The sequence below is a fragment of the Paenibacillus sp. SRL342 genome (assembly GCF_984798905.1).
Genome location: NZ_OZ481790.1, coordinates 6,341,878 through 6,399,548, shown reverse-complemented (window position 1 = coordinate 6,399,548; position 57,671 = coordinate 6,341,878). Strand labels below are relative to the sequence as shown.

Sequence of the window (57,671 nt, the reverse complement as noted above, 5' to 3'; positions counted from 1 at the left end):
AACGGAACGATGGTAAGTACGGATTGATCGAACAAGGTTAATCTTAACCTACAGGATCATCGGATCGGACATACGTATGAATATCTAATAATAATGAAGACAGGGACTGTAGTTTCCTGGATTAGACTTAACAAGAGCTTCCATCCCTTAGGGGATGGGGCTCTTTTGTGCGTAGAGGAGCTGGGAAATCACCTTTGGAAATAAAATGGTGAAACTATTCCCTATGCTGCTGCGTCTAATAGATAGTAAGAAGAAGCACAAACTGTAAAAGTTTACTGCCAGATTCCGATGCTTACGAAAATATTCGTATACCTACATTCGAGAACTGGATATTGAGATTTCCATCCAAATTTACCATTGAAATTCGTTGACAGGGCTGTCTATCCTGCAAAATGAAACATGACAATCGAACGCTTCCGCTAACGACTATGATTTTTTGCACTTAAACTCCATTTGATATGTCTTAGAAGTTCAAAGAAGTGTGCCGTGGCGTGTTGCGGCGGCCCTTACAAACTGTTACAATTTATGCAAAGAGAATCATTGTCCTGATGGAGAATTGTCAACGAATGATCACTAATCATAATCAATGACAGGCACAGCACCATGAACATGATTCGCAAGGCTCGGGCTTCGGCTAGTTTTTTTAATAACCGGATCCGTTTGAATACCGAATCAGCTTCATGAGGAACCCTTGGCAAGCCTGAAGTTGATTCATCATATTACTTATTAGCATATGATTTGAATTTGATTTTTACACCGATGACGAAGAGGGCAGAAATGACCTGTAGAAGCGAAGCGTTCGCCTTTATCCCCGGATTTAACCCTCTGAGAAGAGAGTTTAAAAGAAATCAGGGGATAACAGCGATCGAAAGGACATTCTGGCAACTGAGTTGATGAAGTGTAACCCTCATTAAGCTCAAATTATATTGTTTGTCACCCCCGGGCAAGTGGATGCAACATCCATCCGATGGTGTCGCGTGGCGGCAACAGGGGGTCTATTCTGTTTTGCACGAAAGGGGTATACCATGCTAGGACTTGTCAAAAAGATCTTCGGCGACATGAATGAACGTGATGTTAAACGTCTGATGAAGACGGTCGATGTGATCAATAAACTGGAACCACAATTTCAGGCGTTGTCTGATGAACAACTGAAAGGTAAAACGGACGAATACCGTGCTCGTATTGAAAAGGGAGAAACAACAGATGAACTTCTTCCTGAGGCATTTGCAACCGTACGTGAGGCTTCACGCCGTGTACTGGGCAAACGTCACTACGATGTACAGATGCTGGGCGGTATTGCTCTGCATGAAGGCCGTATTTCCGAGATGAAAACGGGTGAAGGTAAAACGCTGGTAGGAACACTTCCGGTATATCTGAACGCGTTGATGTCCAAAGGTGTACACGTGGTCACAGTCAATGACTATTTGGCACAGCGGGATAGCCAGGAAATGGGACAAATCTATGAATTCATGGGCATGACGGTAGGGGTTAACCTGAGCGGGATGGACCATGCCTTGAAACAACATGCATATGCATGTGATATTACGTACGGAACGAACAACGAGTTTGGTTTTGACTATCTGCGTGACAACATGGTGCTCTACAAAGAGCAAATGGTACAACGTCCATTGTTCTTCTGTATCATTGATGAAGTAGACTCCATCTTGGTCGATGAGGCGCGTACGCCACTCATTATCTCTGGACAAGCTCAGAAGTCGACGGATATGTACTATGCAGCAGATCGTTTTGTGAAACGTTTGGTGCCGGAAGAAGACTTTACGGTAGACATTAAGGTGAAATCCGTAGCGTTGACTGAGGCAGGCGTGGCAAAAGCAGAGAAAGCATTTGGTATCGAGAACTTGTATGACCATGCCAATGTAACTCTCAACCATCACATCGTGCAGGGCTTGAAAGCTAATGCAATCATGCGTCGTGACGTGGATTATGTAGTCAGTGATGAGGAAGTTATGATCGTTGATGAATTCACAGGTCGTCTGATGTCTGGACGTCGTTACAGTGATGGATTGCACCAGGCGATTGAAGCCAAAGAAGGCATAGAAGTACAAAACGAGAGCATGACGCTTGCTACGATTACCTTCCAGAACTATTTCCGGATGTACCGTAAACTTGCGGGTATGACGGGTACAGCGAAAACCGAGGAAGAAGAGTTTAAAAAAATCTACGGTCTCGAAGTACTGCAAATTCCAACTAACCGCCCAAACAAGCGGGATGACATGGCAGATGTCGTGTACAAGAGCATCGATGGTAAGTTCAATGCCGTTGTAGAAGAAATCGTGGCACGCCACTGTAAGAATCAACCGATTCTGGTAGGTACAGTGTCCATTGAGAACTCTGAACGCCTGTCTGACATGCTTAAGCGCCGTGGTGTCAAACACCAGGTACTGAACGCCAAGTACCACGCGGAAGAAGCAGAGATCATCTCAGGAGCTGGTCAAGCGGGTGCAGTAACGATTGCAACCAACATGGCAGGACGGGGTACAGATATTATCTTGGGTGATGGTGTAGCTGAAGTAGGCGGCCTTCATATCATCGGTACAGAGCGTCACGAATCACGCCGGATTGATAATCAGCTGCGTGGTCGTGCGGGACGTCAAGGTGACCCGGGTTCAACACAATTCTACCTGTCACTGGGTGATGAATTGATGAGACGTTTCGGTGCAGATAATGTATTGAACATGATGGAGCGCCTTGGTTTTGAAGAAGACCAACCGATCGAGAGCCGGATGATTACCCGAGCAGTAGAATCAGCGCAGAAGCGTGTTGAAGGTAACAACTTTGACGTGCGTAAAGTCGTTCTCCAATATGATGATGTCATGAACCAACAACGTGAAATTATATATAAACAGCGCCGCGAGGTACTGGAGTCCGAAAATATCAAACAAATCGTTATGGATATGATCAAACCTTCCATTGAACGTATCGTTGAAGCACATTGTAGTGACGATATCCCGGAAAACTGGGAGCTTCAGGAAGTTGCTGATTACATGAACAGCAAATTGCTGGACGATGGTTCCATAACAAAAGATGATCTGTGGGGTAAGGAAGCAGAAGAGATCATCGAGTTCCTGTTCACGAAAGTTCAGAACAAGTACAATGCACGTGAAGAGCGAATTGGCGAAGAGATGGTTCGTGAGTTCGAGAAAGTGGTTGTGCTCCGTGCAGTAGACAGCAAGTGGATGGATCATATCGATGCAATGGATCAATTGCGTCAAGGTATCCACCTTCGTGCCTACGGTGGTACAGATCCACTGCGTGAATACCAGTTCGAAGGCTTCGAGATGTTCCATCAAATGATCGCTTCGATTCAAGAAGAAGTAGCGACTTATGTGATGAGAGCACAGATCGAGAGCAATCAGGAGCGTCAAGCGGTTGTTGAGGAAAGTCAGATCTCGACAAGCGGTGAACCTGCTGAGAAACGTCCTGTGAAGGTTTCTGACCAAATCGGACGTAACGATCCATGCCCATGCGGTAGTGGCAAGAAGTTCAAACACTGTCATGGTCAAGAGTAGTACAATGGTTTTTATATACACTCTATAGTGTAATAAGTTGAACCTTGATTTTACACCATAACGGAGAGTGCAGAAGCAATCTGAAGAAGCGGAGCGTTCGCCTTTATCCCCGGATTTTACCCTTTTGTAAGGGGATTAAGAAAATCTGGGGATAAGAGCGATCGGAAGATGCTACTGCAATCGGAGTAACAGGTGTAACATGAATGAGGTCAACTTAGATAGCATGACATGAATGGCTCCTTGCAGCCGGGTATTCCATAGGATGAAGTGAAGGATGCAAAACCGATTAATGGTGCATAGTTATAATAATAAGACCATGATCACGGGGAAGAGGTATACTGATACAACAGTAGTCTCAACACCAGGGTGACGCATCGGAAACTTGATCTGGAGGAATGCCCTGGATGCGGGGAGCTTATCTTAATGAAAAGAGGAATTGCACATGATCGATCCAAACGTGAAGCATGACCTGCGTGAAATAGGCAAGAAACTAACCAACCTTAGGGGGTCTCTTTGACTTAGATCTGAAACAAGAGATGATCGGCAACTTCGAAGTGAAGATGTCTGCCCCCGATTTCTGGGACGATAGTGACAAGGCGCAATCCGTAATCGCTGAGCTAAATGCGGTGAAGGGATCTGTGGATCAATACACCAAACTCCAACAGGATTATGATGATGCGGTGATGATGGTAGAACTGGCTGACGAGGAAGGCGACGAAGACCTCGCTGCAGAGATCGGTAGAAGCGTCACGGCGATCGTGAGCAAGGTGGCAGAGTTCGAACTTCAGCTGCTCCTGAACCAGCCGTATGATAAGATGGATGCCATTCTAGAGCTTCATCCAGGGGCAGGTGGTACCGAGTCACAGGACTGGGGACAGATGTTACTCCGGATGTACACACGTTGGTCCGAGAAGCGTGGCTTCAAGGTTGAGGTTCTGGATTATCTGCCAGGAGATGAGGCGGGGATCAAGAGCGTCACGCTATCGATCAAGGGGCACAATGCTTATGGTTATCTGAAAGCCGAGAAGGGTGTACACCGACTGGTGCGGATCTCTCCTTTTGACTCATCGGGCCGTAGGCATACTTCCTTCGTATCATGTGATGTGGTTCCTGAGATTGATGATACGATTGAATTGGACATTCGAACAGAGGATCTCAAGATTGACACCTACCGTGCGAGTGGCGCGGGTGGACAGCATATCAATACCACCGACTCAGCCGTGCGGATTACCCATCTTCCGACAGGTGTAGTTGTAACGTGTCAGAATGAACGTTCACAGATCAAGAACCGTGAGCGGGCGATGAAGATGCTTCGTTCGAAATTGTATGAGCGTAAAATTGAAGAGCAAAAACAACAGCTGGATGAAATCCGAGGAGATCAGTCGGATATTTCATGGGGTAGCCAGATTCGCTCCTATGTGTTCCATCCCTATAGTATGGTAAAGGATCACCGTACAAGCGTAGAGACAGGAAATACAGGAGCAGTAATGGACGGCGACCTCGATGCATTCATCGATGGTTATTTGCGTAGCCAGATTAAAGTAGAAACCGATTAATATAAGTTCCTGTATGGACCCATACGTGTAGGCGTATGCTGGTGTATACGGGAGCTTTTTTTTGAATAATTTTATAGGATAGAAAAAATGAGCGAACAACTGATCAGTCACATAAAAGGAGAACACGATGACATGCAACAACGATCACAACTTCACAATAATCGCAAAAAGAGGATAACTAGCCTCATTCCACTCAATGGTCCATGGAGAAACGTCGTGGATACGGTATCTATCATTTTAGGTTCGTTTTTGATTGCAGTGGCCTTTAATTTATTTTTATTACCAAATCAGATCGCTTCGGGTGGGGTGTCCGGGTTATCAATTCTGGGCAAGGAATGGCTTAATTGGGAGCCGGCATATACCCAGTGGGCAATTAATATCCCACTTTTGATTGCGGGTTTTCTGCTTATTGGAAAGCAGTACGGTGTACGCTCCGTATTGGGCAGTATTGTCCTGCCACTGTTAGTCTATCTCACGAAGGATTGGGCCATTCCAACAACGAATCCGCTACTTGGTTCACTGTATGGAGGAATTGGCGTTGGTCTCGGTATCGGAATTGTGTATCGAGGTAGAGGATCAACAGGTGGTATGAGCATTCTTGCCAGAATCGTACAGAAATACAGTGGACTGAGTTATTCTCTGTGTGTCGTAATCATGGATGCTACCGTTATTATTATGGCTGCATTTGTGTTGTCATTGGAGCAGTCTCTCTATGCACTAATTGGGTTGTATGTTACCGGTAAAGTGATCGATGCCGTTGAGATGGGCCTAGGCTTTTCCAAGGTGGCGTATATTATCTCCAACCAAACAGAAGCGATTAGCAAAGTGATTCTGGATGACTTGGATCGGGGATTAACGAAGCTGGAAGCCAAAGGCGGTTACACCGATGATCAACGAACAGTACTGATGGTCGTGGTTGGACAAAATGAGGTACCAAGACTCAAAGCGTTGATCCGGTCTGTGGACCCGGGAGCATTTGTCATTATCAGTAACGCGCATGAAGTGCTTGGTGAAGGTTTTAAGCGGGGAGAGCATGTGTGAACTGGTTGAAAATATAATGAGTGAGCCAATATAGGCTCATAAGTTTGAAAATTTAAGAAAAAAAGCAGGTACGCCCTCCTCTGAGATAACGGAGAGGGAGTACCTGCTTTTCTATTATTAAAAGTTCAACTTAACATTTCACATAACGGAGAGGACAGAAATATCCTGAAGAAGTGGAACGTTCGCCTTTATCCCCGGATTTTCCCCTTTAGAATAGGGAATCAAAAAAATCTGGGGATAACAGCGATCGGAAGGATGTGCTGTCATCGGAGTGCCACCACTACAGAATCGGAGACAGCAGACGGGAAATCGCTTCTTTGAAGCGGATGATCAGACTGCGTTTTTGGTATTCATCGAGCGTCATTTCTCGCGATACATGCAGGTCGTGTTCAAAGGTTTGTACCAGTGCTGTCGCAATCGCTTCATCATACATAAAGGCATTAACCTCAAAGTTCAACCGGAAACTGCGGTAGTCAATATTGGCGGTTCCCACGGATGCAACCAAACTGTCAATGATAAGTGTTTTGGCATGAATGAAACCATTGTCGTATATAAATACTTTGGCGCCAACTTTTAACAACTCACCAATATAAGATAATGTAGCCCAATATACAAAGGCGTGGTCGGGCTTATTTGGAATCATAATGCGAACATCTATTCCGGACAGACACGCGAGACGAATAGCTTCGAATACACTGGCATCCGGGATAAAATAAGGCGTTTGAATCAGAATGGATTGTTTGGCCCCGTTAATCATCTTGAGATAACTGTTCTTGATATGTTCAGTCTCTGCATCCGGTCCACTGGAGACAATCTGCATGGCAATCTTTCCTGTGCCCTCGATATGAGGGAAATGCGCCGGAACGTAAGGTGTATCGTGTTGTTTGGACGCTTCATTCCAATCCAGGAGAAAACGAGTCTGCAGCGCATGAACGGCGTTCCCTTGAATACGCAGATGTGTGTCACGCCAGTAACCGAATTTCGAGTTCAAGCCCAGATACTCATCTCCGACATTAAACCCGCCCGTGTATCCAAGGTTACCATCAATGATGACAATCTTCCGGTGGTTCCGGTAGTTCATTCGCAAGTTGATTAGACTGAATTTGGAGGGGAAAAAGACTTCAACCAAACCGCCTGCTTCGCGCAATTCTTTGAAAAAGCGTTTGGATACCCGCCGTGATCCGAGCGCGTCATACAGTAAACGAACTTTAATGCCTTCCCGCGCTTTGCGGATAAGTGCATCCCGAATTCTTTTGCCCAGACGGTCGCCTCTATAAATGTAGTATTGTACATGCACGTGATCCTGAGCCGCTTCGATGTCATCCAAGAGCCGTTGGAACTTGTCTGTTCCGTCCGTAATGATCTCAACCGCATTATCTTCCGTCACCAGAGCACCGTTCTGCTTCAGGTTCATATAGATCATGTCCTGGCTAGTCTCGGTTGCTTGGTTGCGGAAAGGAGTGCGGTTATCGTGCAACTGCGTGAGCTGGGCTTCAATACGTTCCTCTAGCCCGAGCTTCTTACGTTCCTTCCACTGGAAAAGCCGGTATCGGGTCAGATTCTGACCAGTTAAAAGATAAAGTACAAACCCAAACACCGGAATAAAGTTCAAGACGAGCAGCCAAGCCCATGAAGCGCTGGCATCCTTCCGTTCGAAGAAAACGACTGCTGCCGCAAAAATAATATTCAGGCCAAGGAGTACAATAAGTAAAATGGATTCGATATGCACTATAGTCCCCCACGTCTCATAATGACCATCATGAATCTATTCATATGTCCTTGATTAGCAGGTTAGTTATGAATGAGACCCTGATTGTAATGTTTCCTACTAATACGTATTTTAACAGATGTATACCTATTCGTCCCGGATGAGAAAAAAGATATGTTCGGATTGGATGGAAATCCATGTGAAATTGATGATAGAGTGTTGTATTTATATAACCAGAGTCGTATAATAATACACAAATATGCATATAAGCGACGGAATTGCTGTGTTCAAGTATCCTTCAGGCAAGGACATAGCACAAGTAGCGCATACATCGAGATTGGGGGAGCGAGAGTGAATAACAAATTAAGAGTTGCAATCGTCGGTTCCACCGGCTACGGCGGGGTGGAGCTGATTCGTTTTTTCCAGAACCATCCGCAGGTTGAAATCACATCGGTGATCTCATCATCGAGCAGTGGTGAGTCCATCGCAGATGGATTTCCGCATTTGACGGGCGTGATTCACAGGCCACTCGACGGTGTGGATCCGGCTGAAATTGCGAGTCGTGCGGATCTGGTATTCACAGCGACCCCGTCCGGCGTAAGTGCTAAGCTCGTACCAAGCCTGCTGGCAGCAGGACTTAAGGTGATTGACCTGTCTGGCGATTTCAGACTCAAGGATGGAACGGTGTACGAAGAGTGGTACAAACATCCGGCTCCTCCAGCTACTTTGCTGGAACAAGCGGTATACGGCATGGCTGAGGTGTATGGCGAAGAAGTGAAGGGACAGAATTTTATATCCAACCCAGGTTGTTATCCAACGGCTACACTTCTTGGACTGATCCCTGCTGTAGAGGCAGGCTGGATTGATCCTTCTACTATTATTATTGATGCCAAATCAGGCGTATCCGGAGCGGGACGTGGAACAAGTCTGACAAACCATTATGCAGAGATGAATGAGAATTTCAAAGCCTATAAACTGAATAAACATCAACATATTCCCGAGATCGAACAAGTGCTTGGCAGTATAACGGGAACGCCAGTTACGGTTACCTTCACAACACATCTGGTGCCAATGACACGTGGAATCATGAGTACGATGTATGCAAAACTCGTTGGGGAACACAGTGATCGGGAGATCGTAGATTTATACCGCAAATATTATGAGAACAGACCTTTCGTGCGTGTACGTGAACCGGGCATCTGGCCTTCTACCAAAGAAGTGTACGGATCCAACTATTGTGATATCGGATTTGCGGTGGATCCTCGCACAGGTCGTTTAACGATTATTTCGGTCATCGACAACCTGGTGAAGGGTGCTTCCGGGCAAGCGATTCAAAATATGAACCTGATGATGGGATGGGAGGAGAACCTCGGGCTGAACATGACACCGGTATATCCATAAGGGATTGGAATTCAAGAGGAGCACTGGAACACTCGGTGTAAAAGTGCTTTCTCGGAGTCAACTTAGGAAGAACGGATCAGGTAAGCAGGCGGATCATCAGCATATGGCTGAACGCATACGGGGGATATGATATGGGAACGAATGTGGAGCAACATACTTTTACCGTGGTTGAGAACGGAACGATTGTAACCCCTGGGGGATTCACTGCTGGTGGACTTCACTGCGGATTAAAAAAGACATCTCGTAATGACATCGGAGCGATCCGATGTGATGTGCCGGCTACAGCTGCTGCTGTATACACAACGAACGTGTTTCAAGCAGCACCGCTTAAAGTAACGCGCGAAAGCTTGAGCAACGGACGCCTTCAGGCTGTTATCGTTAACAGTGGTAATGCGAATGCATGTACAGGGCAACAAGGGGAAGAAGATGCATATGCGATGCGTTCGGCCGCTGCGCGTGAGTTGGGTGTGGCAGAAGAGGATGTAGCTGTAGCTTCCACAGGTGTCATTGGGGAATTGCTCAAAATGGATGCTGTACATTCAGGCATTACCGGACTTCCGGCGCATATGGGCAAGGAGTCGAATGAGGCGGAACAATTTTCACAAGCGATTCTGACAACGGATTTGGTGAAAAAGGAAGCTTGCGTCTCCGTTCTGGTTAACGGTAAGACGGTTACGATTGCGGGAGCCGCCAAAGGCTCGGGTATGATTCATCCGAATATGGCGACGATGCTCGCTTTCATGACCTCTGACGCGGTCATTGGTGCAGAAGCGTTGCAGCGCTTGCTGCGCCAGGCAACCAATCATACATTTAACATGATTACCGTTGATGGGGATACAAGTACAAACGACATGCTGGTAGCTATGTCCAGTGGTTATGCAGGCAATGAAGAGCTGACCACAGAGCATCCAGATTGGGACGCTTTTGCAGCCGGCTTCACCTATGTTTGCCAAGTGCTAGCCAAAGCCATTGCTCGCGATGGTGAAGGAGCAACCAAACTGGTTGAGGTAGAAGTTACAGGTGCGGTAAGTGATGAATCCGCGCAAGCAATCGCGAAAACTGTCATCGGTTCGAGTCTTGTGAAATCAGCCATGTTTGGCGCAGATGCCAACTGGGGACGGATTATTGCAGCCGTAGGGCGTGCAGGACAGCCGGTGAACCCGGATACGGTAGATATCCGTTTGGGAGATATCTCGGTACTTGCGCAGTCCCGCCCAGTCGTATTCGACGAAGAAGTGGCACTGGCGTATTTGCAGACTGATACAGTTCGCATTGTGGTGGATCTGCACCACGGCGAAGGAACAGCAACAGCCTGGGGCTGCGACCTGACGTATGACTACGTCCGAATTAACGCAGCATACCGCACGTAATAAGTCTTTGGGATAAAGGTTTTGCGAAACAGCTGTCTTCTATTGTGAAGCTGTTTCGTGAGATGATTCAAAAATTATCAATAAAATTTAAACTTGTTGTTTGGTATTGAACATATAGCGATAGTAATGGAGAAGACGGAATTGATTCTGCAGAAGCGGAGCGGTCGCCTTAGTCTCCGGGTATTCCCCTATATAGGGATAATTCAAGAAACCTGGAGACAACAGCGATCGAAAGAACAATCCGAATTCGGAATGGACTCCTACCAGCCTTCGTCACCTTATAAAAGTGTTATATTTTTTTGAATGTAATTTTTACTATGGAAGGAGCTTGCCCTCATGAATTCAACAATGCCAAACAAGAGTACCGCAACGGAAGCGAGCACAGAGAAACAGATGTTTGTCATGAAATGTGGAGGCAGCACGCTGGCAGCATTGCCTGAGTCTTTCTTTGCGGATCTGCGTGATTTGCAGTCTCAGGACACGCAGCCGGTAATCGTGCATGGTGGAGGTCCTGCGATCTCAGATAAACTTGCGAAGCTTGGTATCGAAACCGAATTCGTTAATGGCCTGCGCAAAACGACTGAACCTGTGCTGGACGTAGTGGAGATGGTGCTTGCGGGCAGTATCAACAAACAGATCGTGCGTTTGATTCAACGTGTGGGCGGCCGTGCACTAGGCTTGTCTGGCGTGGACGGGGGTCTGATTCAGGCTAAACCTGTTACAAACCACGCAGAGATCGGTTGGGTAGGCGATGTCACTGGTGTGAACGCAGAGATTATCCAAGGCATCGTGAACATGGGTTACATGCCGGTTATTGCACCAGTTGGCGTAGATGCAACTGGACAACGCTACAACATTAACGCAGATACAGCGGCAGGTGCAGTGGCGTCTCATCTCGGCGTAAGTCGGATGATTGTCGTGACTGACGTTCCTGGCATCATGAAGAACGTAGGCGGCGAGAAAAAAGTACTGCCATCCGTATCTGTACAAGAGATTGAGGACATGATCCAGACCGGAGAAATCTATGGCGGCATGATTCCCAAAGTGCGTGCAGCAATTGCATGTATTCATGGCCAAGTACGTGAGGTCGTCATCGTAGACGGCAGCGAACCTCAAATCCTGAGCCGAGTGCTCAGCGGAGAAATCATCGGAACAAGAATCATCCGTATGCAATAAGGTTCATTTGGGTTCTTATACAAGATAAAAAATATGTGCACGGCTTTTTTATATAAGAAATCTAATATTACACTCACAATAACGTAGGGTGCAGAACCAATCTGAAGAATAAAAATGCATAACGGAGAGGACAGAAATAACCTGAAGAAGCGGAGCGTGCGCCTTTATCACAGGATTTTCCCCATTGAAGGGGAATAAAAAAAATCCAGGGATAACAGCGATCGGAAGGTTGTTCTGTCATCGAAGTGGAGTATGCATACGTTCGGAAGATGGTTCCGCAATCGGAGTGGTCTAGTGTAAATCAGGTTTCTTATATAATTGCTCGTGTACCAACCAATAAGGAGTGATATGGTCATGGCAAAAGGCAACGAACAGCCAGGTTCTGGCACAGCGGTAGCGGGCGCAACAGCAACAGGTGCAGCGGCACAGACGGAAAGCTCGCTTTTCCAAACGTATGCACGTTATCCAATCAGTCTGGTCAAAGGTAAAGGCAGCTGGTTGTGGGATGACCAGGGAAATCGATATCTCGATTTCATGTGCGGACTCGCTGTAACTAGCCTGGGCCATGCACCGGAGAAAGTCGGAGCCAAGCTGAAAGCTCAGATTGATGAGCTGTGGCATGTATCCAACCTGTTCCAGATTCCGGGCCAGGAGAAAGCAGCAGCATTGTTGACAGCCAATACATGCGCTGACGCGGTGTTTTTCTGTAACAGTGGCGCTGAAGCGAACGAAGCGGCTATCAAAGTTGCACGTCGTTATCACCAGAAGGTGAAAGGCACAGATCGCTATGAAGTGATCACCTTTGCCCAGTCCTTCCATGGACGGACACTCGCTACACTGACAGCAACCGGACAGGATAAGGTGAAAGAAGGATTTTTACCATTGCCAGCCGGATTTGTAACCGTACCTTTGCATGATATCCCTGCGCTTGAAGCGGCAATTGGACCCAACACAGCAGCTATTATGCTGGAAATGGTTCAGGCCGAGGGTGGTGTATATCCGGTTGAGCCGGAATTCGTCAAACATGTACGGAAATTGTGTGACGAGCATGGATTGTTGCTCATTGTTGATGAAGTTCAAACGGGAATGGGACGTACGGGTAAACTGTTTGCACACGAACATTATGGCATTGAGCCAGACGTGTTCACCGTTGCCAAAGGTATCGGCAGTGGTTTCCCTGTAGGCGCAATGCTGGGTAAAGGTTTCCTGCGGGATGCGTTCACGCCAGGTAGCCATGCGACAACATTTGGCGGAACACCACTTGCTTCATCCGTTGTAATTGCAACAATCGAAACGATGCTGGAAGATCGCTTGCCAGAGCGTGCAGCGGAGATGGGTGAATACCTGATGAGCTCCCTGCGGAATCGTTTGGCAGGCAATTCCTTTGTGAAGGAAGTTCGTGGCTTGGGATTGTTAGTCGGTATTGAATGTGCTGAGCCGGTAGGTGATATAGTGCTTGCTGGGCAAAAACGCGGGATTTTGTTCGTCTCTGCAGGACCAAATGTGATTCGTTTGCTTCCGAACCTGTATGTGAGCAAAGAAGAGATCGACGAGGCAGTATCGCTGGTAGCCACATTGATCGAAGAGCACGTAGCGGCGAAAGCCTAACATAAAAATGAGAACCTTTCTGTCTCGGGGCCATTACCGGCCTCGAAGCAGAATGAGATGATGAATCCCTGTAGCCGCGCGGTGAAATTGCAGAAGGCGGGAATGAATAAATCCGAGAAGCATCCAGACAAAGTGTTAACGGTGCTCTCTTCTGCCCGTGCGGGTGCAGGGAACCGGAAATAAGGAGGACATTATACATGACAGCACAACAGACGGAAAAGATTCAGAAGATTGATCTGAGAGGCCGGGATTTTATCGAATTCACGGACTACACAGCTGAGGAGATTCGTTATCTGCTTGATCTCGCAATTGAGATTAAAGGCAAGCAAAAAAGCGGTGTACCTTTTCAACCGTTGAAAGGCAAAACGATCGGACTTATTTTTGAAAAGTCATCCACACGTACGCGTGTATCCTTTGAAGTGGGCATGTTCCAATTGGGTGGACATGCGCTCTTCCTGAGCAAAAATGATATCCAGCTGGGTCGCGGGGAAACAACACATGATACAGCCAAAGTATTGTCCCGCTACCTGGACGGCATCATGATCCGTACCTTTGGACACCATAATGTAACTGAACTGGCAGAGCATGCCGATGTTCCGGTCATTAATGGCCTGAGCGATGCAGCGCATCCTTGCCAGGTACTGGCAGACTTCCAAACGGTACTGGAGCACAAAGGCAAGCTGGCAGGTCTGAAAATGGCCTACATCGGAGATGGCAACAACATGGCGCACTCCCTGATGCTGGGTGCAGCGAAGATGGGTATGCATGTTGCTGTAGCAACGCCAGAAGGCTATGAGCCGGATAGCGCGGTTGTGGAGCAGGCACGTATTATCGCACAGGAGAGCGGTTCTGAAGTGACTGTAACGTACAGTGCACAGGAAGCTGCGAAAAATGCAGATATCGTGTATACGGATGTATGGGCGAGCATGGGCTTTGAGGAAGAGCAGAAGATTCGTGAGCAGGCATTTGCGGCATATCAAGTGGACGAGGAACTGATGAAAGGCGCGAAGCCGGACTACATGTTCTTGCATTGTCTGCCAGCACACCGCGGCGAAGAAGTGAGTGCCGGTGTAATTGACGGACCGAACTCCCTGATCTTTGATCAGGCGGAGAATCGCTTGCATGCACAGAAAGCATTAATGGCTGCTTTAATGAGCGAATAGCTGCTATTTCATTGAATGGGTTGATTTTAGGCGCAGATTTCGCGATGATAGATAAAAGTTTATAGCAACTGATCTTGGGGAGGACCATCGAACATGGCTAAGGAAAAAATTGTACTCGCATATTCAGGCGGGTTGGACACATCTGTAATTTTGAAATGGTTAAAAGAAACATATGATGCAGAGATTATCGCTTTCACAGCGGATATTGGACAAAAGGATGAATTGGACGGTTTGGAGGAAAAAGCACTGGCAACAGGCGCTTCCAAAGTATACATCGACGATCTACGCGATGAATTCGCAAAAGATTTCATCTATCCAATGTTCCAAGCTGGTGCCCTTTATGAAGGGCAATACCTGCTCGGTACAAGTATCGCTCGTCCACTGATCGCTAAACGCATGGTGGATATCGCTCGTGCAGAAGGTGCTACAGCCATCGCTCACGGCGCTACAGGTAAAGGAAATGACCAAGTTCGTTTTGAGCTGAACGCGGCTGCACTGACACCAGACATTAACGTAATTGCACCTTGGCGTCTGGAAGAATTCCGTAACCAGTTCCCGGGACGTGCCGAGATGATCGCGTACGCTGAAAAACATGGCATTCCGGTAACCGCATCTGCGGCTAAACCATACTCCACAGACCGTAACTTGCTGCATATCAGCTATGAGAGCGGTGTGCTCGAAGATCCTTGGTTCGATCCAAGCGCGGACGAGAACAAAGACATGTTCCTGCTGAGCAGTGCACCTGAAGATGCACCAGATCAAGCGGAATATGTTGAACTGGAATTCGAACAAGGTGACTGTGTTGCACTGAACGGTGAGCGCCTGAGCCCGCTGCAAGTGATGGAGCAACTGAACGAGCTGGGTGGCAAACATGGTATTGGCCGTGTAGATATGGTTGAGAACCGTTTTGTTGGTATGAAGAGCCGTGGCGTATACGAAACACCAGGTGGAACAATCCTGTTCACCGCACATCGCAAAATGGAGTCCATCACGATGGACCGTGAAGTGATGAACCTGCGTGATAGCCTGATCACACGTTATAGCACACTGGTATACAACGGTTTCTGGTTCGCACCAGAGCGTCTTGCATTGCAAGCGCTGGTGACTGAAAGCCAAAAAAATGTAACAGGTACGGTTCGTGTGAAACTGTACAAAGGTAACATTATCGGCGCAGGCGTGAAAAGCCCTGTCAGCCTCTACAATCCGGACATCGCTACAATGGAAGCTGATCCAACGCAAGCCTACGATCAAGGTGATGCAACAGGCTTTATCCGCCTGAATGCACTGCGTTTGAAAGTAAACTCCGGCGTGGAGCAAAACAAAAACTAATTTCAACCTGCATCTATAGAGCAGCTATATCAATATAAATGACAAGGCAGGCCGTTCTTGCACATCTGGCAGGAGCGGCTTTGTCCATGAGCGAAAGGGGAGTACTCACCGTGAGCAAGCTGTGGGGAGGACGTTTTACAAAACAAACCAATCATTTGGTTGAGGAATATACGGCATCGATCAATTTTGACAAGGCTTTGGCTGAGGAAGATATTCAGGGCAGTCTGGCCCATGTGACAATGCTGGGCAAATGCGGTATTCTTCCGGCGGAAGATGTAGAGACGATCAAAGAAGGATTGATCACCGTTCTGCACAAAATCCGTGCGGGCGAAGTGGAATTCTCCGTATCGGACGAAGACATCCACATGAATATTGAGAAAAACCTGATCGAGACGATTGGTCCTGTAGGCGGGAAATTACATACAGGCCGTAGCCGGAACGATCAAGTTGCAACAGATATGCACTTATACCTGCGTGAGCGCGTGGTTGGATTTGTAGGCATGCTGCATTCCTTGCAGGAAGCACTGATTGGACAAGCGAAAGATAACCTCGATACCATTGTACCGGGTTATACGCATCTTCAACGGGCACAGCCAATTCTGTTCGCACATCACCTGATGGCATATGTCTCCATGTTCCAACGGGATGCGGAGCGTCTGATGGACAGCTACAAACGTATTAACATCCTGCCACTGGGCGCAGGTGCACTCGCGGGCACAACTTTCCCGATTGACCGTCATTTTGTGGCGGAACAACTGGGCTTCGATGGCGTGTACGAGAACAGTCTGGACGCAGTAAGCGACCGTGACTTCATCGTTGAGTTCCTGGCGGCAGCTTCGCTGATCATGACTCACTTGTCCCGTCTGAGTGAAGAGCTGGTACTATGGAGCAGCACGGAGTTTGGATTCGTTGAACTGGACGATGCGTTCTGCACAGGCAGCAGCATCATGCCACAGAAGAAAAATCCGGACGTTCCTGAACTCGTTCGTGGTAAAACAGGACGTGTGTACGGCAACCTGATCGGCTTGCTGACAGTACTGAAATCTCTTCCACTGGCATACAACAAAGACATGCAGGAAGACAAAGAAGGCATGTTTGATACTGTAGCGACGCTGGAAGGTGCGCTTCAACTGTTTGCTCCAATGATCGCGACGATGACAGTGAACAAGGATCGGATGCGTCAAGCGGTCAACCAGGATTTCTCCAATGCTACGGATATTGCCGACTTCCTCGTAGGCGAAGGCTTGCCTTTCCGTCAGGCGCATGAAGTGATTGGTAAAACGGTGCTGTACTGCATCCAGAACAGCAAGTATTTGCTGGATCTGACGATTGATGAATTCCGTCAGTTCTCACCACTGTTTGATGACCGGATCTATGATGTACTGCAACCGGAAGCGGTTGTGAACGCTCGTAATGTTTACGGCGGGACAGCTTCGGGTCAAGTTGCTGAAGCGATTGGACGCAGTGAGAAGGTACTGGAGATCACCGAGCAATGGATTACGAACCGCGGTTAATACCACCGCTACTATAAGGTACCCTTACAGATACAACAGTACAACAAAGAAGCAGGCCAGAGAACTTTGTTCTCAGCGGCCTGCTTCTTTGTGTTTTACAGCAATGTGCTCTAGATACATTCTACTCAACCGCGAACGGATGTTAGGTTGTTCTACTATCGGAGTACCAGTTTAGTTACTCGCGGTAGCTCCATTGCAATTCTCCACTAATCGCGCTTTTGTAAAGGCAACCATTTCAATACATCCTGAATCTTGGCATCCCAGTAGCCCCACTCATGTTCACCAGGCCCTTCCTCGTACGTCAGTTCGAAGTTCGTCTGTTCACAGGCTTGACGGAAGGTTTGATTATCCTCATACAGGAAATCTTCCGTTCCGCAGCACTGATAGAGCAGGGGCTGTGGCTCTTGGCTGGCTTGACTCTCTTTAAGTAGATGGATCAGATCGTTCTCTGTACCTGCCACCTCGGGTCCGAAAATCCGCTGTAACTCCGTCTGTTGTAATGCTGAGGATGCATTTCTATCCATATGTGCAGACATATCGAGTGCTCCAGACAAACTGGCAGCAGCCGCATATTGATCTGGTTTACGAAGGGCCAGCTTGAAAGCCCCATAGCCACCCATGGATAATCCGGCAACGAAGTTGTCCTCTCGTTGATCTGACAGCGGGAAGAAAGAACGAGCAAGTGCCGGCAGTTCTTCACTGATAAAGCTCCAGTAACGTCCGCCTTCTACCATATCTGTATAGAAGCTGCGGTGTACCTGTGGCATAACAACGGCGATCCCGAGGTTGGCCACATAACGTTCGATGGAAGTCCGCCGCAGCCAGATGGAATCATCATCAGACAGACCGTGCAGCAGGTACAGAGTTGGGTGCAGCCCTTTGCCAGTCACATTCTCCATACCGATCTGATTGTGGGTTTGTTGCGGCAGAATGACATGCATGCTGGTGCTCAGTCCAAGCGTATCCGAGTAAAAATCACATTTAATAAGTGCCATGAGTATAAGAAACCCCTTTCATAAGTTCGTTAACCACGTGTTCTGACATGAGACGATGGGATGGAAGTCGGATGCCTAAGCCTCCAAAGTGTTTATATGTAACAGGTTATACGCATTACTCTCCCATTGCAATAACAAGATCTACAGTAGAAAACAAAGAATTTCACACCAGTGGTTAAAGTGGAAATCTGTAATCTGATCATCGATTTTTCAATGTGGTTTACAACGTAACAATGTTATGTTACACTCGTTTCAATAAAAAGGGGGACCATATATGACGGATGATTTGATCTCCAAGAAAGAATTGTTGGACCTGACAGGAATCTCATACGGCCAGTTATACCGCTGGAAGCGGAAAAATCTCATTCCGGAAGAATGGTTTATTCGGAAGTCTTCCTACACCGGACAAGAAACCTTTTTTCCCAAACAACAGATTTTACTGCGCATTGACAAGATTCTCAATATGAAAGACGGATTATCGCTGGATGAGCTGGCAGACGTGTTCTCACCTACGTTGGGTGAAGTGGAGATGTCTGCAGAGCAACTATTAGAGCGAAACATTGTTTCACAAATATCCCTGGATCTATTGAAAGAAGCAGGTCGAGAGCAATCGCTGTATGCTTTGGAGCAGATTATGATGCTCTACGTCCTTGATAAGCTGTTAATGAGCGGAGATATTACTCGGCAAGAGGGTGCGTTGCTGATCGAAGTGATGTCCGAACATTATTACCGTTTTACAGGCAAACCCAGCGAACTCGTGCTTATTCGTAAGATGGGTGTTCCTTCATTCATGCTGGTAACAGCAGGAACGGAGTTTTATTTTGACAATGGTGTGAAAGTGGTTCTTAGACAGCCGATGGGAACATTTATGGAAGAATTAAAACTCAAATTGGGATAAGGAGAGGATCATCTATGGAAGAGCGGAATAAGCGGAATGATCTGAATGTGGCGGGCATAAGTCAAACGGCAGGCGGGAATTTTCACCGTGTATCTATTGATGGCATGGCTAAGGTGAACGGTAACCTGGACTGCACCTCTATGGAAGTGAATGGAACATTGAAGATGCACGGCGCTTTGACCTCCGAGAGTGCAACGATTAACGGCATGTGTACGTTGAATGGACCTCTGACCAGTTCTCGTGTTCGTGTAGATGGCATGACGACGATTAACGGAGATCTCCATAGCCCTGAGCTTGAGGTGAACGGAAAGTGTACTGTACGTGGAAGAGTGGATGGGGAACGAATTGATATTGGCGGTGTGATCGATATTGAAGGGGATGTCCAATGTGAGTCCCTGAATGTACGGGGCAATATTAAGATCAGCGGCTTACTGAATGCGGGAACAGTGGAGATCAGGCTGCATACATCTTCTTCGGCTAAAGAGATTGGCGGAGAGCGCATCGATATTCGTCGCAAGGAGCAACAGAATGGATTTTGGAAAAGTATTGGTCTGAGCGGGACCCCTTCTTTTAAGACATCCTTAATTGAGGGCGATGAGATTGTGCTGGAAGATACCGAAGCTGATATTGTTCGGGGGAGTAACATTTTTATCGGTCGCGGCTGTAACATCAGACTGGTTGAGTATTCAGGTGAACTTGAGGTAGATCAGGATGCCAAGGTGGGCAGCAGTCAGCGAATTTAAAGTTTGGATATGGAGAGAAAGGGATGGGATCGACATGAATAACAATCCTGGGCGTTCATTGGACAAAAAAATGGATATCAGCATCGTTGGTGATGGCAGTTCTTCTGGGGGCGTGTACGGCAAGATCAAGGTCGTAGGGGATGCGTCCTTTAACGACAATCTATCTTGTGATCGTTTCAAATGCACGGGTACATCGGTCATATACGGATCACTTGAATCCACAGATATTAAAATTACCGGAACCCTTACTCTGACAGAGCGAGAGGCCAGCAACGATGGTGAGAATGGAATCCAGGCATCTGGCCTGCATGCCAAAGCTGAGCATATAAAAGTGGTCGGTGAACTTCATCTGTCAGGGGATTGTCAGGCGGAAAATATCAAGCTGAACGGGCGTTTGACGATAGCGGGGATGCTCAGCGCTGAACACATGACACTCAAAATCATGGGTCCATCCGAGGTCAAGGAAATGGGTGGTTCCATCATCTCTGTGAAGAGTGGACGGTTGAATGACTTGTTTACGGGGAATAAATCAATTCTCAAGGCACAGATTATCGAAGGTGATGATATTGAATTAGAGAATACGGAGGCCGAGATTGTCCGTGGCGATAAAATAAAAATCGGTCCTGGCTGCCGGATTGGAACAGTGGAATACCGTTCATCTCTGCAAATTCATCCGCAATCGGAAGTTTTGCTGCAAAGCAATCGGTCCTTGGACTGATTAACGAAAACTTCTTTTCGGATATACTAATGCAGTCATATGAATAGAGCGTGAATGGAGAGATTGAGTACAATGGTTGCACGTAAAAACAGTATTGGATTGGTGCTGGCAGGGTTACTGCTCAGCATACTAATGGCTTCGATGGATAACACCATCGTGGCAACAGCTATGGGGGATATTGTCGGGAAGCTGGGTGGCCTCGACAAGTTCGTCTGGGTTACCTCCGCGTACATGGTGGCTGAGATGGCAGGGATGCCGATCTTCGGTAAGTTATCCGATATGTATGGACGGAAGAAGTTTTTTGTATTTGGTATTATTGTGTTTATGCTTGGCTCAGCGCTGTGCGGAACGGCAACGTCTATTGTGGAATTGACGATGTACAGAGCGATTCAAGGTATTGGTGCGGGGGCCCTGGTGCCGATTGCCTTTACGATCATGTTTGATGTCGTTGCACCAGAATCTCGTGGTAAATTGGGTGGATTGTTTGGAGCCGTCTTTGGCCTGTCCAGCGTATTCGGACCTCTGCTCGGTGCTTACATTACCCAATATGCGACATGGGAATGGGTATTCTATATCAACCTGCCGCTAGGCTTGATTGCATTTGTGTTTATTGCCTTCTTCTACAAGGAGTCTCATCAGCATCAATCCCAACAGATCGACTGGCTGGGTGCCGTAACGCTGATCGGTGCTGTTGTGTGCCTGATCTTTGGTCTGGAACTTGGCGGCAAAACATTTGCCTGGGGTTCGTGGCAGATTCTTGGCTTGTTTGCCGGATTTGTAGCATTAGCGCTGCTCTTCCTTTTTGCAGAAACCAAAGCCAAAGAACCAATCATCTCCTTCAGCATGTTCCGCAACCGGGTCTACTGGTCCAGTAACGTTATTGGTATGTTGAGTGGTGCAGCGTTCATTACAGCATCCGTGTACATTCCGATCTTCATACAGGGGGTACTTGGTGGTAAAGCGACCAACTCCGGTCTTGTGCTGCTACCCATGATGCTTGGGTCCGTTGTAACGGCGTCCTTGGGCGGGGTGCTGATGACCAAAATCAAGTATCGTAATATCATGATCCCTACGTTAGCCTTACTTGTCATTGGACTTGGATTGCTGACCACACTGGATGAGAATTCTTCCCTTTGGACGATACGTATCTACATGGTGATGGTTGGTCTGGGTGTCGGTGCATCGTTCTCTGTACTTAGCAATGCAGCCATGAACGCATTTGAACCGCAAAGGCGCGGAGCAGCAAGCTCCACACTTAACTTTTTGCGGTCCCTCGGCATGACGATGGGCATTACGATCTTTGGTATCGTACAGAGCCAGGTATTTACGCGTAAAATGAACGATGCTCTCGCTGGTTCAGGTGCGGAAGCAGGCGGTGCTTCAGCGGGTGGCGTGCCTCAGGGAGTGGATCTGACCGATCCACATGCGTTGCTCTCACCAGAACTCAGACAGGCGATTCCGCCTCAGGTGCTGGATACCATCACACATGCCCTGTCCTCTTCCATCGTGCAGTTATTTGCCTGGGCTGTAATTCCTGCAGCACTCGCGTTGGTCGCTTCCTTCTTCATGGGAAGAGAGAAGATGGTTGTAGGCGAAGAGCAAGGCGAATACACCGGCGGTCACTAAACCGTAATGCAGTAAACTAACTATAAGTTAAGGTAGTACACCTGATCGTAGCTTGGTAAAACTCAATAACATATCTTAAACCATGAAAAGACACACTTCTCGCGTATCCTTAAAAGGGACGGGAAGTGTGTCTTTTTGTTTTCGTAGGATCAGTTTATCCTAGAATGCATGAATTACGGATTGAACTCTTTTGGATGCTTCAGAAAAGGAACCTAAGGCTGTTTCGTATCGCTAATCCCGTCCTCGACCACAGATGGCCCTTGTGGGTCAGGCAGGCTGCTATGACCGGAGCGGGCAATCAGGCGATTCTGAGCTTTGTACGTGTCCCGTGTAATCGTTTTGGATTCGACCACTTTGCCGTCCAGCCTCTTGGTTCTTACTGTTTCCACAATATATCCAGGCTGTCCGTCTTGCAGCACCTGCTGTGCACCATCAGGCAGTACAGTACTCGACACATACTTTACCGGAACACTTAATGTTTCAATGGTGCGAGATTCAAGCGCATAGCTGACATTCTCCGGGAAGGTACCGAAAAATTTCACCATCAATTGGTGGTTCTTCACCTCTGCATGAATGAGTAAGGATTTTCCGGTATTATTCTTGAAGCGAAAATTGATGGCTCCCGAGGCAAAGGTGGCATCCAGTCCTTTCGGCAAATATTTGACCGGCAGGGAATGGTTGCGACGCTCAATAATATCAAGACCCGTCAATAGCGCTGCGTTATACACCGTACTGGATACCTGGCAGATTCCCCCGCCAATTCCGGGGGTTAGTCTTCCATTAACAATGACCGGGGCCTCACGAAACCCAAACTCCTTTTCAGCTTTACGGATGACCTTCTCATAATCGAATGTAGCATCCGGTGGCAAAATCATGCCGTTAATCGCTTCCGCCGCTGCGCTGACATTATGTATCCGGCCTTCACTACTATTGCCCAGACCCGTGGAGAACTGGATGATCTTTCGGTCAATGCCTTCCAGGCGCAGCGAATCAAGGGTTACTTCAGGCTTCAGCGTATACAGTGGTACCTGGATCAGCAGTGGGGCGGGTTTCTCATCCGGGTTGAGTACACTGAAATCCCTGTGCAGCTTCGTCTTTATGAGATTTGTGAGTGTTTCCCAATCAATCCGGCGGACGCCCTTTTCCGGGATATACTGGACTTTGTCACTTGTGGTAATGCGGCGAACAGCGTCTGCAGGTGTACCGAAGGTTTCTTTTTCCCAAGCAGGGCTGAGATGTTCTTGGAGTGTTCTTGAGTTGTAGGTCATATCGAGAGAGAACTCTTTCGGAAAATGATAACGTGCATAAGCGCGTTCCCACAGGGTACCCTCCTCCAGCTGCTGTATCGCGGATTCCAAGCTGTTAACGTTGTAGCTCACCCCCACCTGAGCTGCGCTATACGACTTCGTCTGGGGGTTGGGTTCAGTCACTTCAAAGGTGACAGGCCAGTCCTCCAGCTTTTGGATCTTTTCATCCAATTCATGTAATACGTTCTTGCGATTCTTCTCCTCCACCAGTATGCCGCCAACATGAACGTCTTTGGGCAGGGCAGGTTGATTCACGTACATATACAGCAATCCATAAGACGCGGAGCCGATCAAGAGGATAGAGAATAGAACAATGACCGTCAAATGTATTTTTTTCATAACCGTACGCTCCTTTATACTTCGGTTGTTCCCGACTTTGTAACACTTTCTATATATATGATCCAATGCAGGAAAACTTTCGGGTACTCAATAGGTAACAAATTTGTTACAATAAACTTCATATGAATCCATGCTTCACCATTGAAACAGGAACGAAGTGGATTTTTTCCTGATGAAATTCAGGTCTTTTTAAAGGAAATGCCGGGATTGTGTCGAAATGATAATGGCTAACTATGCGAGCAGGAAGTGATGATGTGATAGAAATGCAGGACGTGTGGAAGACCTACGCCAATGGGACCCACGCATTACAAGGGGTGTCGGTGAAGATCGACCGCAATGAATTTGTCTATATCGTCGGTCCGTCCGGCGCAGGTAAATCAACATTTATGAAATTGATGTACAGAGAAGAAGTTCCGACCAAAGGACAAATATCCATTAACGGATTTAATATTGGTAAGTTGAAGCCAAGAAAGATTCCTTATGTGCGTCGTAACATCGGCGTTGTGTTCCAGGATTTTCGTCTGCTGCCACGGATGACAGCATTTGAGAATGTGGCATTTGCGATGGAAGTTATTGAAGCACCGAAGCGTCATATCAAGAAACGAGTGATGGAAGTGCTTGATCTGGTGGGACTGCGCAGCAAAGCGGGTCGTGAACCTTCACAGCTCTCTGGTGGAGAACAGCAACGTATTGCCATTGCACGGGCTATCGTCAATAACCCATCGGTTATTATCGCGGATGAACCTACAGGTAACCTCGATCCGGAGACGTCGTGGGGCATTATGCAACTGCTGGATGAGATTAATTTCCGGGGGACAACCATTGTTATGGCGACCCACAACAAAGATATCGTGAATACGATGCGTAAACGGGTAATCGCGATTGAACGTGGACAGATTGTACGGGATCAGATGAGAGGGGAATACGGTTATGAATTTTAGTACTCTCTTGCGCCATCTGCGGGAGGGATTCAAAAACGTATTCCGCAACGGCTGGATGTCTGTGGCCTCCATCATGTCCATCATTGTGTCACTGCTGATTCTTGGCGTGTTCATGCTGCTGGTGCTCAATGTGAATTCCATGGCGAACCAGGTTGATAGCCAGGTGGAGATCAGCACGTTCCTCGAACTGAATGTGGACGAGAACCTGCGTAATACACTGGAGCAAGAAATCAGCGCGATGCCTGAAGTAAGTGAGATTCGTTTTGTGTCCAAGGAAGAAGGGCTCAAGGAGTTCCGTGAACGTCTTGGAGAGAGTGCAGATAACGTGCTTAGCGGTTTCGATGTGGATAACAACCCACTGCCGGAGACCATTGAAGTTGAGGTCATTGAGCCGGAAACCGTCGCTTTTGTGGCGCAAAAAATCGAAGCTTTGAACGAAAAACACCCGGAGAAGCCGATCATGAAAGTGAACTACGGCAAGGAAACGGTGGAAGTGTTATTCAAATTTACGAAACTTGTTCGTAACATCGGATTTATTTTTGTCGGGGGACTGGGTCTGATGTCCATGTTCCTGATCTCGAATACGATTCGCGTAACGATTCTGGCTCGTCGCCGGGAGATCGGAATTATGAAGCTGGTCGGAGCAACCAATACCTTTATTCGCTGGCCTTTCTTTATTGAAGGTGCCCTCATTGGATTTATTGGCTCGGTCATTACGGTTGGTGTGCTCTTCGTTGGATACAGCCAGTTGATGAACACGATTGGTCAGGATGTTTTCATGCAGATGCTTAACTTGATTCCGCTCGGCGAAATCTGGTTGCTGTTTGGAACCCTGTTGATCGGACTCGGCGTGCTGGTAGGTATTTTGGGAAGTACACTGTCCATTCGGAAATCACTCAACGTTTAATTTTGTTTTCAACGATCGAATTGCAGAATATGTCGAAAAGAATGGCAAAGCAGGTTCATTAATGGACGCTGTTTGACGATATGTAGGAAGACGGAGTCTTTTAAGATTGAAGAAAGCAAAGAACATGCTGTTCACCACCTGTGCAGGTTGCTTTCTTGTGAAATCATAGGATGGGGGATCATCATTTTGAAAAAAACCGCTTCGCTGCTGGCCTTTACGTTATTGGCCAGTTTGACGCTTCAACCTTCTGACGGATATGCCAAGAGTAGCATCAGCGATATTGACCAACAGATTCAGCAACTGGAGAGCAAGGCGGCTTCTGCCAAGCAGGAGCAAAAAAAAGCGGCTTCCAACAAAAAGGAAGCACAGCATTACAAGAACAAAACCAACGCTTATCTGAAGGTTGTCATGGAACAGATCAATGTCGTTAGTGATGAGCTGGCCAGTGTATCCTTGCAAATCGAGAACACGGAGGAAGATCTCCGTACAACGAAAAAAGATCTGCAAGCGGCAGAAGAACGCATCGTTGCAAGGGAAAAATTGTTGGAGTCACGTGTGCGTCTGATGTACACGGACGGTGCTGTGTCCTATCTGGATGTATTGTTGTCCTCTACTAGCTTCACAGACTTTCTGACCCGTGCGGATTCACTCAAAACGATTGTGGATCAGGATCAGCATCTGCTGGATGAGCACAAAGCGGACAAGCAACTTGTCGTGGACAAAAAGGCAGAATTGGATGTGCAATATGCGGAAGCCAAGAGTCTGTATGCACAGAAGAAACAGCGCAAGTCCCAATTGAATGAAAAAGAAGCGGAAAAGCAAGTGCTTCTCGCTTCATATGATGCTAAAATTGAAGAGTCAGAAGAGTTGACACAAGAGCAGGAAGATGTATTAATGCAGATTGCCAGCAAACGTTCGGCACTTCTTCAAGAGAAAAATAAATTGCGTGAACAACAGGCAGCCGCCGCAGCCAAAGCAAAAGCCGCAGCCGCCGCTCGGGCGAAAGCTGCAGCCAAGACACCAACCAGAGTGAGTTCGGATAGCAGCAGTGAGGTAACGTACTCATCCGGTAATGGTATCTTCTCAAGACCGGTATCTGGAGGTCGCATTTCTTCTCCATTCGGTCCCCGTACCCATCCAATTACGGGTGTAGTGGGTAAGATGCATGCCGGTGTTGATTTCGCTGTTCCTGTGGGAACTTCGGTTCACGCTGCTTCTGGCGGAATCGTGATCATGGCTGAATGGTATAGCGGTTATGGTTATACGGTTATTGTGGACCACGGCGGTGGACTATGGACGTTATATGGTCACTTGCGCGAAGGTGGATTCAAAGTCAGCAAGGGTGACACAGTAAGCAAAGGGGATACCATTGCTGAGTCAGGAAATACAGGGAACTCTACTGGACCTCACTTGCACTTTGAAGTGAGAGATAACGGTACCGCTGTAAATCCGATGAACTATTTGTAATTATTGCTCCATCGTTCGAATGGAAAAAACATATTCCGTACAAGCTAGACATATAATAAGCTGGCATGTTCAGGGAATGGATTCTGGCAACAATGGAATCGGACACGCTTCAAAACTAAAGGCGGTGACAAACGGATGATGAAGAAAAGATCGGCGCTACTGCTTGTCATTGTGGGTCTCCTGGGTGGTAGTTTGCTAACCCTGGTACTAATGACTTACCCGGGAATAGCAAACCAAACCACAGCGGGCGAAGGTTTGCTGGCTAGTGTAACCGGCAATACACAGCAGAAGAACGATTTGAAAAAGATTGAAACTGCGATGGATTTGATCTCCAGCAACTATTATAAAGACGTGGATCAGACCAAATTGATTGACGGTGCGATCAACGGCATGATGGAATCGCTTGGTGATCCGTACTCCAACTATATGGGGCAGGAAACGGCTGCTCAGTTTGAAGAGTCGATCGAAGGTTCATTTACCGGTATTGGCGCAGAGGTATCCTCTCAGGATGGAAACGTTGTTGTTGTTTCCCCAATCAAAGGATCTCCTGCCGAGAAAGCGGGTATTCGTGCAAAAGACATGATTATGTCGGTCAACGGCGAATCCCTGCAAGGTTTGGAACTGAACAAGGCTGTTAACAAAATCAGAGGTCCCAAGGGCAGTGAAGCGAAGGTACAGGTCAAACGTGCCGGATCTTCCGAGCTGATTGAATTTGTCATTGTACGCGATGACATTGATCTGGAGACCGTATATGCTCACATGGAGGATGGCGGAATTGGCGTTATTGCCATTACTCAATTCTCTTTGAATACAGGCGATCGCTTCAAGGAAGAATTGGCGAAGCTTGAGAAGCAGAACATGAAAGGTCTGGTCATCGACGTACGGAATGACCCAGGCGGTGTATTGCAAGTTGTTATTGATATTGCTGAACAGTTTGTTCCTAAAGGCAAGGTTATTGTGCAAGTGGAAGACAAGAACGGCAAAAAGGAACAAAGTAAGTCCAATGGATCAGCCAAAGCTTATCCAGTCACAGTCTTGATGAACAAAGGTAGTGCGAGTGCTTCGGAGATTTTGGCCGGTGCATTACAACAGTCAGCAGGTGCCAAGTTGATTGGTGAAAACTCCTTTGGTAAAGGAACCGTACAGACGAGTTATGACAAGCAGATGGGTGACGGCAGCTTGCTGAAGATCACCATTGCCAAGTGGCTCACTCCGAACGGAGACTGGATTCATGAAAAAGGAATCAAACCGGATATTGCGGTAGACCAGCCGGATTATTTCTCGGTGGCACCGATTAACAAAGAGAAGTTACCACTGAAATATGACAGCAATAGCACGGATGTGAAAAGTGCGCAGACGATGCTGAGAGGACTCGATTTCAAACCGGATCGTGTGGATGGATACTATGACCAGAAGACGGAAGAAGCGGTCAAGGCATTCCAGAAGCAAAAAGGCATTCAGGCTACAGGCCAGATTGACGAGAAAACCGCTGAATCACTGGAAGCGGCTCTGATTGAACGTATTGCCAATCCTCAATATGATGCACAGCTGAAACGCGCGATCGAAAATGTCTCGAAGGATATTTCGTCCGCTGTGTCGAAGCCATAAAGAAGGCTGATTTTCAGCCTTCTTTTTTTCTGAACCGGCTGAAAGAGAGGGGTGACCGACCACAATGGAATGGGTATGGCCGTGGTTAACTACATTAGGGGAAGCTATGTTGCAGTTGTTTATTCAGCCGTTTTATTATATTGCGGTGATCCTGATTGCACTGATCTATCATCGTCAGTTACTACAGGAGCGTAAATTGTTTCATGTCCGTTTGCAAAGCTCGATAACACAGACGATTCGTGCGGTGCTCGGAGGCATACTCATTGGTACCATCGTCTCAATTGTGTCCCTATTCCTCGGTGCACATCTTACACTGGGAAGCCTGATATGCATATGGGCTGCAACATTAATTCTATCCTTGTTCCGTATCCGGTATTTGTGCTTTGCTTATGCGGCTGGGTTACTGGGTGTGCTGCAATTTGGTTTGAATCTGGCTTCAGGCTGGCAACCATCGGGTTGGATGGGCACTATCACGGAAACGCTACGTGCCCTGGATATGCCAGCACTGCTTGTCCTGGCGGCGCTTCTACATATGGGTGAAGCCTTGTTGGTACGCATGCAGGGGGTATCGATGGCATCACCGCTTCTCTTCGAGGGAAAACGCGGGAAACTGGTTGGTGGATATCAACTGCAACAGTTCTGGGCCATTCCTCTACTGATTCTTGTTCCAGTCACAGGAGGTGGCGCAGAGCTGGCATGGAATCCACTGATGAATGCGGGACATAGTTACATGCTGGTTGCATTGCCGATTATGCTCGGATTTGGTGAGATAACGCAGAGTATGCTTCCGGGACAAAAGGTGCAGATCTCATCAAAACGGTTGATGATATATGGGGCAACTTTGCTTGTGTTCAGTTTGCTTGCTGCATGGTGGTCTCCACTCATGGTGGTTGCTGCGCTAATCGCATTTATTGGACATGAATTTCTGGTATGGTACAGCGCGTTTGAAGAGCAAAACCGCAGTCCGGTATTTGTCCATCCGCAGCATGGATTGAAGGTATTGGCTGTTATTCCGGAGAGTCCGGCAGCGGATTTGGGGATTGAAGCAGGAGAGACCTTGTACAAGGTGAATGGTAAGTTGGTTCATTCACCAGAAGAGTTGCATCGTGCTCTGCGGATGAACCCGGCTTTTTGCAAACTTGAGGTACGAAATCATCAGGGAGAAAGCAAGTTCATGCAACGAGCGATCTATGAAGGCGAGCATCATCAGCTTGGGGTCATTATGGCACCGGACAATCACGAGGTTTGGGCGATTCGGTTACGTCCACTGACGTTGTTCCATATCATCAACCTCAAATTATTTGCCCGTCTGAAAAAACCACAAAGGGACGAAGCTCCCTTGGCGTTACCACCAGCCCCTGTGGCCAGTGATAAAGGGTCCGTGGAGATGTAACTAGCATACGTGATGAAGTATGTTGCATAAATCAAGCAATGAAAAAGGTATTTCCGAACGCCGTCGCAGGCAAGGGAAATACCTTTTTTGTTATTGTTTTAACATAAAGATAGCGATTTGAGTCCGATCACGTAAGCTCAGCTTACCCAGAATATCCGTGACATAGTTTTTGACCGTGCCTTCACTGAGGAACAGTTTGGCGGCAATTTCCTTATTGGACAACCCCTCCGATATGGCCTCGGCAACCGCCAGCTCCATACGTGTCAGTCCATAGGTTTCGATTGGATTTTGTGTCAGGGGAATTGCAGCGGGACGAAGAAGGCCTGCCAATTTGCGGGCAATATCCGGATGAATTAACATATCACCGTTATGTACGGTCTTGATGCCTTGAATGATCCGCTCGGGGGGGACGTTTTTGAGCAAATAACCGCTTGCTCCATTCTGTAATGCCTGAATAATATACTCATCGTCGTCAAAAGTAGTTAGCATGAGCACCTGGATTTCAGGAAAACGTGCCTTGATGCGTTTGGTACCTTCAACTCCGTCACATTCCGGCATCCGAATATCCATTAAAACCACGTCCGCAGGCGTTCCTGCTTCAAGCAATTCCAACGCTTCCTGCCCGTTTGAGGCTGTGCCTGTAACACTAATGCCGGAGCCGAGTCCAAGTAGCACTTTCAGGCTTTCGCGAATGAAATAGTCATCGTCAGCGAGAATCAGCCGAATAAGTGGGAGATGGGCTGAATCATTGTTTTGGTTCACATCATTCCGTTCGGACATGAGAACATTCACTTCCTTTTTTCAGAGTATATCCATCTGGTTCGTTAATGGAATGCGTGTAATCACTGTATACGGAAAAGCCGATTGGATCTCCAAGGTTCCTCCCACCATTTGTGTGCGCAGAAGCATGCCTTCCTGTCCTATGCCATTTCGCTTGGAAGAATGCGGATTGATTTTGCCATCATTACTTACGCTCATACAGATTTCCTGATCCCCGAATACCAGCTCTACTGTGATTGAAGAAGCATTTCCGTGTCGCAGGGCATTGGTCAAGGCTTCTTTGGCATTTTTGTATAAAACAATCTGTATGCTGGGATACAGCACATGGGATGGGCCATGAACTTCATAATTTGTCTTCACGCCGGTATCTCTGCCCACTTCCTCTAGGAGACGATCCAGGGCGTAGGCTTTGGATGCATAGGAATTAGGTTGCAGTTTGTGTAATGTGCTGCGCATATCATCCATACTATCAGCCAATTGATCGCGAATCTGTCTCACCATTTCCGTTCCTTGTTCCATATTCAGGGGGAGGGTCAGCAGGGCGGCTTCCGACATCATTTTGGTGCGAATCAGTCGATGCCCGATATCGTCATGAAGCTGTCTGGAGATACGGGTACGTTCCTCTGCCTGAGCCACTCCTTCAAGTTGCTTTGTAAATAACAGCAGCTGCGCACGCGCTTCTTGTAGCTCGTAATGTTTGCTGCGAAGTTCGTCATAGACTTGTTCCAGTTGTCCGCGGCTGTTCGCCGTTCTTGATCCCTGCCAGGACAGAGCCGCTGTGATGAGCAGAAGCAGGTTGCCAAGAACCATCGCAATTGTCTCTGTGGAGAGTAATGTAGTGGCGGTTGTATTTAGTGAGGTTAACCCTGGCTGCGATGCCTGTGGGTCAGAATAATACCAATGCAAAGCCACATTGTTAGCGACAAGCTGAATTGCAAACATCAACCATCTCCGACTTCCCTCCAGTCTGTATATATACACGTAGAGCACGGATAGAGAGAGAAAAAACATAAATGGTCCATATATTGCAATCAGCCAGCAGCCCCAGAGTATTTCGGCCAGAAGCAACAGCCACTGCTGTGTACTTGAACGGTTGAAATCTTTCCACACGGAGAGTCCAAGCGCGATGATGATATACAGGGTGTAGACGGCTTCATTTTCCAAGGGCAGCATCAACAGGTACAGTACTGCTGGAACGATAATTAATCCGTATTGCAGAAGCCGCATCGGCATATGTAAATGACATCCTTTATATAAAAAGTGGAGTAGAAAATCTCTTGGTAATGCGCCCTTGATTATACCATAAGCAGCATTCGAATCAGGAGATGACTTAAGTCACCTTCGATTCATGACTTTCTGTACCTTCGCTACAGATTACGATCCGTTACAATAAAATTATGAAATCCAGCGGCGAAGGCCGAAACGGAAAAGGGGCGTAAAAGGGATGGGCATACTTGAAGTAGATCATGTAGTAAAACGATACGGCAGCAAGCTGTCCGTGGATCATTTGAACCTTAGTGTTGGTAAAGGCGAGATTTTTGGATTGCTTGGTCCCAATGGAGCAGGAAAAAGTACCACCATCAGCATGATTGCAGGGCTCCTGAATATGGATCAGGGTGAAATCAGATTAGATGGTATATCGGTCAAGGAGCGACCGCTAGAAGTAAAGCGCAAGATTGGACTGGTTCCGCAGGATCTGGCGTTATACGAAACCATGTCTGCTGCGGAGAATGTGACCTTTTTTGCCCGACTGTATGGACTGCGTGGAAAATTGCTTAAGGAAAGAGTGCAGGAGTCCCTTGAATTTGTAGGGTTACAAGATAAAGCAAAGGATGCCCCCTCGACATTCTCTGGCGGTATGAAACGCAGGTTAAACATCGCATGTGCGATTACACATCGCCCGGATCTCATTATTATGGATGAACCGACAGTGGGCATTGATCCGCAATCTCGGAATCATATCCTTGAATCGGTACGCACACTTAACAAGATGGGTTCAACGATCATATATACAAGTCATTACATGGAGGAAGTGGCTGCGATTAGTCACCGGGTTGCAATTATGGATCAGGGGCGAATCATTGCCTGTGGCACTGAAGCAGAACTGAGAGAACGGGTAGCATCGGAGGAAAAAGTAGTGCTCTCCACTTCCGGTATCGGTCCCGACGTCGTGGAAGAACTGAAACTTCACCCCCGTGTGCGGATGGTAGACGTTTCAGAGAATACACTGACCATTACGCTGCCTTCGGCACAGCAGGATCTCCAGGATTTGCTCTTCATTTGCAGCAAACATGAAGTATCCATTCAGTCGCTCAAGGTAGAAGAGCCGGATCTGGAAACGTTGTTCCTCAATCTGACCGGGCGTACGCTTCGGGACTAGGGGGAGCAAGAAATGAATATATGGCATATTTGCATCTTTGAATTGAAACGTATTCTTAAGATTCGATCTGTGGTGTTAAACCTGTTTATTTTGCCGTTGTTACTGATTTTTATATTGGGTACGGCACTTTCCAGTACGATGGGTACGGCGGCGGATGTTATTCCGGATACTGTACGTGTGGGAATCATTCATTTGAGTACTGAATCTGGCGGAGGATCAAGTACGCTTAATCAAGCGCTGGATACATTCGTTAAATCCCCGGAAGTGGCTGAGATGATCAAGGTGCAGAACTTTACGACTGAAGAAGAGGCCGTTCATTCGCTGCGTACCGGCAAGCTGGACTTTGCTGTAATGATTCCTTCGGATTTTGAGCAAAACGTGATGATGGGGAAAGAGGCCAGGTTACAGTGGATACGAGGAAAGGACAACACACTTAATACCTTGGGTGAAACTTTGTTCACACGTTTTACGGATGAATGGAATCGACAGATGGCGATTACCAAAGTGCTGGGTCCGGAAGTGACTGCTGCCATGACCTCTGGCTTGGAGTCTAATGGAGCGAACTCGACTTCCATTACTGTCATTAATCCCGGAAAAACAGGTACGTCCTACAGCGCCTCCCAATACTATGCAGCATCCATGCTGGCGATGTTCATGTTGTACTCGGGTATGACAACAAGTACCAGCCTTTTTGGAGAGCGGGATAACCGAACGCTGATCCGCCTTCAGGCTGCGCCGATAGGTAACGGAGTGATCTTTGCCGGGAAAATTGCCGGCAATAGTCTGCTCGCTTTTTTACAGGCAACGACGATCATCCTTATGACATATTGGTTCTACGGCGTAGATTGGGGAACGTATCCTGGGTATATTGTGCTAACTTGTGTTCTCATCACTTTGGCATCTATGACCCTCGGCATTATTGTATCCCTGGTATGCAAAAGCACGGCATCGGCCGGTGCAACCTTACAAGGCATCATTATTGTCATGACATTCATCAGTGGTGGGTTCAGGCCCATTCCGGTTGATTTGGTGCAACGTCTTAGCGAATTTACGGTTAATCACTGGGCGCTCCAAAGTTTTCTGAGAATGATGCTGGATGCACCTGTAGGAGAGATAGTATATAACATACTGATGCTAGGCGTGGTATGCGCTGTTTTACTGGCTATCTCAGGATTGATCTATAGAAAGGCAGGATATCGATATGAATAGTCTGCACATCGCCTGGTTGATGATCAAACGTACACTTGGCCGCAAAATGGGCTTCATTACGTTTCTGCTTCTGCCTTGCCTGGTGGTTACAGGAGCGGTTGCTCTATTTGGAAGCGAGCAGAGTACACGTACTGTTATTCCCTATGTCAATGAGGATGGAGGGGTGGCAGGGACATGGATGATTCATGAACTTGCTGACAAAGAGGAATATCTGCTCAAGCCGATGACAAACGAAGCAGAAGTGAAGGAAGCCATCGCTCAGCAAAAAGGAAGCTCTGGCATCATCATTCCGGCACATTATACGGAGGATCTGTTACAAGGTAAGGCAACCGAAATCCAACTGGTGGAACTGCGTATAAGCGAAGGTTCTTATACACTGCGAGCAGCAGTTGAAGGTTTGACGAGCGGCCTGCAACAATCTGCTTCAGCTGTTACGGTGGCGGCAGGCCGAGTCTCAAGTGAGATGGACGTACTGGAGAGCACACAGAAGCCATTTGAACAGCTTTTACAGGAGATAGGAAAACATCAAGTCGCCGGTGAAGTTACCGATCTGCAGATCTATCCCAAACCAGGCCTGAACAATGTGACTGGATTTACGATTATGTTTATGATGGGGCTGCTGACCAGTGCAGTGGCTGTGATAATGGAAGATCGCAGGAAACGTACGATGGCCAGAGTATATACGGCACCCGTCCGTGCATATGAGATTGCGCTTGGCAATTTCCTGGGTAGCTTTGTCATTGGCATGATTCAGATTGTGATGGTTCTAGGAGTCAGCAGATGGCTGCTGCATTATGATGCCGGTATTCCTTTTGGCATTCATTTCGTTATCTTGGCCGCATTCATGCTGGTCTCCATGGGGATTGCAAGTACCGTGGCAGGATTAATCCGTAATCCCAAAAATGCGAATATGCTGAATTCACTTGTTATTATGCCAACCTGCATGATAGGTGGTTGTTTCTGGCCGATCTCGTTGATGCCGGATTATATGCAGAAGCTCGCTAACTTTGTTCCACAGAAATGGGCGATTCAGGCGGTGGAGACGATCTCTGCTGGCGGTACATTGTCGGATATTACAATGCCGTTATTGATTTTGTTTGGCATGGCTGCCATTTTGCTGACTGTAGGCTCTGCGATTCTACGCCCTAGCCAGCCAGGAGTAGAGGCATAAATAAGGTTTATACGACATAAAAGAAAGCACGCTCTGCTGAATTGAATTCAGTTAGAGCGTGCTTTCTTTGCATGAGTAATGTTGCATTATGTGAGATATGGATGATTAAGGCTGGAGCTGACGCAGGACCGTTATTTCAACCCGACGGTTCTTTTGTCTTCCGGCGGCTGTGGTGTTGTCACCCGTTGGGCGAGTATCCGCATATCCGGCATACTGGAAGCTGTCCGGGTTAAGCTTCTCTGTATCCAGAAAGAATCGCAATACAGACAGTGCACGTTCTCCTGAAAGCTGCCAGTTATCGGTATAGGCGGAGTTTGCTCCCACAGGAATGTTATCGGTGTGACCCTCAATGCTGACAACGGTATTTAGATCACGGAACAGGCTGGCAAGTTTACTGAGCGTTGGTGCTGCACCATCCTTTAGAGCGGCCTGTCCCTGATCAAACAGGAAGCGGTCACTAAGTGTAATGGATAGGCCCTGTGGCTTGTCCGCAACAAAAATCTGATTTTCCAGTTTATTATCCTCAATATATTGGGTAATCACATTGAACAGATTTTGCAATTCCTGCTCCTGTGACCTGAACTGTTCTTCCCGTTCTGTGAGGGGTTTGTTGTCATCATCTGGTGTTGCAGTTTCTTCACCTTCTGAAGGGTCTTCACCCTGCACCTCGGATGGCGGAGTCTCTGTAATCGTCTGTCCGGGCTTCTCACCGAGTCCCTCACCAAGCTCAAGGATAGAGTCGGACGCATTGAATGTATTTTGTAACGATTGAGTAACGACGTCATATTTACCTGAATCCAGATTGCTCATGGCATACATGATGACAAAAAAGATCAAAAGCAGAGTTATGAGATCGGCATAAGTAATCATCCAGCGATCCCGATGATCGATAGTTTCACGTTTTCCGCGCCGTTTACTGCGCCGACTCATCCAATCCCTCCTTTGCTAGGGGGCGTATATGCTGACGATGCGTGAGGGTGAAGGACTCCAGTCTTTTGCGTACAAGCTGGGGATTTTCACCGTTCTGAATGGCAAGTACACCTTCGAGAAGCATTTCCATGGTCTGCACTTCATCGGCACCTCTGGATTTGATCTTGGAGGCAATGGGCAAAAAGATAAGATTGGCACTGGCGACCCCATACAGGGTTGCGGTAAAGGCAACAGCAATGGCAGGTCCGAGTCCTGTGGGATCGGTCAAACTGCCAAGTACCTGAATAAGTCCCATCACGGTTCCGATGATCCCCATGGTTGGAGCATACCCACCAGCGGATTCAAATATTTTGGCATAACCCTCATGTTTTTGTTCAATTGAGTCAATCTCCATCTCCAGGATCTGGCGAACCACATCCTGATCGGTACCATCAACAACCATCTGAATACCGTCTTGCAAAAATGGATGCGGATGATCCATAACTTTGCGTTCCAATGCAAGCACACCTGAGCGGCGTGCGATTGAAGACATTTCGACCAACTCTTCAACCCATATTCCGGATTCATTATTGTTACGTCCAAAAGCCATACGCAGGGCAGCTGGAATCGTACGAAGGCGATGCGCCGGAAAACTGGCAACCACAGCAGCAATCGTTCCACCGAATACAATTAAAGCAGCCGTTTTTTGCAGGAGACCGGACAATTGGCCACCTTCCCACAAAAAACCGCTAATGACTGCGGCAATTCCGGCAATAATACCGATAAGTGTCGCAATATCCATAAATTAACCCACTCCTATCTTCATTTCACGTTTGCATCACTAAAACGAACGAGGTATAATTAAACGGGAACAAATATTCCTATTACTATAAGTTTTCCCATATGAAAATTCGGGGAACTTCGACAATATATAGTGACTATTATTTTAGACGATAGGGTGAGATACGGCAATGAGCGATATTATAATGAGCGACAAAACGTTCGAAATCGAGTCAGAGTTTTCTCCCCAAGGTGATCAGCCTGCAGCCATTAAAGAATTGGTGAAGGGTGTTCAGGAGGGGAAGAGGTACCAGACACTGCTGGGTGCAACGGGTACGGGTAAGACGTTTACGATAGCCCAGACGATAGCCCAACTGCAACGTCCGACGCTGATTATTGCACACAACAAAACATTGGCAGCGCAGCTTGCAAGTGAGTTCAAAGATTTTTTTCCTAACAACATGGTTGAGTATTTTGTCAGTTATTACGATTATTTTCAGCCAGAAGCATATATCCCGTCCTCCGATACGTATATCGAGAAGGATTCAAGTATTAATGAAGAGATCGACAAACTTCGTCACGCAGCGACCAGTTCGTTGTTTGAGCGCAGGGATGTCATCATTGTAGCGAGTGTATCCTGTATTTATGGTTTGGGCTCACCGCACTCGTATTCAAGCATGTTGCTGTCACTCCGGGTAGGCATGGAGAAACCGCGCAATCAGATTTTGTCCCGTCTGGTAGAGATTCAGTATCAACGGAATGATATTAACTTTGTGCGGGGTACGTTCCGTGTTCGTGGGGATGTTGTTGAGATTTTCCCTGCCTCCAAGGGCGAACATGCAATTCGGGTTGAATTGTTTGGTGATGAGATCGAGAAAATTACGGAGATTGATGTGTTAACCGGAGAACTGATTGGCGAACGTGAACATATTGCCATCTTCCCGGCGTCTCACTTCGTAACGCAAGAAGAGACGATGAAGGTTGCGTTGGTGAACATTGAGCGTGAACTGGAGGAGCGTCTTGAAGTGTTGCGTGAACAGGGGAAACTGCTGGAGGCTCAGCGACTGGAGCAGCGCACACGGTATGATATCGAGATGATGAAGGAAGTTGGATTCTGTTCGGGGATTGAGAACTATTCCGGTCCGCTGACTTTCCGAGAACGCGGCGATACCCCATACACATTGATGGATTACTTCCCGGATGACATGTTGATTGTGGTTGATGAGTCTCACGTGACTCTGCCGCAGATCCGTGCGATGTACAATGGTGACCAGGCGCGGAAGACAGTATTGGTTGAACATGGTTTCCGTCTGCCGTCAGCATTGGATAATCGTCCACTCAAATTCGAAGAGTTCGAAGGCAAGATGGATCAGATTATTTATGTATCAGCAACACCAGGCCCGTATGAGATTGAGCACACCGATACGATGGTGCAACAGATTATCCGTCCAACCGGACTGCTCGATCCAATCATTGAACTGCGTCCAACGAAGGGACAGATCGATGACTTGATTGGTGAGATTAACGACCGGATTGCCAAAGACGAGCGTGTGTTGATTACAACATTAACGAAGAAGATGTCCGAGGACCTGACGGATTATCTGAAGGAAGTTGGAATCAAGGTTCGTTATCTGCACTCCGAGATTAAAACATTGGAACGGATGGCGATTTTACGTGATTTAAGGTTGGGCGTGTTCCATGTCCTGATCGGAATCAACTTGCTCCGGGAAGGTCTTGATCTGCCCGAAGTTTCCCTCGTCGCTATATTGGATGCTGATAAGGAAGGATTCCTGCGTTCCGAACGCTCACTGATCCAAACGATTGGTCGTGCAGCACGGAACAGCGAGGGTCGCGTTATTCTATACGGTGACAAAGTGACAGATTCGATGGATAAAGCGATAAAGGAAACAGAGCGTCGTCGTGCAATCCAGATCGAGTACAACGAGAAACATGGAATTACACCACAGACAATTCGAAAAAAAGTGCGTGATGTGATTGAGGCAACCAAAGTTGCCGAATCCAAGAAAGACTATCTCACAGGCGCAGCCGAGAAGATGTCGAAGAAAGATCGCCAAGCGCTTATTCAGCGCCTAGAGGTAGAGATGAAAGATGCAGCCAAAAACCTGCAGTTTGAGCGTGCTGCCGAGCTTCGCGATGCGTTGCTGGAACTTCGCGCTGAATAAGATACAGCTCATTCATATGCTCAGGTAAAGATGGATCTGTAACAAGAGAACGGCCAATTGGCCGTTCTCTTGTTGAGTAAGGAAATCATTGATATCTACCGATAATTAGAGATGTTGAAATCTTGAAATCAGGTCTATACTGATAGAAATGTTGAAATTGGTTAAAAGGTTTATAGGAAAGCAATTGGGAGTCGTGTTCCCCTGAGAGCCGAGAGCGTCCCGCTCTTGACCTTGGAGCCGAGCCGAAGGCAATGGCGACCTGTCGCGATCAAGGCGAAGCCGGGAGCGTCCCGCTCTTGACCTAGGAGCCGAGCCGAAGGCAATGGCGACCTGTCGCGAACGTGGCGAAGCCGAGAGAGTCTCGGTGTTGACCTAGGAGCCGAGCCGAAGGCAATGGCGACTTGTCGCGAACGTGGCGAAGCCGAGAGCGCCCCAGTGTTGACCTCGGAGCCGAGCCGAAGGCAATGGCGACCTTGCCGCGACCAAGGCGAAGCCGAGAGCGCACCGGTGTTGACCTTGGAGCCGAGCCGAAGGCAATGGCGACCTGTCGCGAACGTGGCGAAGCCGAGAGCGTTCCGGTGTTGACCTTGGAGCCGAGCCGAAGGCAATGGCGACCATGCCGCGACCAAGGCAAAGCTGAGAGCGCCACCTCGCAGTAGAGCGGCCGTATAAGGTTCCGGCAATGAGCCGGAACCTTATACGGAGCCGCGGGCATACGACCACCCTTCACATAGCAAGACCCGACCCCTCACCGTTGCACCGCTTGTTTCGGGTGTCCAGAGGGCTGCGCCCTCTGGGGCCCTCCCTTGGAAGGGAGGGTTTGGGAGGGATCGAAAAGCCTTTAAAGGTTTGGATTAACACACTGAGAGGATGAATACTATTGGCGAGCGATAACATTGTCATTAAAGGCGCACGAGCGCATAACCTGAAAAATATCGACATTACCATCCCGCGTGACCGCTTTGTTGTATTGACCGGCCTGAGTGGCTCAGGCAAGTCCTCGCTGGCTTTTGACACGATCTATGCCGAAGGACAGCGGCGTTATGTAGAATCATTGTCAGCTTACGCACGGCAGTTTCTGGGACAGATGGAGAAACCGGATGTGGATTCCATCGAAGGATTATCTCCTGCCATTTCAATAGATCAGAAAACAACAAGCCGTAACCCACGTTCCACGGTTGGAACTGTGACCGAAATCTATGATTATCTGCGCCTGTTATTTGCACGTGTGGGACATCCGCATTGTCCGGACCATGGTGTGGAGATCAGCTCCCAAACTGTAGAACAAATGGTTGACCGTATTATGCAATACCCAGAGCGTACCCGGCTACAAATATTGGCACCCATTATCTCGGGCCGTAAGGGTGAGCACAAAAGTGTATTTGCCGATGTGTCCAAGCAGGGCTTTGTCCGTGTGCGGGTGAACGGGGAACTTCGTGACCTGTCAGAAGATATTCAATTGGAGAAAAACAAAAAGCATACGATTGAAGTCGTTGTTGACCGGATCGTTGTTAAAGATGATGTACAGGCGCGTCTGGCCGACTCTATTGAAACAGCACTTAATTTGTCTGGAGGACAACTCCTGGTGGACATTATGGGCGAAGAAGAGCTGCGCTTCAGTTCCAACTTTGCCTGCCCGGTGTGTGGATTCAGTATTGAAGAGCTTGCACCACGGATGTTCTCATTTAACAGTCCCTTCGGGGCTTGCCCGGATTGTGATGGGTTAGGTGTCAAAATGATCGTTGACCCTGATCTGCTGGTACCAGATCGGACTAAGACCATCGAAGATGGAGCTTTTGATGCTTGGACAGGTGGTACATCTACCTATTATCCGCAGTTCCTGAAGTCAGTATGTGAGCACTTCAACATTCCGCAAAATGTACCTGTCGAAGATCTGCCAGCTGAGCAGATGAACAAGTTGTTGCAGGGTACAGGTACGGAGAAAATTCGTTTCCGTTATGAGAATGATTTTGGACAACGCAAGGAAGCACTGGTTACCTTTGAAGGTATTGTGAATAACTTAGAGCGTAGATATCGTGATACAGCATCGGAAGGAATCCGTGAATTTATTGAGGGTTACATGAGTGCGAAGCCTTGTGGTACATGTAAAGGTCAGCGTCTGAAACGCGAGAGTCTTGCGGTTACGATCAATGATCACAACATGGCCTATGTGACTAGTTTGTCCATTGGTGAAGCTGGCCGATTCTTCGATTCTTTGGAATTGACGGAGAAGGAGCAGACGATTGCCAAACTGATTTTGAAAGAAATCAACAGCCGTCTCGGCTTCCTGGTGAATGTTGGTCTGGATTACCTTACACTGAGTCGTGCTGCCGGAACATTGTCCGGTGGGGAAGCCCAACGGATCAGACTGGCTACACAGATCGGTTCCAGCCTGATGGGTGTGCTGTATATTCTCGATGAGCCAAGTATTGGCTTGCATCAACGGGATAATGACCGTCTGATCTCAACACTTGCGCATATGCGAGACATTGGTAACACGTTGATCGTGGTTGAACATGATGAGGATACGATGATGGCTGCCGATTATATTATTGATATTGGCCCAGGTGCAGGTATCCACGGTGGTACCATCATGTCACAGGGTACACCGGAGGAGATCATGAACGATGAGAACTCCTTAACCGGTCAATATCTGAGTGGACGCAAGTTCATTCCGATTCGTACAGAACGTAGAAGTGTAGGAGACCGTTGGTTGGAAGTACGTGGAGCCAAAGAAAATAACCTGAAGAATCTGAACGTGAAGATTCCAGTGGGCGTATTTACTGCGGTAACGGGTGTGTCTGGCTCAGGTAAATCCACATTGATCAATGAGATCCTCTACAAAACGCTGGCACGTGATCTGAACCGTGCTCGGGTACGTCCGGGTCAGCATAAAGAGATTCGTGGTCTGGAGCATATCGATAAAGTTATCGATATTGACCAGTCGCCAATCGGGCGGACACCACGTTCCAACCCGGCTACGTATACAGGTGTCTTTGATGATATCCGGGATCTGTTTGCTCAGACGAACGAAGCCAAGGTACGTGGATACAAGAAAGGCCGGTTCAGCTTTAATATCAAAGGTGGACGGTGTGAAGCCTGCCGTGGAGACGGCATTATCAAGATTGAGATGCACTTCTTGCCAGACGTTTATGTTCCTTGTGAAGTCTGCAAAGGCAAACGATACAATCGGGAAACGCTTGAAGTGAAATATAAAAACAGAAATATTTCCGATGTACTGGAAATGACGGTTGAAGATGCAACCCAATTCTTCGAGAACATTCCGAAGATCCATCGCAAAATGCAGACACTGATGGATGTGGGTCTGGGTTATATCAATCTGGGGCAACCTGCAACCACATTGTCTGGTGGTGAAGCCCAGCGTGTGAAGCTTGCTTCCGAGCTGTATCGTCGCAGTACGGGGAAAACCATCTACATCCTCGATGAGCCGACTACGGGTTTGCATGTCGATGATATCGACCGTTTGCTGAACGTATTACACCGTCTGGTTGATTCCGGGGAATCGGTGCTAGTGATCGAGCATAACCTGGATGTGATCAAAACGGCAGACTATGTTGTTGATCTGGGTCCAGAAGGCGGTAGCGGTGGAGGAACCATTGTTGCAACTGGAACACCTGAGGATATCGTTAAAGTGGAAGCTTCTTATACCGGCAAGTACTTGAAGCCAGTTCTTGAGCGGGATACCGAGCGGAGTAAGGCGCTGCAATTGGTGGACTAAGGTTCTCTACCCAGTAGTTATATCAATATGAAGTAGCAGTAATGGCCCTTCTTTTCGAAAAGGTAAAGACGTTGGATTACGATCTGATGTGCTCTCCTTCCGAGAAAAAAGGGCTTTTCATTTTGAGTTAGGAACAGTGTTTCCTATGGATTAGGGTTATTTCGTGAAAGTGTTTACATATGCATTATGACGAGCATTACAGGAATATTCGGCCAAATTGGCTTTTTTTCATTTTTATGGATGATAGGGCTTGCATTACAAGCAGGGTACAGATAACATAGAGGAAGATATTAGGGTATGCGTTAGCTGTTCAACTATGGTAAGGAGGTCTGTCTATCCATGCTGTTTGCAGAAGCTGCCACGGCGAGTACATCGAATTTTAATGCATTTGATATTTTTGTCATCTTATTTACGATCCTGATTTTCATCGGAGTTGTTCGGCTTCTTCGGGCACCGAAGAAGAATCTGTTTGCAATCGGATTTGCAGTAGTCAGCCTACTGGTATTTCTGATGACAGACTATGCGATGATAACAGGTTGGTTTGCTCAGTAGGAATGCCACTGAAGTGAATGGAATTTAAGCCAAAAGAGTATGAAGGAACACTTTCCACGGGAGACATGGAGGGTGTTTTTTTTCGTTTATATCGAGCGATTGAACAAGATTATACCTTCTCTACTAAAATAGGACTTAAAACAATTGTATATCCAGATTCTGTATGATACATTGAGGGATACCGGAATTGCAGATGAGAGAAAAAGAGAATAGATTCAGCGATGAATCCGATGTCGAGTCGCGCAAGAAGGATGTATAGAGAGGGTCAGGTGAGAATATGAGCGTGTTGGGTAAAAAGGGGATAGCCATACTGATGGCTGCTGTACTCTCGATTAGTGTAGCGGCAACGGCCGGTGCAGCTGAATCCAAAGCGGCGATGCAAGCTAAAGTGGTAGACGGTCAAGTCTATGTGAACACCAAGGATCTGCTCAAGGCAGTTGGTGGAAGTGGACAATATGATGCCAAATCCGGAACGTACACGTACAAGGGAAGTGAAGCCATTCCCAAAGTGATCGAAAAGGTATCTCCTTCGGTCGTAGGCATTATTGGGAAATCTACCGAAGTGCAGGACGGTGCAACATCAGACGACCGTTATAATCTTGCACATGGTACAGGTGTCATTATCCGGTCGAACGGATGGATTGTAACGAATGCTCACGTGGTCGACGGATTAATGAACCCTGTGGTCGTAACAACGGATGGCAATACATACAAAATTACGAAAACATACAGTGATGCACTCAGTGATCTGGCGCTAATCAAAATCAATGCCAAATCACTCAAACCGGCGAGCTTTGCCAAAGCCTCACAAACGACTGTTGGAGAAACGGTGATCGCCTTGGGTACGCCTATTTCCTTTTCTTTGCGCAACTCGGCAACGGTAGGGGTAATTAGCGGCTTGAATCGTGGTGTTGAGGCGACCTACCGGTTGATTCAGACCGACACGGCCATTAACCCAGGAAATAGCGGAGGACCGCTGGTCAACCTGAAGGGTGAAGTGGTTGGTATCAATTCCATGAAATTTTCTGCGGTCGGCGTAGAGAGCTTGGGATTTTCGATTCCGGTGGATACTGTTCAATATATCATTGATCAGTTTTTTAAATATGGCAAAATAAAACGTGCAAGTCTGGGACTACAGCTGGAAGAAAGTTGGTCTGCGATTGTGGGCCTGCCTACAGATGATCCCTTAACGATTACGGGCGTACTGTCTACTGAAGCCAAGAAAGCCAAAATCAAAGAGGGCGATGTCCTTTACAGTGTCGCGGGCATACGTGTCTCTTCAGTAGTGGATATCAATGAGTTGCTCAAAAAGTATCTGCCTGGACAAAAGGTAAAGCTGTTGATGCAATCGGATGGCGATATCGTCACCCGCACGTTGGTGCTTGCTGATCGCGCAGACATCGTAGACGAGGAAGATGAAGCGTTCCTTGCAGATGAAGAACAATAAAGCCCGGCGATCAGCCCGGATGGAGAGAGGACGAAAGAACGGAATGAAAAAGTCATGGATACGTGTGCTAAGCACAGGTGTATTAACCGGGATGCTGACCATTGGCGCGGCATTGCCTGTATGGGCATCTGATCTGACGACAAGTGAACTACGAGTCAAAGCGGGGAGCACGAGCGCCTACATTAACGGCGATAAGCAGGCCATAGCCAAACCTTACAAGTTCAAGGGTGTTACGATGGTGCCTGTTGGTGTGTTCAAGAAAGCATTTGGCAGTGAAATCCGGTTAGAGAAAAATGATGTTGTCAAAATCAAGGAAGGTCCACACACGGTCACCCTAACGATTGGCAGTTCCATTGCCTGGGTGGATGGTGTAAAACATGAGATGGGTGCCGCTCCCAAGATGGTGAATGGCGTACTTATGGTCCCACTTCGTCCGGTTGCTGCCGGTATCGGAGCGACGCTAGCTCCAACCAGCTCCGGAGAAATGGTCATTCGTCTGTTGCAAACCGATGATTCGGTGGATGACGAGGATGGCATTCATCCGGACGAAGGCAAAACCAGAATTGGCAACAGTTTTTACGGTTGGTCCATTAACTACCCGGCAGACCTTATGGTTTTCCAGACCGGTGAGCAGGAGCGAATGATGACTTTTGGCGCTGCGGACAACAGTTATTATCTTGAAGTGTATGTCAGCGATCAGGATGTGGCTCTGGATGCGGATGATTTGTTGCAGCAACTTGTCCAAGAGGCCAAACAATCGGGAGATACGGTGCTGGATCGTGAAGCGGTGTCGAAAGGCAAAACGCCTTATGCACGGATTATTGTGAAAGATGTAGACGGCATGTTATGGGAGATGCGTCAGTATATGAGCGAAGGTCGTCAATATGATGTGTACCTCGCGGATTACGAAGCCTTGAATTATAAAGATCTGGGTAAACGTGCAGCGCTGCTCAATTCATTCCAGCCAACCTATGCGGAATCGGATCGAACGATCAAGGATCTGTCCACCGTAGATAATGGTATGCGCTCCGCGTGGAACGATGACTATGGTATTGAATTGAAGATTCCTGCCGGCTGGTCGATGGATAACAATCAGATGATCTACGAAGCCAAGGATGGTGCGTATCTGCAATGGCGTGTCACATCTGCGAAGGCAGGTACAACGGTAAAAGATTGGAGTGGTCAACTGGATAAGTGGATGCGGGAGACCTTTACACCAGAGAGTTACGAGCCAATTGGCTCATATACGATGGATATCTCAGGAGAGACTGCCGAGGTAAATGAATTCCGTTATAACTTTGGCGGGGGCTGGCAGACCGAGTTTGATGTTCTTTTGCAGAAGAATGGGTATCGATATTATGCAGAGTATACGTTCCCTGAGGAGCAAAGTGCAGATCGGGCATGGTTTGAACGGATTATGAAGAGTGTTGAGATTGATTTTGATACGGTTGCCGATAATTTTGGTCAGCTGGATGAAGATCCTTATTTGACAGACAAAACGAAGACACTTACACGTACGTCCAAACGTTATAAATACAGTGTAGATATTCCGCGTTACTGGACACCGTATAGTGACCGATTCGAATATTCACCTGTGGTGTACACCTTTACGGGCGGAGAATTCTCCATTGCGGCTAGCGAAGATAAGTCAATCGAGATGACGGTCAGCCAATTGAGAGAAGCTTATGCCGAAGCCACCAAAACCCGTAAGAACTTCAAGTTGCTTGGCAGTGAGGAGCTGACGTTTGCGGGTGTGCCTGCATTTTCCTTTACGTATCATGAACTGGACAAAGGCGTGCCATATGCGGGTCGCCAGATCGTGTTTGAAAAGGACGGAACAACCTATACGATCACAAGTGGGCTGAATGATGCCAACAAAACAGAAGTTCAGGCGGCAGCCTTGGAAAAAGCAGTGAACTCATTTACATTTATTAAATAATTGTAGTGGAGCCGGAGGGTCAAAAGACCTTCCGGTTTTTTTCGTTGTACTGGAAATGAAAATGGTAACGGTTTTTTCAGGAAACCGTAGAAGAGTCGGTGCAGAAGTGTTACAATATACTAGTTCAGGAGTTATGACTGCTGATCCGATGAATATGAATGACTGTAAGCTTGGAGTTCAGGCAATACAGACATAATAGATAGATATTGTAATACCGTGACAATGCAGGTGTACCCGATAAGGTGCAGTCTTAGGCTTGGTATGTTCAGGCGTTTAAGGATATAGGGATGAAATCCGGCGGATAGCCGGTTATGGGGAGGATCTACATGAAAACAGCAACAATACGAAGAGAAGACGTTGAACTTCTGGCGCCTGCTGGTGACTGGGATTGTATGCGTTCGGCGGTAGCTAATGGCGCAGATGCAATTTTCTTCGGAGTCGAAAAGTTTAATGCACGGGCACGGGCCAACAATTTCCGCATGGACGAGCTGCCGGAGATTATGGCGTTTTTGCACAGTTATGGCGTAAAAGGTTTTTTGACCTTTAATATATTGATTTTTGAAAATGAATTGACGGATGCCAAAGAACTGATTGATGCATGTGTCGATGCAGGTGTGGACGCAGTAATTGTTCAGGACTTGGGTTTGGTGAAGATGATCCGCGAGATCTCGCCGGATTTCCCGATTCACGGTTCAACACAGATGACAATTACGTCCCCGGAAGCGGTCGAGTTTACGAAGCCGTTTGATATGGAACGTGTCGTTCTGGGACGGGAGAACAACCTGAAGCAGATCCAGAAGATCGGGGAGCAGGCGAAGCTTCCGATGGAAGTATTTGTTCACGGTGCGCTGTGTGTATCCTACTCGGGGCAATGTCTTACTTCCGAAATGTGGGGAGGACGTTCGGCGAACCGTGGGGAGTGCGCACAAGCTTGTCGTCTTCCCTACGACCTGATGGTGGATGGGGTACACAAACCGATGGGTGATGTAGCCTATCTGTTGTCTCCGAAAGATCTGGCAGCGATTGACCTGATGCCGGAACTGATCGAAGCAGGAGTAACTTCTTTCAAAATTGAAGGACGTCTCAAAACGCCGGAATACGTAGCAAACGTAGTAAGCAAATATCGTAAAGCGATTGACCGTTATTTTGATGGAGATAACACGCCGCCAAGCAAGGAAGAAGTTCGCGAATTGCAGCAAAGCTTCTCCCGTGGCTTCACACATGGTTTCCTGAGCGGTACAAATAACAAAGAACTGGTGGATGGAACATTCCCGAAAAGCCGTGGTGTCTACCTTGGTCGTGTGGATCAAGTGTTGCGCGATGGTGTGGTCCTGAAGCTGGATGCACCCGTGAAACGTGGAGATGGAATTGTATTTGACGCCGGAGACCCGACTCAGAAGGAAGAGGGCGGACGCGTATACGATGTACGTCGTAAAGGCGTAAAACTCGAAGGCGAAGCCGAAGAGGGCTGGATCGTTGACGTTGTGCCAGGCCGCAGTGACGTAGATCTGCGCCGCGTGAAAGTTGGCGACAAAGTGTGGAAAACGAATGACCCGGCGCTGGACAAACGTCTGCGTCAAAGCTTCGAGACCGAGAAGCCGTACCGTGTATTCCCGGTGAAGGTGAAGGTCATCGGCAGCCCAGGGCAGCCGCTTAGCACATGGTGGACAGACGTGCAGAAAGGCACGACCGTCCGTATTGATTCCGAGATGGAACTGGACATCGCGCAGAAGCGTCCAATGACACATGAATTGCTCGAAGAGCAGTTCGGACGTCTGGGAGGCACCGTGTTCCAGTTGGAAGGAATGGACGTCAATCTGCACGGTGACGTTATCATCCCGATGCGTGAGTTGAATAACATTCGTCGTCAGGCTGTAGAACAACTCGCGGGCGAGCGTCCTAAACCGCCCGTCTACGTGAAACGCGCGGTAGATGTGTACGGCGATTCGGTTAAACCGGCATCACCAGTCGCTCGCGGTCAAGCAGAGCTGACCGCACTCTGCCGTAGCCTGCCACAAGTGGAGGCAGCGATTGAAGCAGGAATCGGTATGATTTATGCCGACTTCGAGTTTATCAAACAGTTCCCGGCAGCCGTGGAAGCTGTGCATGCCGCTGGTCGCAAGATCGCGCTGGCAACACCGCGTATTCACATGCCTGGGGAGAACGGATATCACAACAACATCTTGCGTCTGAAGCCGGATGCGGTATTGGTACGTAATACAGGCGCACTGTACTTCTACCTGCGCCACCGGATGGAAAACCCGGATGCGAAGCACCCGGAACTGATCGGCGACTTCTCATTGAACATCGCCAATCACAAAGCAGTAGAATTGTTCCTGGAAGCCGGATGTGACTGGATCACCCCATCCTATGACCTGAACATCCAACAAATGGTTGATTTGCTGGGCCACTCCCGTACAAGTCAGACCGAAGTGGTTATCCATCAGCATCTGCCGATGTTCCACACCGAGCACTGTGTATATTGTACGTTCATGAGTGAGGGAACCGACTTTACAAACTGTGGACGTCCTTGTGAGGAACAGCGTGCATCCCTGCAAGATCGGATCGGCATGTCCCACCCGGTACGTGTGGATGAAGGTTGCCGTAATACGGTGTACAATGCAGTGGAACAGTCAGGTGCCGAGTATCTGACCAACTTTATGGATCTGGGTGTATCCCGTTACCGTGTGGAATTCCTGGAAGAGACACCGGAGCAGGTACGCGAAGTTATCGATCTGTACAACCGTGCACTGCGCGGCGAGATCAGTGGTACACAAGTTTGGAAAACACTCAAAGCAACGAACCAACTGGGCGTTACACGTGGTCAATTGGTGAAATAACAATTGTATGGTACAACAACAGTTACAAGCATGAAGGAACCCCAATCTCTGCTTCAAGGAGCTCTTGGGTTTTTTTTTACATCATGACACAGGAGGCGAAGAAGCGTGGCACCATTCACAATTATGGATATCAAATTGCTGTGCGGGGTCACTGCATTCAAGCGCGGAGAAGATTATAACCAATCTGGCAGGGTGACTAATCTGGTGGTTAGTGAGGATCAGCTTCATTTTGAAGCACAGGTACGTGGATCGGAGCGCTATCAGGTGACGGTGGATATAGATGCATCAGGTGAGATTGTGGCAGACTGCAGTTGTCCGGGTGACGGCAGGCATTATGACTATTGCAAACATGTCGCTGCTGTCCTGTTGGCTATTCACGAATGGGGTGAGCAGCAGGAGCGTAATGCGACGATTGCCTCTGGGAAGCCTCCTCAACCTGCTACAGGCCAAGGAGCCAATACCAGTTCCAACTCAGGTTCCAAGTCCAGGGTTGGGACGTTGGTCGAAGAGAGCATGTGGGAGCGCCCCCCGTCTGCTTCACAACGAGAGCAACTGAATGATGCTCCAGAGCGTCCGCCCGTTCACTTTGCCCAAGCAGGTCGGCCAAGCTCAGCTTCGGGTTGGGGCCGCTCGGCAGATAAACCTTCTTACCGTACGGCGGATCAGATTCTGTCCATGTTTGCCAAGGATCGGAGACCGCTGCATGGAAATGATCGTAAATACACGGCCCCTGTCAGCCGTTCCTCCCTGCGGGAAGAATTGCAGGTTCAGTTTATATGCAAGCTGATACAAGTTCACAAGGGTGGTGGGAAACTCGCTCTTGAACTGAAAGTGGGTAACAAACGTCTGTATGTGGTGCAGAAAGTGAAGCAATTCCTGAACTGCATCGAAAAGGGCGAGCCCATGTCATTTACCAAACTGTTCCACTATGATCCATTAATGCATGTGTTCACTCCGCAGGATCAGGCTATTCTCTCGATGCTTATTCGAATGAGACAGAGTGAGGAGGCATACCGCCAATCCATCTCCGGTTATCTGGGAGCTTCGGACGGACGGGATATATTGATTGCTCCGCTCGTATGGAAGCCATTGCTGGAATTGCTGCTACAGGCTGACAGCCGAATGGAGGGCACGGGATTTGCCAATGGACCACTCACACTGGGTGAGGGGGTACTTCCTTTATTTTACCGGATTGCCCAGGGAACGAATGAAGGGTATCAGCTTGAAATTTCGGGACTACGTGAGCTGATTCTTCTCCCTGCTTATGATGCCGCTGTGGTGGAAGGACAGTTGCATATGTTGGAGCCGATGCAGATGCGAAGTCTGGAGGACTTGAGTGGAGCACTCACTTCATATGGAATCAAGGAAAGCATCGATATTTCGACTCAGCAGGTGGATGAGTTTGTACAGCATGTCGTGCCAGAACTGCGTACGCTTGGACATTTGTCCATTGATTCACAGGTGCGTGAACAGATCGCGGAACCGGAACTTTCATCGAAGCTATACATCGACTTCTATCGTGAGCGTATTACAGCACGTCTGGAATTCGACTATGAGGTCATGGTTATTAATCCGCTTGCAGAGTATTTGATAGATGAAGAAGAGAAAAAGGTTATTTTGGTGCGTGATCGATACAAAGAGCGGAATCTCATTGAACGGCTCGATCGTTCTTTTCTGGAACGTGATGGTAGTGTCTGGGCGAGTGAACGGGAAGATGCGATCTATGATGTTATGTATCATTTGTTGCCTGAACTTGAAAAACAGGTAGATATCTATATGCCAAACGCCGTGAAGGCGATGGTGCAATCCTATCCAACACCGCCGAAAGTACGAGCAGATTTGGGAAGAGGACTGGACTGGCTGGAAATTTCATTTGAGATGGAAGGTGTGGACGAGCAGGAGCTTCAGGAACTCATGCGTCGCATTGTGGAAAAGAAACCATATTTCCGTCTCAAGAGCGGTGTCTTTCTGTCGCTTGAAAATGAAGGTGCAGATAGCTTCGCTCACATGGCCGATTCACTCGGACTTGGAGCAGATGACATCAAGAGCAGCCATATCCGGCTTCCAGCTGTTCGAGCGTTACAATTGCCAGGCAGGGATGAAGTTTCCGGTCATGTGAAGTGGGGAGGCTCCCTGAAACGTTTCCTTGATGATCTGCGAGATCCCGAACGGATGGATTTTGCATTGCCAGAGACACTGACCCCCATCCTGCGGGATTATCAGAACAGCGGATACCAGTGGCTGCGTACCCTCGCTTATTATCGTTTTGGCGGCATTCTGGCCGATGATATGGGACTTGGCAAAACGTTGCAAAGCATCGCGTATATCGCAGCGGTGCTGCAGGAAAAGCCCGAGTACAATATGGACCATACGGGCGTTGATAAATACCGGGAGAGCGGATCATTACGGGGCGGTGAAACGTTAACGACTTCCGACATCGACCCCGAAACTGGTCTCCCATTGGAAAAGATGGCCTCAGAGAATATGGATGGTTTATGGTCCACGGTGCAGCAGGATGGACTGACGATAAGAACGAGGGTCATTCATCCCCCGGTACTTGTCGTTGCGCCTGCCTCGCTGACCTACAACTGGGCTAATGAGTTTGCGCGGTTCGCCCCGCATCTGAACGTCCTGATCGTAGCCGGTCAGAAAGAAGAGCGAGCCAATATGCTTTCTGGCATGGATGAGGCAGATGTAATTGTGACGTCGTATCCTCTGTTGCGACGGGATTTGGAAACCTACCTGGGCCGAACCTTCCATACGCTCATTCTGGATGAAGCTCAGGCAATCAAAAATGCTTCTTCTCAGACCGCGCAGGCAGTTAAACAAATTCAGGCTCCGCGTCGTTTTGCACTCACAGGAACGCCTGTAGAGAACTCGCTGGATGAACTGTGGTCCATTTTTGAAGCCGTATTCCCTGGGTTGTTTCCAAGTTACAGAAGATTCCGCGATCTTCCTCCGGAACGGATCTCGCGGATGGTGCGTCCGTTTATTCTGCGCCGCCTGAAGAAGGATGTGTTGGAAGAATTGCCTGATCGCATTGAAACGGTACAGCGGTCAGAGCTTACGGTTGAACAGAAGAAATTGTATGCGGCATACCTCTCCCAGCTTCAGGATGAAGCATCAAAGGACATGGAGGATAACGGATTCCAGAAGAATCGCATCAAAATTCTGGCAGGCATCACACGCTTGCGTCAGTTGTGTTGTCACCCGGCCCTCTTTGTTGAAGGATATCAAGGCGATTCTGGGAAAATGGAACAGTTGCTTGAAACGGTCGAGGATTGTTTGGCTGCTGGGAAACGAATTCTCATCTTCTCCCAATTTGCGAGCATGTTGAATCTGATTCGTCAGACCCTCTCGGCACAGGGAAGGAATCTTTTCTACCTCGATGGTCAGACCCCTGCACAGAGCCGGGTCGAGATGTGCCAGAGATTTAATGAGGGCGAAGCTGAACTGTTCTTAATCTCCCTGAAAGCTGGCGGTACCGGACTCAACTTAACAGGTGCAGATACCGTTATATTATATGATTTATGGTGGAATCCCGCCGTGGAAGAACAGGCAATTGGCCGTGCACATCGCATGGGACAGAAACAAGTGGTGCAAGTCATCCGTCTGGTTACCGAAGGTACAATCGAAGAGAAGATCTTGGAACTTCAGCAGCGGAAGAAGGACTTGATTGCCGAAGTGATCGAACCGGGAGACGGAGGATCGACAACCTTATCCGAACAGGATATCCGCGAATTATTGATGGTATAATAGAGTCCAAGCATCGTAGCACTCAGAATCATTAAATATATTAAAATATGTATCTAGCAAAAGGAGTGGGTTCGTATGCAAATTCGCAAAGCAATTATTCCAGCCGCAGGGCTGGGTACCCGGTTTTTGCCTGCCACCAAGGCGATGCCGAAAGAAATGTTACCCATTGTGGACAAGCCGACGATCCAATATATTATCGAAGAAGCTGTCGCTTCGGGTATTGAAGATATCATTATTGTGACAGGTAAAGGGAAACGGGCCATTGAAGATCACTTTGACTATTCTTTTGAGTTGGAGCAAAATCTGGCAGGGAAACAGAAGTGGGACTTGCTCAATGAAGTACGCAAACCCTCCGAGATGGCAGATATCCATTATATCCGTCAAAAGGAACCGAAGGGACTTGGTCACGCCATCTGGTGCGCCCGCAAGTTTATCGGCAACGAGCCTTTTGCCGTCCTGTTAGGGGACGACATTGTAGAAGCGGAACATCCCTGCCTGAAGCAGATGATCGATGTTTACGATGAACTGCAATCTCCGATTGTTGGTGTACAGCCTGTTGATTGGAGCGAGGTATCCCGCTACGGAATTGTGGACGGAGATTTGCTTACCCCTACCGATGATCGTGTTTTTCGCGCTAGGCGCTTAATTGAGAAACCAAAGACCGAAGATTCCCCTTCGAATCTTGCTATTATGGGACGTTATATTCTTACACCGGATATTTTTGAGATCCTAGGTCAACAATCTGCTGGTGTCGGGGGAGAAATCCAGCTTACGGATGCCTTGTCCCGATTGAATGAACAGCGGCAGATTATCGCATATCATTTTGACGGACTGCGTCATGATGTTGGTGAGAAGTTGGGTTTTATTGAGACATCGATTCATTATGCGTTGCAGCACCCGGATTTGCGGGAGGATTTGTTGGCGTACCTGAAGAAGATAGTGGCGTCGAACTAATATATTTCTAATGAATAAGATCACAAAAAAGGTTTGCCCTTTGTAAACTGTACCCTATAGAGTAGATACTTTAAAAAAGTCTCTCTATGGGGTGTTTTTGTTATATACCATGTACGAGACAAGGACGGAGAACGATTAATGAGTAAGAAAACATTTACAACAAGCGAACTAGAGCAACTTGCTACAAATCCCTATGTGAAGTCTGTTTCGACCAAGGGAATCACTTATACGGACGAGTTCAAACAACTCTTTATTACATTAAATCAGCAAGAAAGGCTGCCTAGAGAGATCTTTGAGACTTGTGGATTTGACGTTCAGATCATTGGAATGACTCGGGTCAAAGCCGCAGCCGACCGATGGAGAGCCAGTTACAACGAGCAAGGGGCTATAGGCTTACAAGATACACGAGGCAAACATTCAGGAGAGTCTCTAAAACGAGAGTTAACCTTGGCAGAAAAGAACGCGAAACTCGAAGCGCAGATTCACCTGCTCCAAGCAGAGAATGAACTCTTAAAAAAGATTCGCCTGGCCGAACGGGGGTGGAACCACGAGTAAAACTAACGCCTAGCCTTCGATACAGGTTAATCCGAACCGTGATTGAGAAATACCATCTTCAGCGAATGGTAAGTGTTCTGTGTGAGACTGCTGGGGTCTCCAAAAGCGGATATTACCGATACTGGAGCACTTCAGCCATTCACAGACGCACGAAGAAGGAACAGGTTGATGAGGAAATAGGTGTGTACATTCGTCAAGCCTTCCAGTTTAAGAAACGTAACAAGGGCGCTCGTTCCATTAAGATGACGCTGCAAGGACAATTTCAGATCATTTGGAATCTCAAGCGCATCCGAAGAATCATGAAAAAATACGATATTGTATGCCCTCATCGACGAGCTAATCCCTACAAACGAATGATGAAGGCAACCCATGAACATCGAACCATGCCTAACCTGTTACAACGCAACTTCAAACAAGGCATCCCGGGCAAAGTACTTCTAACAGATATTACATACTTAAGTTACGGCCAAGGGAAACGCGCCTATCTGTCCACCATTAAGGATAGTTCCACCAATGAAATTTTGGCTTATCATGTGTCGGAGCGAATGACGATGGATCTGGCGACAAACACGTTGCTTCACTTACAGAAAAATCGCAAATTCAAGAAGAGTCGTAATGCCTTCATTCATTCCGATCAAGGTACGCATTACACTCATCCGGATTTTCAGAAGAAAGTGAAACGGATGGGGCTTGGACAATCCATGTCAAGACGAGGAAATTGTTGGGATAACGCACCGCAGGAGTCGTTTTTTGGTCATTTTAAGGATGAAACTTCCTTAAAGAGCTATGCCACGTTAGACGAAGTCAAACGTGAAGTTAAAGCCTATATGACCTACTATAATCACTATAGATACCAGTGGAACCTAAAAAGGATGACCCCTGTACAATACAGAGATCATCTTCTTGAAGCCATATAGTTTTTTTTAGAAATGTCCTTTACATAGGGTACAGTTTATTGAAGAGGGCAAACCTTTTTTGTATGGAGTTATAGAGGACTAGTAGTGCATTTTATTAGAAATTCAGTTCTGCTATCTGTTTAATCTCGTCTGCTTCATTAGGTGCGACAGCGATAAGGTTATCATATATAGCTTGATCCTGTTGCCCATCCTTAGTTAGAGCGGCAAGGTACCAACGAGCAATTTCACGGTTGGTAGCATCGGTCAGATCCTCTGCGATTCCACCCTTAAGGATAGCAGCAGATCCAGCTGAATCATTTAACATATATTTTATTTTCCCCGCGTTCAGAATCATTGTTGGAGTCAGCTCGAACGGCTGTCCTTGAAGTTGTCCTTCAGGGAGGGTCTTTAGATGCTCTACTCCATCAACAACATGCTGATAGGCTTCCAGACCTGAAGTGAAATAAGATTCCTTCTTAGCTGTATCGCCTTGTCCGAGCGCTTGATATCCAAGATCGAACGAACGGGTGATTAACTGCTCATACCATTCCATATTCCAGATGTAGTTAGCGGCGTACTCTTTTTGGAGAGCATAGGCTGCATCATAATCTGCTCTTAGATCATAGAGATGTATCATTTGCGTTACTATGCTCTTATTATAAGGTTCGGCTGCATTACCTCTTTGAAGTAATTCAAGAGAAGTGTTATAAAACTGATCGTCCTTAGTTTGCTCATATCCTTGTTGATACAAGGAAGAGAGTGTCAGCAATGAATCAATATGTGTTGTACGAATCGATAGATCTTTTTCTAATGGAGCTTTTATCTCTTGGAAATCCTGGCTACTTTGAGCGACCTCTTTGGCTAGTTCAGCATATTGATTTGCTTGCAAAAAGCGTACTGATACAATCAAGAGTAGTATTATAGAGAGTCCTGCAATCGTAATATAGATTCCTCGTGATGTAGAAGGGCTTACTTTGAAGCGCTGAACCGGTCGTGGTTCGATCGCTGCTGCCATACCGCCAAACCCGATAAACACCAGCATGCCGATGAAGACATAACTCATATTGAAATCGAGAAGACTCAATACCAGAATAGTCATGGACAAAATGAAAAATACAAAATGTGACTCTCTTTCGCTTTCGTCTCTTCGCAAGTAGCTGCGAACGTATTGATAGAAGATATACAGAATAAATGACATGAAAATGATAAATCCAATAATTCCGACTTCCACCAAGTATTGCAT

41 protein-coding genes (2 of these 41 only partly in view) are annotated in these 57,671 nt (G+C 47.6%); 33 read left to right on the top strand and 8 right to left on the bottom strand.

From position 1 onward, the window contains the following. The 4 genes from hpf to AC4E8D_RS28135 form a co-directional block, all read left to right on the top strand. On the top strand, positions 1 to 41 hold the end of the coding sequence (gene hpf / locus AC4E8D_RS28150; protein WP_047840659.1) for a ribosome hibernation-promoting factor, HPF/YfiA family. 523 nt of this gene lie to the left of the window's left edge; the window shows 41 of its 564 coding nt (coding positions 524-564); its start codon lies beyond the left edge, outside the window; the stop codon is at positions 39 to 41. A 984-nt stretch (positions 42 to 1,025) separates the two neighbouring features. After that, entirely contained in the window at positions 1,026 to 3,530 is a 2,505-nt protein-coding gene (secA, locus tag AC4E8D_RS28145; protein WP_490205440.1) for a preprotein translocase subunit SecA, read from the top strand. Between the two features lie 442 nt (positions 3,531 to 3,972). Beyond that, a protein-coding gene (prfB, locus tag AC4E8D_RS28140; protein ID WP_101313559.1) for a peptide chain release factor 2 occupies positions 3,973 to 5,086 on the top strand; the annotation gives its coding sequence in 2 pieces (ribosomal slippage) (positions 3,973 to 4,044 and positions 4,046 to 5,086; 1,113 coding nt in all). 132 nt (positions 5,087 to 5,218) lie between these two features. Further along, the gene (locus AC4E8D_RS28135) at positions 5,219 to 6,127 is read left to right on the top strand and encodes a YitT family protein (protein WP_076209832.1); all 909 of its coding nucleotides are present in this window, start codon (positions 5,219 to 5,221) and stop codon (positions 6,125 to 6,127) included. Positions 6,128 to 6,407: 280 nt separating this feature from the next. Here the strand turns inward: AC4E8D_RS28135 and cls are convergent, their stop codons facing one another. Then, positions 6,408 to 7,856, bottom strand: a complete 1,449-nt coding sequence (cls, locus tag AC4E8D_RS28130) for a cardiolipin synthase (protein WP_047840656.1) — start codon at positions 7,854 to 7,856, stop codon at positions 6,408 to 6,410. A 330-nt stretch (positions 7,857 to 8,186) separates the two neighbouring features. On the opposite strand from cls, the gene argC reads away from it, so the two are divergent. The 7 genes from argC (at position 8,187) to argH (ending at position 17,396) form a co-directional block, all read left to right on the top strand. Further along, entirely contained in the window at positions 8,187 to 9,236 is a 1,050-nt protein-coding gene (argC, locus tag AC4E8D_RS28125; RefSeq protein WP_490205439.1) for an N-acetyl-gamma-glutamyl-phosphate reductase, read from the top strand. Positions 9,237 to 9,367: 131 nt separating this feature from the next. Next, positions 9,368 to 10,606 carry a bifunctional glutamate N-acetyltransferase/amino-acid acetyltransferase ArgJ gene (gene argJ / locus AC4E8D_RS28120; RefSeq protein ID WP_221824000.1) on the top strand — a complete coding sequence of 413 codons (1,239 nt, stop codon included), beginning with the start codon at positions 9,368 to 9,370 and terminating at the stop codon, positions 10,604 to 10,606. 336 nt (positions 10,607 to 10,942) lie between these two features. Beyond that, positions 10,943 to 11,782, top strand: coding sequence for an acetylglutamate kinase (argB, locus tag AC4E8D_RS28115; protein WP_221824002.1), 840 nt, complete (start codon positions 10,943 to 10,945; stop codon positions 11,780 to 11,782). Positions 11,783 to 12,136: 354 nt separating this feature from the next. After that, positions 12,137 to 13,390: an aspartate aminotransferase family protein gene (locus AC4E8D_RS28110; RefSeq protein WP_169479733.1), complete on the top strand. Its 1,254-nt coding sequence runs from the start codon at positions 12,137 to 12,139 to the stop codon at positions 13,388 to 13,390. 197 nt (positions 13,391 to 13,587) lie between these two features. Further along, the gene (gene argF / locus AC4E8D_RS28105; protein WP_221824004.1) at positions 13,588 to 14,553 is read left to right on the top strand and encodes an ornithine carbamoyltransferase; all 966 of its coding nucleotides are present in this window, start codon (positions 13,588 to 13,590) and stop codon (positions 14,551 to 14,553) included. Between the two features lie 93 nt (positions 14,554 to 14,646). Next, positions 14,647 to 15,882, top strand: a complete 1,236-nt coding sequence (locus AC4E8D_RS28100) for an argininosuccinate synthase (protein ID WP_017692004.1) — start codon at positions 14,647 to 14,649, stop codon at positions 15,880 to 15,882. Positions 15,883 to 15,992: 110 nt separating this feature from the next. Further along, positions 15,993 to 17,396, top strand: a complete 1,404-nt coding sequence (gene argH, locus AC4E8D_RS28095; protein WP_036612430.1) for an argininosuccinate lyase — start codon at positions 15,993 to 15,995, stop codon at positions 17,394 to 17,396. A 206-nt stretch (positions 17,397 to 17,602) separates the two neighbouring features. Here the strand turns inward: argH and AC4E8D_RS28090 are convergent, their stop codons facing one another. Next, the gene (locus AC4E8D_RS28090) at positions 17,603 to 18,391 is read right to left on the bottom strand and encodes an alpha/beta hydrolase (RefSeq protein WP_490205438.1); all 789 of its coding nucleotides are present in this window, start codon (positions 18,389 to 18,391) and stop codon (positions 17,603 to 17,605) included. A 274-nt stretch (positions 18,392 to 18,665) separates the two neighbouring features. Between AC4E8D_RS28090 and AC4E8D_RS28085 the strand changes: the two genes are divergently transcribed. From AC4E8D_RS28085 to AC4E8D_RS28070, 4 genes are all read left to right on the top strand, one after another. Then, positions 18,666 to 19,289 (top strand): YhbD family protein, encoded by a 624-nt coding sequence (locus tag AC4E8D_RS28085; protein WP_074096600.1) that lies wholly within the window; start codon positions 18,666 to 18,668, stop codon positions 19,287 to 19,289. Positions 19,290 to 19,303: 14 nt separating this feature from the next. Further along, positions 19,304 to 20,032, top strand: coding sequence for a polymer-forming cytoskeletal protein (locus tag AC4E8D_RS28080; protein ID WP_490205437.1), 729 nt, complete (start codon positions 19,304 to 19,306; stop codon positions 20,030 to 20,032). A 34-nt stretch (positions 20,033 to 20,066) separates the two neighbouring features. Then, positions 20,067 to 20,750, top strand: a complete 684-nt coding sequence (locus AC4E8D_RS28075; protein ID WP_490205436.1) for a hypothetical protein — start codon at positions 20,067 to 20,069, stop codon at positions 20,748 to 20,750. Between the two features lie 72 nt (positions 20,751 to 20,822). Further along, positions 20,823 to 22,376, top strand: a complete 1,554-nt coding sequence (locus tag AC4E8D_RS28070; protein WP_339185459.1) for an MDR family MFS transporter — start codon at positions 20,823 to 20,825, stop codon at positions 22,374 to 22,376. A gap of 212 nt (positions 22,377 to 22,588) precedes the next feature. Here AC4E8D_RS28070 and AC4E8D_RS28065 read toward each other — a convergent pair whose 3' ends face one another. After that, positions 22,589 to 24,022: a VanW family protein gene (locus AC4E8D_RS28065; RefSeq protein WP_221824015.1), complete on the bottom strand. Its 1,434-nt coding sequence runs from the start codon at positions 24,020 to 24,022 to the stop codon at positions 22,589 to 22,591. A gap of 254 nt (positions 24,023 to 24,276) precedes the next feature. Here AC4E8D_RS28065 and ftsE point away from each other — a divergent pair, with 254 nt between their 5' ends. From ftsE to AC4E8D_RS28040, 5 genes are all read left to right on the top strand, one after another. Beyond that, on the top strand, positions 24,277 to 24,963 hold the full coding sequence (ftsE, locus tag AC4E8D_RS28060; protein WP_076209894.1) for a cell division ATP-binding protein FtsE: 687 nt from the start codon (positions 24,277 to 24,279) through the stop codon (positions 24,961 to 24,963). Further along, positions 24,953 to 25,870 (top strand): permease-like cell division protein FtsX, encoded by a 918-nt coding sequence (gene ftsX / locus AC4E8D_RS28055; RefSeq protein ID WP_221824017.1) that lies wholly within the window; start codon positions 24,953 to 24,955, stop codon positions 25,868 to 25,870. Before ftsE ends, ftsX begins: the two co-directional genes overlap by 11 nt. Positions 25,871 to 26,056: 186 nt before the next feature. Further along, a complete protein-coding gene (locus AC4E8D_RS28050; RefSeq protein WP_221824019.1) occupies positions 26,057 to 27,337 on the top strand; it encodes a murein hydrolase activator EnvC family protein in 1,281 nt (426 codons plus the stop codon). A 135-nt stretch (positions 27,338 to 27,472) separates the two neighbouring features. Next, positions 27,473 to 28,945: a S41 family peptidase gene (locus tag AC4E8D_RS28045; RefSeq protein ID WP_074096593.1), complete on the top strand. Its 1,473-nt coding sequence runs from the start codon at positions 27,473 to 27,475 to the stop codon at positions 28,943 to 28,945. A gap of 64 nt (positions 28,946 to 29,009) precedes the next feature. Beyond that, the gene (locus AC4E8D_RS28040; RefSeq protein ID WP_221824021.1) at positions 29,010 to 30,338 is read left to right on the top strand and encodes a PDZ domain-containing protein; all 1,329 of its coding nucleotides are present in this window, start codon (positions 29,010 to 29,012) and stop codon (positions 30,336 to 30,338) included. A 90-nt stretch (positions 30,339 to 30,428) separates the two neighbouring features. Here the strand turns inward: AC4E8D_RS28040 and AC4E8D_RS28035 are convergent, their stop codons facing one another. Both AC4E8D_RS28035 and AC4E8D_RS28030 read right to left on the bottom strand, forming a co-directional pair. Next, positions 30,429 to 31,118 carry a response regulator transcription factor gene (locus AC4E8D_RS28035; protein ID WP_221824023.1) on the bottom strand — a complete coding sequence of 230 codons (690 nt, stop codon included), beginning with the start codon at positions 31,116 to 31,118 and terminating at the stop codon, positions 30,429 to 30,431. 21 nt (positions 31,119 to 31,139) lie between these two features. Continuing rightward, positions 31,140 to 32,351, bottom strand: coding sequence for a sensor histidine kinase (locus AC4E8D_RS28030; RefSeq protein WP_221824025.1), 1,212 nt, complete (start codon positions 32,349 to 32,351; stop codon positions 31,140 to 31,142). A 211-nt stretch (positions 32,352 to 32,562) separates the two neighbouring features. On the opposite strand from AC4E8D_RS28030, the gene AC4E8D_RS28025 reads away from it, so the two are divergent. From AC4E8D_RS28025 to AC4E8D_RS28015, 3 genes are read left to right on the top strand one after another with little or no spacing between them, the layout of a single operon-like run. After that, positions 32,563 to 33,498, top strand: a complete 936-nt coding sequence (locus tag AC4E8D_RS28025) for an ABC transporter ATP-binding protein (RefSeq protein WP_036667718.1) — start codon at positions 32,563 to 32,565, stop codon at positions 33,496 to 33,498. 12 nt (positions 33,499 to 33,510) lie between these two features. Further along, positions 33,511 to 34,707, top strand: a complete 1,197-nt coding sequence (locus AC4E8D_RS28020) for an ABC transporter permease (RefSeq protein ID WP_221824027.1) — start codon at positions 33,511 to 33,513, stop codon at positions 34,705 to 34,707. Beyond that, positions 34,700 to 35,878: an ABC transporter permease gene (locus tag AC4E8D_RS28015; RefSeq protein WP_221824028.1), complete on the top strand. Its 1,179-nt coding sequence runs from the start codon at positions 34,700 to 34,702 to the stop codon at positions 35,876 to 35,878. Before AC4E8D_RS28020 ends, AC4E8D_RS28015 begins: the two co-directional genes overlap by 8 nt. A gap of 105 nt (positions 35,879 to 35,983) precedes the next feature. Here AC4E8D_RS28015 and AC4E8D_RS28010 read toward each other — a convergent pair whose 3' ends face one another. After that, positions 35,984 to 36,808, bottom strand: coding sequence for a flagellar motor protein MotB (locus tag AC4E8D_RS28010; RefSeq protein ID WP_221824030.1), 825 nt, complete (start codon positions 36,806 to 36,808; stop codon positions 35,984 to 35,986). Further along, positions 36,792 to 37,589 carry a flagellar motor protein gene (locus tag AC4E8D_RS28005; RefSeq protein ID WP_017692023.1) on the bottom strand — a complete coding sequence of 266 codons (798 nt, stop codon included), beginning with the start codon at positions 37,587 to 37,589 and terminating at the stop codon, positions 36,792 to 36,794. The genes AC4E8D_RS28010 and AC4E8D_RS28005 overlap by 17 nt, the downstream gene beginning before the upstream one ends. Positions 37,590 to 37,758: 169 nt before the next feature. Here AC4E8D_RS28005 and uvrB point away from each other — a divergent pair, with 169 nt between their 5' ends. From uvrB to AC4E8D_RS27955, 10 genes are all read left to right on the top strand, one after another. Further along, positions 37,759 to 39,750 (top strand): excinuclease ABC subunit UvrB, encoded by a 1,992-nt coding sequence (uvrB, locus tag AC4E8D_RS28000; protein WP_091013102.1) that lies wholly within the window; start codon positions 37,759 to 37,761, stop codon positions 39,748 to 39,750. 880 nt (positions 39,751 to 40,630) lie between these two features. Next, positions 40,631 to 43,489, top strand: a complete 2,859-nt coding sequence (uvrA, locus tag AC4E8D_RS27995) for an excinuclease ABC subunit UvrA (protein ID WP_221824032.1) — start codon at positions 40,631 to 40,633, stop codon at positions 43,487 to 43,489. A 339-nt stretch (positions 43,490 to 43,828) separates the two neighbouring features. Beyond that, positions 43,829 to 44,041 (top strand): hypothetical protein, encoded by a 213-nt coding sequence (locus AC4E8D_RS27990; protein WP_017692026.1) that lies wholly within the window; start codon positions 43,829 to 43,831, stop codon positions 44,039 to 44,041. Positions 44,042 to 44,058: 17 nt separating this feature from the next. Then, positions 44,059 to 44,208, top strand: a complete 150-nt coding sequence (locus AC4E8D_RS27985) for a hypothetical protein (RefSeq protein ID WP_490205435.1) — start codon at positions 44,059 to 44,061, stop codon at positions 44,206 to 44,208. Positions 44,209 to 44,318: 110 nt separating this feature from the next. Beyond that, positions 44,319 to 45,488, top strand: coding sequence for a S1C family serine protease (locus tag AC4E8D_RS27980; RefSeq protein ID WP_260632949.1), 1,170 nt, complete (start codon positions 44,319 to 44,321; stop codon positions 45,486 to 45,488). Then, a complete protein-coding gene (locus tag AC4E8D_RS27975; RefSeq protein ID WP_260632950.1) occupies positions 45,475 to 47,427 on the top strand; it encodes a stalk domain-containing protein in 1,953 nt (650 codons plus the stop codon). Before AC4E8D_RS27980 ends, AC4E8D_RS27975 begins: the two co-directional genes overlap by 14 nt. Positions 47,428 to 47,753: 326 nt before the next feature. After that, positions 47,754 to 50,267, top strand: a complete 2,514-nt coding sequence (locus AC4E8D_RS27970; protein ID WP_017692029.1) for a U32 family peptidase — start codon at positions 47,754 to 47,756, stop codon at positions 50,265 to 50,267. 105 nt (positions 50,268 to 50,372) lie between these two features. Beyond that, a complete protein-coding gene (locus tag AC4E8D_RS27965; protein WP_490205434.1) occupies positions 50,373 to 54,023 on the top strand; it encodes a DEAD/DEAH box helicase in 3,651 nt (1,216 codons plus the stop codon). A gap of 75 nt (positions 54,024 to 54,098) precedes the next feature. After that, positions 54,099 to 54,977 carry a UTP--glucose-1-phosphate uridylyltransferase GalU gene (gene galU, locus AC4E8D_RS27960; protein WP_490205433.1) on the top strand — a complete coding sequence of 293 codons (879 nt, stop codon included), beginning with the start codon at positions 54,099 to 54,101 and terminating at the stop codon, positions 54,975 to 54,977. Positions 54,978 to 55,115: 138 nt separating this feature from the next. Further along, a protein-coding gene (locus AC4E8D_RS27955; RefSeq protein ID WP_339183318.1) for an IS3 family transposase occupies positions 55,116 to 56,449 on the top strand; the annotation gives its coding sequence in 2 pieces (ribosomal slippage) (positions 55,116 to 55,518 and positions 55,518 to 56,449; 1,335 coding nt in all). Between the two features lie 94 nt (positions 56,450 to 56,543). Here AC4E8D_RS27955 and AC4E8D_RS27950 read toward each other — a convergent pair. After that, positions 56,544 to 57,671, bottom strand: partial view of an O-antigen ligase family protein gene (locus tag AC4E8D_RS27950; RefSeq protein ID WP_490205432.1) — the 3' portion only. 1,338 nt of this gene lie beyond the right edge of the window; the window shows 1,128 of its 2,466 coding nt (coding positions 1,339-2,466); its start codon lies beyond the right edge, outside the window — the gene reads right to left on this strand; its stop codon occupies positions 56,544 to 56,546.

Bases quoted from the DNA above. Each gene is read 5' to 3' on its own strand.
- AC4E8D_RS28075 (WP_490205436.1), top strand. From the start codon at position 20,067: ATGAATAACAATCCTGGGCGTTCATTGGACAAAAAAATGGATATCAGC.
- AC4E8D_RS28090 (WP_490205438.1), bottom strand. From the start codon at position 18,391: ATGGCACTTATTAAATGTGATTTTTACTCGGATACGCTTGGACTGAGC.
- AC4E8D_RS28110 (WP_169479733.1), top strand. From the start codon at position 12,137: ATGGCAAAAGGCAACGAACAGCCAGGTTCTGGCACAGCGGTAGCGGGC.
- AC4E8D_RS27970 (WP_017692029.1), top strand. From the start codon at position 47,754: ATGAAAACAGCAACAATACGAAGAGAAGACGTTGAACTTCTGGCGCCT.
- argB (WP_221824002.1), top strand. From the start codon at position 10,943: ATGAATTCAACAATGCCAAACAAGAGTACCGCAACGGAAGCGAGCACA.
- AC4E8D_RS28040 (WP_221824021.1), top strand. From the start codon at position 29,010: ATGGAATGGGTATGGCCGTGGTTAACTACATTAGGGGAAGCTATGTTG.
- AC4E8D_RS28015 (WP_221824028.1), top strand. From the start codon at position 34,700: ATGAATAGTCTGCACATCGCCTGGTTGATGATCAAACGTACACTTGGC.
- AC4E8D_RS28085 (WP_074096600.1), top strand. From the start codon at position 18,666: ATGACGGATGATTTGATCTCCAAGAAAGAATTGTTGGACCTGACAGGA.
- AC4E8D_RS28020 (WP_221824027.1), top strand. From the start codon at position 33,511: ATGAATATATGGCATATTTGCATCTTTGAATTGAAACGTATTCTTAAG.
- AC4E8D_RS27990 (WP_017692026.1), top strand. From the start codon at position 43,829: ATGCTGTTTGCAGAAGCTGCCACGGCGAGTACATCGAATTTTAATGCA.
- AC4E8D_RS28070 (WP_339185459.1), top strand. From the start codon at position 20,823: ATGGTTGCACGTAAAAACAGTATTGGATTGGTGCTGGCAGGGTTACTG.
- AC4E8D_RS28010 (WP_221824030.1), bottom strand. From the start codon at position 36,808: ATGAGTCGGCGCAGTAAACGGCGCGGAAAACGTGAAACTATCGATCAT.
- AC4E8D_RS28005 (WP_017692023.1), bottom strand. From the start codon at position 37,589: ATGGATATTGCGACACTTATCGGTATTATTGCCGGAATTGCCGCAGTC.
- AC4E8D_RS28035 (WP_221824023.1), bottom strand. From the start codon at position 31,118: ATGTCCGAACGGAATGATGTGAACCAAAACAATGATTCAGCCCATCTC.
- AC4E8D_RS28080 (WP_490205437.1), top strand. From the start codon at position 19,304: ATGGAAGAGCGGAATAAGCGGAATGATCTGAATGTGGCGGGCATAAGT.
- AC4E8D_RS27985 (WP_490205435.1), top strand. From the start codon at position 44,059: ATGGAATTTAAGCCAAAAGAGTATGAAGGAACACTTTCCACGGGAGAC.
- AC4E8D_RS28025 (WP_036667718.1), top strand. From the start codon at position 32,563: ATGGGCATACTTGAAGTAGATCATGTAGTAAAACGATACGGCAGCAAG.
- ftsX (WP_221824017.1), top strand. From the start codon at position 24,953: ATGAATTTTAGTACTCTCTTGCGCCATCTGCGGGAGGGATTCAAAAAC.
- AC4E8D_RS28030 (WP_221824025.1), bottom strand. From the start codon at position 32,351: ATGCCGATGCGGCTTCTGCAATACGGATTAATTATCGTTCCAGCAGTA.
- secA (WP_490205440.1), top strand. From the start codon at position 1,026: ATGCTAGGACTTGTCAAAAAGATCTTCGGCGACATGAATGAACGTGAT.
- AC4E8D_RS28135 (WP_076209832.1), top strand. From the start codon at position 5,219: ATGCAACAACGATCACAACTTCACAATAATCGCAAAAAGAGGATAACT.
- argF (WP_221824004.1), top strand. From the start codon at position 13,588: ATGACAGCACAACAGACGGAAAAGATTCAGAAGATTGATCTGAGAGGC.
- AC4E8D_RS27975 (WP_260632950.1), top strand. From the start codon at position 45,475: ATGAAGAACAATAAAGCCCGGCGATCAGCCCGGATGGAGAGAGGACGA.
- AC4E8D_RS27980 (WP_260632949.1), top strand. From the start codon at position 44,319: ATGAGCGTGTTGGGTAAAAAGGGGATAGCCATACTGATGGCTGCTGTA.
- uvrB (WP_091013102.1), top strand. From the start codon at position 37,759: ATGAGCGATATTATAATGAGCGACAAAACGTTCGAAATCGAGTCAGAG.
- AC4E8D_RS28065 (WP_221824015.1), bottom strand. From the start codon at position 24,022: ATGAAAAAAATACATTTGACGGTCATTGTTCTATTCTCTATCCTCTTG.
- AC4E8D_RS28045 (WP_074096593.1), top strand. From the start codon at position 27,473: ATGATGAAGAAAAGATCGGCGCTACTGCTTGTCATTGTGGGTCTCCTG.
- AC4E8D_RS28100 (WP_017692004.1), top strand. From the start codon at position 14,647: ATGGCTAAGGAAAAAATTGTACTCGCATATTCAGGCGGGTTGGACACA.
- argJ (WP_221824000.1), top strand. From the start codon at position 9,368: ATGGGAACGAATGTGGAGCAACATACTTTTACCGTGGTTGAGAACGGA.
- galU (WP_490205433.1), top strand. From the start codon at position 54,099: ATGCAAATTCGCAAAGCAATTATTCCAGCCGCAGGGCTGGGTACCCGG.